Below are 56384 nucleotides of genomic sequence, written 5' to 3' on the forward strand. Positions count from 1 at the left end.
CGGCCCGCCCTGTCGCTGATCGCCGCCGCGCGTGGCGGGTCAGCGGCTACAGCGCGTGGATGGGCGGATGGGCGAAGGTGTGGGTGCGGTTGCGGCCCTGGGCCTTGGCCGAGTACAGCGCCTGGTCCGCCCGCTCAATCAACTGGCTTGGGTCGCAGGGCTCATCCGGCGCCACCCAGGTGGCCACCCCCAGGCTCACGGTAATGATCCCGAACGGGCTGCCCAGGTGCGGCAGGCCCGCGCTTTCAATGGTCTGGCGGATGGTCTCGGCCACCGCTCGCGCCCCGACCTCATCGGTATTGGCCAGGACCACGGCAATCTCCTCGCCGCCGTAGCGCGCCACCCGGTCCCCGGGGCGCCGCACACAGTCCTCGATCAGGCGGCTGATGCTTTTCAGGCATTCATCCCCCGCCAGGTGCCCGTAGTGATCGTTGTAGCGCTTGAACACATCGACATCGATCAGCACCAGCGACAACGGGTTGCCCGTGCGCCGCGCGCGCTTGAATTCGATGTCCAGGAAGCCGTCGAAACTGCGACGGTTGGCCAGCCCCGTGAGCTTGTCCTGGGAAGCCAGCACCTCCAGGGCCTGGTTCAGTTCCAGCAGGGTGCCCTGGCTGGCGAGCAGCGCCTGCTCCGCGCGAATCCGCCGGTTGATATGGGTGATCAAGCGCCGCCCCAGCACCAGCACCAGCCCCAACAGCAGCAGGACCACCGCCATCGATTGCCGGGTCTGGCTCCACCAGCCTTGCAAGGCTTCGTCACGGCCCACGGCAACGGTGGTCACCAGCGGGTATTGGTCGCTTTTGCGAAAGGCATACAGACGGCGCATGCCATCGACTTTGGAGGCGAAATCCGCAGTGCCCCAATCGTGCTGCTCCAGCACCTGGGCGAAGATCGGCGCCGAAGACAGGTCGCGGCCGATGTCCGCTTGGTGAAACGGATAACGCAACAGCAGGCGCCCCTGGGACGAGGTCAGGCTGATGACCCCGGTGTCGCCGACGTGGATGCGCTTGTAGAAACTCAGCAGGTAATCCAGGCCGATGCTGACCGACACCACCCCGGCGAAGGAGCCATCGGGATACTCGATACGCCGACTCACCGGGATCACCCAGTCGTCCGTGGCACGGCTGCGAATCGCCGGGCCGATAAACGCCGTCCTTGAACGGTGATCGCGGTGGTAGGTGAAAAACTCGCGATCGGTGACATTGATCGAGCTCAACGCCGTCACCGTGGAAAACTTCAGATTGCCCTGGGCGTCATACCAGAACATCGCATTGAGCTGCGGCAACGCCGCCATCTGCTGCGTCACCACCGCCCGCAGACGCGACATCTGGCGCGGGTCATCCTCCAGGTGCTCGACCCGCTCGGCCAGGCCGATCAGCACCAGCTCGCTCTGCTTGAAGATGCCGTCGGTGTAGGTGTTGAGGGCATTAGTCAGGTTGACCGTGTCGGTCTGGATATCACTCAGGGTGTTGTCGCGAGCGGTCCAGACCTGCCACAGCGTCAGCAGAATGACCGATGAACACACCAGGTAGGTCAACAATGAGGCAAGCCGAAGATCGCGTTTCAATAGGGCAGCACCGGTGCAATGGGCAATCGTCAAAAAGGCGCGAAGCGCAGGATCGTCGACCCCAGGAGCAGTGACAACCCTCAGGGCCGGCCAACAGCGCCGTCATGCTGCGCACGCCGCCAGAGCGCGGTCCAGCAGAACCATACACCCTGTATCGGCGCCTTGGGCATTTGCTGCAATGCCAACGGCCTGGTCGCCTGGACCAGGGCCCGCAGCTGACGGTATCGGCAAGGCATGCCATGATCCGCGCGCCGCTGAGTGCCCAACAGGTCCCGGGCAGATGACGCCACGGACCTTTCAACCTGATACGGAAATCCCATGCACTTCGTTCCCTCATTTGTCGACTTGCTGCTGGCGCACCTGCAACAGCAAGAACGCCAGCGCGTGCTCAAATCCATCGTCGTCACCGTCGCCCCCGAACTGTGGCTGAGCCTGGAAGCGGCCGCCTTGCTCGACATTCACCGCGACCTGCTCGGCCTCGGCGGCCAACTCGACGAACGCGTCGACTACCGCCTCTCCAGCGACCTGGCCGCGCGCACCAACGTCCCGCGCTGGCTGATCGCCGCCGAGCGGCGCAAGGTGGATATCTGGGTCGAGGACAGCTACGCCGAACAGCCCTCCACCGCCCTCGAATTCAAGGTGGTGCACAACAACAAAAATACCTACGACAAGATCTGGCAAATCCGCAACGACCTGGCCAAGGCGATTCCCCGCACCTCTCCCCAGGAGCGCATCGAACGCTGGGGCATCGTGCTCTTGACCTACTCGCGCTTCTACAGCGACCAGCAAGGCGGCTACAGCTACGGCAAATTCGACAGCTGCCAGGCATTCCTCGACGCCTTCAGGCACGGGCTGAATGACCCAGACCCCTGGTACGAAGGTGCACCGCAACTGGAACTGGTGATGGCGCCGACCAAGGTCACCGACCTTGAAGATGCGCACTACATCGAGCCCGGGAAAGAAGCCGGGGTTTATCTGGCGCTGGTCAGGTGCAAGGGGTAGTGATGCCGTTGCGAAAAGCGCTACCCTCTGCGCCCCGCCACAACACGCATTCACTTATCTGAAGGACCTGATATGAGCGACGCCCTCATCCAGCCGCAAGGCTTTCGCAGCATCATCGCCAACCTGGGCATCAAGGACAGCCGTGACGATTTCATGGCCGTGGTCTCCGACGTGCCGGCCAGCATCAGCGCGGTGTTTACCCAGTCGCGCTTCGCCGGGCCGAGCGTGACCTTGTCCCGTGAAGTGGCGGCCCGTGACACGGCGCGGGGCGTGCTGGTGATCGCCCGCAACGCCAACGTCGCCACCGGCCCCGAGGGCCTGGCCAATGCCGAAGAAGTGCGTCTGGGCGTCGCCCGGGCGGTCGGGGTCGAGCCCCAGGAGTTGGTGATCGCCTCCACCGGGGTCATCGGGCGCCAGTACCCGATGCCGAAGATCCGCGCCTTCCTGGCCGACGTGCCGGCCCTGCAAACGGCCGACTTCCAGCGCTGCGCGGCCGCGATCATGACCACCGACACCCGCACCAAACACGCGGCGCGCAAGATCGGCAACGCCAGCCTGGTGGGGATCGCCAAAGGCGTCGGCATGATCGAGCCGAACATGGCGACCCTGCTGACCTTCTTCTTCACCGACGCCAACATTGCCCCGCAGACCCTGGATGCCATGTTCCGGCGGGTGATGGACAAGACCTTTAATGCCCTGAGCATCGACACCGACACCTCCACCAGCGACTCCGCCGCGATCCTGGCCAACGGCCTGGCCGGTGACGTGGACCTGGTGGCGTTCGAGCAAGCCCTGTACGACATCGCCCTGAGCCTGGTGCGCATGATCGCGGCCGACGGCGAAGGCGCGAGCAAGGCGCTGGAGGTGCAGGTCAGCGGTGCTCGCGACGATGCCCAGGCCAAGCGCGTGGCCAAGGCCATCGTCAACTCGCCGCTGGTCAAGACTGCGGTGCACGGCGCTGACCCGAACTGGGGCCGGGTGGCCATGGCCATCGGCAAGTGCGAAGCGGAACAGGACATCGACCCGGACCAGGTCAGGATCGTCTTCGGCGAAACCGAAGCCTACCCTCGGCAGTTGGACGACGCCGGACTGCGGGCGGTGAAAACCTATCTGCAAGGCAAGGAAGTGCTGATCTCGGTGGACCTGAACATCGCCCAGGGCCGCTTTACCGTGTATGGCTGCGACCTGTCGGAAGGCTATATCCGCATCAACGCCGACTACACCACCTGAGTTCAGCCTCAGGCTAAGGCCATGAAGTCGGGGCTTGCCTCGACTGCGTGGCCGTCACGCCTGACGCACCCGGCCACTCCCGGGTGCACGGATCAACCTCTGCCTCCCCCCGCCAACCGCACCCGCCACCATCTGCCGGCGCGATAGCGCCATCTCAATTCTGCACGACCCGCACCCCCTGTATGCAGTTAGGATATGGGCAACTCCCCCGCCCCGGGCCCACGGCCACGCCGCCGAACCCGAGGAACAATAAAACCGGAGACTGCTCGATGCTGCCCACCGCCACCGCTACGCCTGCTTCCCCGCCGCTACCCGATGCCCTGCTGGATGAACTGACGCTGTTGCTGGGCCCACGTTTCAGCACCTCGGCCAGTGTTCGCGAACACCATGGCAGCGATATCTCCGCCCTCGACCCCATGCCGCCGCAAGCCGTGGCCTTCGTCAACGGCCTGGATGAGATCGTCGCCGTGCAACAGGCCTGCCACCGCCACCGGGTGCCGATCATTCCCTACGGCAGCGGCAGTTCCCTGGAGGGTTGGGTGCATGCGCTGCATGGCGGGGTGTGCATCGACCTGTCGGCAATGAACCAGATTCTGGACGTGCGCATCGACGATATGGACGTCACCGTGCAACCCGGGGTGACCCGCAAACAGCTGAACGCGGCGCTGCATGGCACCGGCCTGTTCTTCCCCATCGACCCCGGCGCCGATGCCTCCCTGGGCGGCATGGCCGCGACACGGGCCTCGGGCACCAACGCCGTGCGCTACGGCACCATGCGTGAAAACGTCCTGGCCATGACTGCGGTATTGGCCGATGGCCGGGTGATTCACACTGGGGGCCGGGCACGTAAATCCTCGGCTGGCTATGACCTGGGCCATCTGCTGATCGGCTCCGGCGGCACCTTGGCCACCGTGGCGGAACTGACGGTGAAACTGCACCCGATCCCGGAAGCGATTTCCGCCGCGGTGTGCAACTTCCCCAGCGTCGACCAGGCAGTACGCACGGTGATCCAGGCCATCCAATTGGGGGTGCCGATTGCCCGTATCGAGCTGATCGACGCCCTCACCGTGCGCGCCCTGAATGCCTACAGCAAGACCCAGTTGCACGAGGCGCCATCGCTGTTTTTCGAACTGCATGGCTCCGAAGCCAGCGTCAAGGAACAGGTGGAAACCATCCGCATGCTGGCCGACGAACACGGCGGCCAGGACTTCGGCTGGGCCGTGCACCCCGAAGACCGCAGCCGCCTGTGGCAGGCGCGGCACGACGGTTATTTTGCCGCCATCGCCCTGCGCCCCGGCTGCCGGGCCTTGACCACCGACGCCGTGGTGCCGATCTCGCGCCTGGCCGAATGCATCGAAGCCACGAGCGCCGACCTTGAGCAAAACGGCCTGCTGGCGCCGATTTTCGGCCATGTTGGCGATGGCAATTTCCACGCGGTGATCCTGGTCAACCCCGAGGACCCGAGCGAAATACAGCGCGCCGAAGAGGTGGCCCACCGCCTGGCAGAACGGGCCATCGCCATGAACGGTTCCTGCACCGGCGAGCACGGCATCGGCCTGACCAAGCAAGGTTTCATGAGCCTGGAACACGGGCAGAACGCGGTGGATATCATGGCCGCGATCAAGGCCGCCCTCGACCCGCAGCAGCTGATGAACCCGGGCAAGATCTTCGTCCGCGGCACGCCAGCCGAATAGGCGCCGGCCCTCAAGCGCGCAAGGAAGGCTTATGGAAATCAGGCAACTCAAATACTTCGTCGCCGTGGTCGATGCCGGCAGCCTGTCCCGGGCCTCGCGGGAGGTGCACGTGGCGCAATCGGCCCTGAGCAAGCAGATGTCGGCCCTGGAAGCCGAACTCGGCGCGCTGCTGTTCCATCGCAGCAACAGCGGCATCGTCGCCAACGAGGCGGGCAAGGTGTTCTATGAATACGCCCAGGGCATCCTCAAGCACCTGAGCGCGGCCAAGGCCGCGGTCAACCCGCAAGCGGCGACCCTGAGCGGTTCGATCGTGCTCGCCCTGCCGCAAAGCGTGGCCAATATCGTCGCCCTGCCGCTGATGCAGGCCGTGGCCCGCACCTACCCCCAGGTGCAGCTGCACTTGAATGAAGAACTCACCGGCAACCTGGTGGACCAACTGGTGCGCGGCCGGGTCGACATCGCCCTGTTCACCGATATCGGCCTGCCCTCGGAAGTCAGCTTCAGCCCGCTGATCGAAGAAGACTTCTACCTGATCCACCGCGCCGGCGCCCCGCACATGCCGCCACCCGGCGACGTGACCCTGGCCCAGGCGGTGGCGCAGCCCCTGGTGTTCCCCAGCCGCGCCCACAGCCACAGCACCCGCGCCTTCGTCGACCAGGCCGTGGCCCAGCAGCAGTTGCCGCCGGCGACGGTGGCCATGGAAGTCAACTCGGTGCACATCCTCAAAAGCGCGGTGGAGGCCGGCATCGGCCCGAGCATCATGCCGCTCAACCTGGCCCTGCGCGAAGTCGCCGAAGGCCGGCTGGTGGCCCACGCCATCACCCCGCGCGTGGTGTTCCGCACCCTGGGGATCTGCGTGTGCGAGGCCCTGCCCGGCAGCAACCTGCGAACCCTGATCGCCGCCCTGATCGGCCAGGTGGTGCGTGACATGTGCCGCTCCGGCGAATGGCCCGCGACCCGCCTGCTGCCCGAAGGCTGAACCGCTGTTTCCCCCATTGCTTCGACAACAAGAATAAAGAGGCTAACCATGAACCAACCTTCCCCGCCGCCCGCGGCCCTCGACGACGCGGCCCTGCACTCGGCCTACCGCAAGACCGCCTGGCGCATCATCCCGCTGCTGGTGCTGTGCTACCTGGTGGCCTACCTGGACCGGGTCAACGTCGGCTTCGCCAAGTTGCAGATGCTCGACGACCTCAAGTTCAGCGAAGCGGTGTACGGCCTCGGCGCCGGGATCTTCTTCGTCGGCTACCTGCTGTTCGAAATCCCCAGCAACATCGCCCTGCACCGCTTCGGCGCCCGACGCTGGATCGCCCGAATCATGGTCACCTGGGGCCTGCTGTCGGCGGCCATGATGTTTATCGAAACGCCGCTGACCTTCTACGTCTTGCGGCTGCTGATCGGCATTGCCGAAGCCGGCTTCTTCCCCGGCATCATCTTCTACCTCACCACCTGGTTCCCCAGCCAACGCCGTGGGGTGATGACCGCCCTGTTCATCATGGCCCTGCCGATTTCCAGCCTGTTCGGCTCGCTGATCTCCGGCCTGATCCTGCAACACCTGAACGGCGTCTCCGGCTACGCCGGCTGGCAATGGCTGTTCGTCATCGAAGGCCTGCCCGCCGTGGCCCTCGGCGCTGCGGTGTTCTTCCTCCTGCGCGACCGCATCGCCGACGCCCACTGGCTCACCCCCGAAGAACGCCACGGCATGCAAGCCGCCATCGACCGCGAAGCCGCAAACAAACAAAGCCACCGCCTGCGCGACGGCCTGCTCAACCCACAGATCTGGCTGCTGGGTGCGGTGTACTTCTGCCTGGTGCTGGGCCAATACGTCATCAGCTTCTGGCTGCCCACCATCATCCGCAACAGCGGCGTGCAACAGCCCTGGGCCATCGGCGCCCTCACCGCCCTGCCCTACGCCGCCGCAGCGGTGGCCATGGTCATCGTGGGCCGCAGCTCGGACCGCCACGGTGAATATCGCTGGCACCTGGCGGTGTGCGCCGGGATTGGCGCGCTAGGCGTGGCCTTCGGCACCTTCTTCGGCGACAACCTGATGCTGGCCATGCTCGGTCTGATCATCGGCACCGCCGCCATGATCAGCAGCCTGCCGGTGTTCTGGGGCTTGCCCACGGCGGTGGTGGGCGGCGCGGCAGCAGCGGCCGGGGTGGCGTTGATCAATACCCTGGGCAATGTGGCCGGGTTCTTCAGCACTATTGTGGTCGGGTGGCTGACCCAGGTGACGGGGAATACTCAGGTGGCGATGTACTTTATGGCGGCCATTCTGCTGATTGGCGGCGGACTGGGATTGATGGTCAACCACGTGCGCAAGACGGCACGAATGCAGCCCGCCTGAGGCCCTTCTGTAGGAGCTGACTTGCCGGTGATAAGCGCGGACTCTACATCCTGAGTTGAGTGATGGTGCCCGGCAGTTGTACACCCCAGCTTACGACCGCTACACAGCCGGGCAGGAACAATCGCCCGGCTCCATTAGTCGCTTTCCCGTAAAGAGAAAGCGGCGTTTGCTCTTAACAGACGGGCACTCCCCAACAGGCCAGTTTTTTAAACCAGGATCAGATCGTGTCCAGTACGAAATACAGCAGCAGAATGCCGATGATGACCAAGCCTTCATGATCACAGGTAAAGCCCCACCAGGCCCCCACCGCCAGAGCGCAAACCCCCAGCAGCACTAACAACGCCGAACCATACATCTTGACCATGAACCAGGACGAAGGACGTTGGCACAAATCGGCCCCCGTCGGAGCAGGTAGCAAAGGGTTAACCGTGTTCGGCGACAACAGATAACTGACGATCTTCGGTTGATTCGGGCGTTGCAAGGGTTTGCCATGATTGCCCTTGAACCAGAGGGTCTGGGCTTGGATCGCCGGATCATCAAGCTCATCGAAGCCGTCGACGCCGCCAGTTCCCACGTCTCGAAAACCGATCAAATGCAATCCCCTGCACAACCCACCCACCGGCCAATCCTCAGAGCTGCACTGATTCGCCACCGTCACCACCTGACGCGCCAACATCCGCTTCCACGGGAATTCCCGAGGCAGCACGCTGCCTGCCAGGTACACCCGGTCAAACATCAGCGATGACACTTCAAGCAGGCTGGTACCCAGGATGTAGGTGCCGTTACTGTGGCCGACGAAATGAAACTTCACGTCGGGGTTACGCGCCACATGGTAGCTGTAGCGGTCAAGAAACCAGGACAAGTTCCGGCGTCGTACCCAGGGCAAGGCGAACTTGATTGCCGAAAACCAACCGTAGGTGGAGCGGTCCACCAGCACCGGCGGCTCTGACCGCAGAGGCTCGCAGCCTGACAGCGTATTCAATGGACTGCGCTGCACCTGGTCGGCCTTGCACTGTTGCTCGATGGCCTCGGCAATATCAGTGACCCACCCCGAATTACCATCACGGATACCGTGGAGCACGAACACCACCATCCCGGGCCCAGAAGCGGCCAGCTCCTGTGCCTGCTCAGGCTCACTCACACGCAGATCCGGGCTCTGGAAAACTTGCAGTATCCGGGTAAAACCTGCCACGCCAGGAGGCGCCTGCGGATCGAACAGGTTGTTATGGTCGGCGCCCTCGATGGTGACCGTGTAGGAGTTGGCAAACGCTTCGGTATCCCGCACGTCCTCGCGAGCCACCACACCGTCAATATCCCCCAAAAACTGTACGACAAAGGGCCGGTGCTCATCGTCCCGCTCATGGAAATGGCGTATCCAGGACAGACGCAGGTCGGTGACCACAAACGAGCCCTTTTCCAACTCCATAAGCCAGCCCAAGGCAAACCAGGACGGCGGTTTGAGCAACAACCATTGCAAGGAAATCAGCTTCATCAGTGCCAGGCCCAACGCCCAGCGGGCTTTGGCATAAGGCCGAAATCCCCGGTTGATGGAGGCGAATAACAGCACCGATTCGACCTTATCCCACCATTCACGCCGCTGTGGATGGTCCGGGTAAGCACCTGCCGCGAACAGGTAGGCATCGCGGACGATCATCCCGCCAACACTGTGCCCGACCAGAATGATTCGGCGGTACTCCTGAGCCAGGCGATCAATCTCCGCGATCAGTGCCAGGGTCAAATCCCGCACCCGTGCCGCGCGGAACAGATTCCTCAAACCGCGGGTGTCGTGATGATGCCAATCACCGCTAATACCCTGCTCTCGCAGCTTGGCCTCGAGCCGTTTCCAGGCCCCGTCGTGATTACCGAGACCACCGACCACAATAATGAGTGGTTGTTCGCGCATGGAGCACCTCCCTGTGGGTTGATGCGCGATGCCATTGAGCAGTGCTGGCGTCGCACCAGCTTAGGTATAGGTTCTTTTCCAGACTCCGCGCTTGTGCCGAACGCTTTTTTGCAGCTGGCTCGCGGCGCAAGGCATTGTGGCAGCACCTGGTGTAACGCTGACGGCATGCCAAACCTGCTGATCAGCTGCCCTTAGTACTCCAACCACCAATTCAACAGCGTCTCATCCTCATCGTCATCGAGGTTTTTATAGACGTTCGCGTAGTACCACTGGATCCCGGTTTTTTCGCGGAAGCGATCGAAAAACCTGTTGATGTTCTCCATCCCGTTTTTTGCAGGAACGGCCAACGCCAGATTGCCTTCGCACACCCCATCCAAGGTGCCCTTCAACTCACGAATGACATCGTTTTCAAGCGCACTGATCACCGCCGGATCAATGTAATCGGCGTAGATCTGAATGCAGAAATTCCCGCCCCGGCGCAGCACTTCAGCCGGTGCATCAGGGTTGTGGATTGAAACGATATCGCCCCGCGCCAGGTTTTGCGCCAGGCCCGGGGAGGACAGCAACTCGTAAGTGTCCTCATCGATCTGCCGCGCCAGCAGCTCCTCGCGAACGGCGCCATCGTCATCGGCCATGTACACCTGAATCAGCACCGGTGATGGTTTATCCAACATAGGAAGCTCCACACATTAACTGGCAGGTTCTGATCAGCCTCATGGCAACACCTCAAACCGCCCGCTGCTTTTATTCCACGCAAACCCCGGCAACGTGCAGCCACTCAAACTGATCCCCACGCGATCCCCCTCGGTCTGCACCTGTAACGTATCCACGCCCTGGTTCGGGCAACCCGGCTCGGCGAGCGTCAGGGTCTGCAAGGGCTTGCCGGTGGCCTTGCTCAGCACCTCAATGGCCGTCACCCGCCGATCATTGCCCTGCATCGGCAACTGGAAATACCAACGCGGGGTGGATGCACTCTGCAACAGCGCCGTGCTCGGCTGCGGCCAAGAACGGTCCGAATCCACCAGGCCCACCAGCTTCAGGCTGATGGGCAAGGTCTTGCCGGTGCGATAACTGGTCCAGCTGCCGCGCACCTGCTCGCGCTGACGGCTGACCATCAAATCATTGAACTGCAAGCGCGCCACCGGCAAGCCCTGCTCGTCCAGCTCATCCATCGCCAGCACCTGATTGCTGAAACTGAAGGTCGGCTTGAGCCGGATCGGCGTGCGATAGCGCTGGTAGGCATAAGTGCCCTGGTACACGGCATTCTGGTTACCCAGGGTCAGCACAATCGCCTGCTTGCCCAACGTGCCTTCATACACCCCATGGGCCGCCTGCGCCGGCAGCATCCACAGCACCAACAGCCCCGCCGCCACTCCGCGATAAAAATCACCCCAACGCATCAGAAACGCTCCTCGCCCGACGACAGAAACTCCAGCCGATCCGGGCTGACCACCCGGTAATAATCCCAACGCCGCGTGCGTTGATCGAAATTGATAAAGTCCTGCTTGCTGAACTCCATCTGGCCACTGGGCGAAAAGCGCAACGTACCGTCCACCGCAAACTGCTCCAACTGCGGATGGCGCAGGTACTGCTGGCTTTCACGGTTGTACAGGTAGTACTGAGTGGGGCCGCACAACAGCCGGCCATCCGACTCAGCCAGGCGATAACTCTGGGCCTGAAAATCCATCGGCGACCCGGCCTGGAAATGCCCGAACGTCAGCGTCCCGGTGCCAACCGCAGGCAGGCACCACGGCCCACTGATCTCCTGCACCTGCGCCCCCGTGACACGACTCATCACCCGAATACGGTCCACCCGCGCCACCTCCTCCCCGGCCTTGCGCGCGGCATGCACACTGAAATAAAAATCCTTGTCCTGCACCGGCTGCAGCAAATCCCCGTCAAAGGCATCCCGCTGACTGTCACCAAAACGCGTTACCCGCTGCAACTGCAACGGCTGCTGCGCGCCCGTGCGCAGATCGACAAACGAGCCCTGCAACGCATCAGCACCTTCGGTGAACGGCTGCAACGACACGGCTGCTGCCGGCAGGGTCGGGTTGTCCATGATATTGATCAGCAGCCCCGCGCCCTGGCGAAACGGCGTCAGCTCCAAAGGAATGGGCAAACGCTCGGCTTCGGTAAACCAATAACCGGAGAAACCGCCGCCGTATTGCGAGTCATACGTCAACGCCAGTTCTACCGGGGTGGAACCGAGGGTGCCGCGGTAGGTGGTGGTGGGGTTGGCTTGGGCGCTGGGGGTGGTCAGGGCGAGGCCCAGCAGGAGGGCTGGGGCCAGGAGGTGTGGCAGGTAACGCCGTTTACCAGCCCTTGTTTGCGTACAGCCACCAATGGACGGGGTCATGCGGGCGCTCCTTGCTGAGGGGGAAAGGGGCGCAGGATAGCAAAATCGTTCTGGTTTTATGGGTAAAGAAGAGGGTTCTTACAGCGATGCTGTTGGCTGTAATTATCTCAACGCCTAAAGTTCAAAACGTTTGCTGATGACTCAGAGATAGGGCTTCGCGGCCCTACTAGAGAGAACTGAGAATCGACTCTGATTCGTAGCTGTGATTTAGAAACAGACGATTATGGAAGGCAGTTATCGGCCGACTCTGTTGAAAACAGTCGGCTTGTCCAAACGGCTCGAGTATAGATGACTACAAACACGTCTTTTGCACGCCGATACGTGAAATCAACGTCCGGAAGCATCTGCTGAGAATAACGATTTCAATCTCCTGCACGTACTTTTCTGTCTTGGGAACGGAGTTGGACTTTTTCAACAGAATCGGCCGGGAGCTGCCGGTCACGGATGGTAGCTTTCAGACAGAATTAGGCATTCGTCGGCAGATTTTCTGCAAACCTGCCACGATCTATCGACAATATATGCAATGGCGTACGTTGCTATACCTGCATACATTATGCGTTTAACTAGAAACAGCTCAGTTTCTTTAATACCCTTCGACCCTACTGCCACAAACTTCGTCCTCAGCTAGGATCTCCTCGGGTTAAATCAAGCACGAAAACGGCGACCCTTCCTTCTTGCGCAGACTTGCTGGTCGCGACGAGCATGCTCTTCAGTTCATCGGCAGTCGCTGGAAGCGGCTGGTGTCGTCCTGGACGCTTCAGCCTCTTGGTTGTGTGCAGTTGTTCTCCAAACCAAAGCACCAGATAAATACCACGTCCCTCTGCTCGCCAGTCTTGAGTGTAGAGAGCGTCAAGCTGTCTGTCCGATCCCATCCAGAGCTCCGGATGCCACTGCCCCTTGATCTCGATCGGAATCCGAAGTGTGCCAGCCGAACAAGTGATGTCAACCTCCTTGTCCGCAGCGACATGAGTTTCAGGATCAAAAGTGATCCCTGACGATCCTTGGCGTAGAAGGCCTAGAAGGTGATCGCGGCAACGCTCCTCGACGAATGGAGTTTTTGTGTCGTCATAGAATCCGCGCCAGGACTCAGCATCGTCACTCTTTATCTTTGCCTGGGTGATGGCTAGTTCTTCAAGTGCAAGAGTTTGTAGATCAAGAAGGGACATGGGGGGAAGACTGCGTGTTATCGCCGCAATAACAGCAAGCGACGGTGAAACATAGGCTGCTTCGACTCGGATGCGCTTCTGCTCTGCAATAACGACCTTGATCTCTTCAGAATAGCCATCGAAAGGTGCTTCTCTTAAACGGACTAATGCATCGATTGCCTCATCGCTGGAATCATTACCAAGGCGGCGGATGAGTTGGACGATGAAATTGCTTGCATCCCAAAAGTTTGAATTACCTGACGAAGGCCCGCTTGGGCGTTCCACCATCGGCCAAACCGAACGAAACGTATTGATTACCCATTCACTCTGTTCAGCATTGAGAAGTACAGTGACGTCTTCGCTAAAACGATTGCTGATTCGATTTCGTATATGCCAAAACAATTCAGGTTCAATTGGCTGAGCGCCGAGCTGCGCTTTGATGCTCGGGAAATCAACAATGGCGCCAATCGCAACCCAATTGCGACGGCGCTCGTCATCCATTGATATAGAGCGAAGCGCTGAGATTCGGCGTAACTCCTCGAATTTTCCCGAGCGGATGAGTCTATCAGCTAGCTCGATTTCCGGAACGATCGGCAAGTCTGGGAACCGCTCCAGCCACTCGGCGGCGAGTTCGGTGCTCATTGTGACGTGTGCTTGATCGTGCATCAGCGTGTAAAGCCCATCTACATTGACACACCGCTTTTGTAGTTGCGGCTCATGGTAGAGCGTCATCGCCTCCTTCCAACAACCACGAGTCTGAATGGCAGCTTCAACAGCCTCAATAAGACCCGAAATTCCTGCATGGTCGTCGATGCGACTACGGCGTAGCTCGAACAGCCCTGCCATTAAACGCTCATTAGTAACGTTATCGAACCCTACGCCTTGTCGCTGCCGTTCAGCGAGTGCGGCAACGATAATATACGTAGCATCGTACCGCTTGCCCTCAGTAAGACTCATCGCAATTTGCTGCGCTGTAGGTCGGGGTGGATCAAGCATCAGAAACGCTTCGAACCCGGCATGCGCGACCTCACCAATATCATCTCCGAGCCACTGCCCAATCCTCTTGTGAGCAGGTGCATCTTCAATGCCATTAAAAAGGTTCAGATAGGCTTTAGCAGGATCAACTATCGCACCGTAGTCACCTGCGCGCATTTGATCGATGCAAGACACATAGCTACTTCGGTGTCCTGCATGAATGGCCGTTTGTTTTGCTAGACGCTTGCGCTCTTGCTCGGTCTGTTTGATCTGCCAATCAGGTATTGTCGGCTCTGATAACTTGTCGATCCATAATAGTAAATCTGGACGCTGAGCAGCAAAGAGTCGTGCAACGGCACGTACCTCTGAACCTGCTTCACTGTCATGCTGTGAAAGCTGGACTAAATCACGCCAGCGTTCGTCGCTGTGGTCTGTGGGGTCAAGACAGTTAAGTAGCGCGATGACATCTGTGTCAGACAGAGTAAAGCCGGTGGATCGATCGCTCAGCCGCCATGCTTGCTGATAAGCGCTGTAATCACTGGGCAATTCTAATATCACTAGCCGCTGAACAGACTGCCGTAAATTGTCGTCTCTCCGAATGAGTTCGTGCAATTTCTGATGAGAGTCACGTTGATATCCATCACGGGAGTGAAAAGGCTCTAGCCAAGACCAAAGCTTGTGTGCAGAGATACCACCTGCCTCTAAGCCACGAACGATTAGATGATAAGCAAGATCGGTCAGCACATTATTTCCAGGCCACTCATCACCCTTGCCAAAGGATTTTGCTGCTATAGCTAAAAAATCAAGGACACCTGCTATTTGACCATCTGGGAGATTTTTCTCTAGGTACATCAATACTCCGATCGTACGACTACCGCTTTCTGCATAAGCAACCACAAGACTGACAATAAAATTGGCATCTAATTGTTCGTAGCCGACTTCATCAGCCAGTTCGATTGCAAGCCGAATCGAAAGCTCATCTCCAGAGATACCCAACGTGTAGAGGACAGTCGGCCAATCAATGTCGTCATTTGCTTCAACAAGAATTTCACCTGCAATTTTCCTACACGCAAAATACGCTTGGGGGTCGAGAACAATTTTCTGCAGTTCACCTCTTAGGGCTGAGGCAATTCCACTCCCCTTTATTGCTTCTAGCATTAAAAGACATAGGTAGAATGACGTTTCAGGTGTGGAGATCAGTCGCCGTATGTCCTCGATAACCCCTGGACTTCTGAAACACCGCAGCGCATACGGACCCCAGTCGCGAAAACGAGGGTTATCGTTTGCCAAAAGCTCCAGTGATTTGATAAGCAAGCGAGCCTGGTCGGCCGTGAGTTCATCTGCATCACCATATTCAATCAATCCCATTGGGTCTGCGGCGATAACAGTTTTGGTAAAAGCTGGATCCATAGCAAGCCACGCATGAATGCCTCGAAGGCTCGAGGGTACAAGCCCGTAGCTGTGAAAAAGTGAGAGGAGGCGTCTGCGTTTTTGTGGAGTATTTGCCTGCTTCGTGAGCCACCGAGCCCCCAAGTACTCTCCGACACGGCGGTGAATATAGGTAAACCGCTCGACGCCGTCAGATCTGAACAGACGGGTACCAAGCATAGATTCCAGGATCTCTCCTCCGGGAAGAATAGAGATATCGGAGAGTTGCACTTCACCTTCTGCGACGTTTGCTGCGGAAATTCGAACAATAGCTTCACTACCAGTTAGGATCAAACTGGCAAATGCGGCGCCCGCTGCATCAAGGCCAGTTTCCTGTCCTGTCTGATTACTGACCTTGGTATCACTATGCTCAACTCGTAAAACCTCAATGGCGCGCTCGAAGAGTTCGCCGCGCGTTCCAGGTAATGTCCCTGAACCCGCAACGCGTGCAATTAGTTCAAGAGTTTGCGGGTTACCGAGTAACCCATTGAGCCCTCGTACATTGAAATGCTCGATCACATTTTTGGCCGAAGTGACACCAAGTGTGGCGCTTAGAAAGGCTGATGCATCATCTTCGTTGAATGGCTCAAGGTGTAACTCTACTGGCTTTTGAGGGTACTGTTCGTGAATAGCCTCAAGACCCGTGGCGCTACGCCAATCCGCCACTCGGCACGCAAGAATGAAGCGAGGGTAATCTAGTTTTCCGAGTTGACGCAGGACAAGATCCACCGCGTCTCCGTCCTTGTGACTGCTGACCTCATCCAGCCCATCAATCACTAAGACTTCGGCATTATTTAGTAAAGTTTTCGGGTCATGACGGTTGATCAACTGGCGTGCAGTGCAACGGAAAAAACCTGGAGACATCCCGAGCCAGTTGAGAAGATGTGTTTTCCCCATGCCCGCTTCACCGAGAATGACAAGCGGTTCAGTTCGCTTTAACAAGTCGTCCTGTGGCAAATGAGATCTACCATCGCTGGTCTCACACCAAAGTGTTCGCTTGATGGCTGCATGCACTATCAAACTTGCGCATTCATTCATGTCGTACAGGAGCCTCAGTAGGAGCCTATGTAGTTACCCGGATACTAAATTATTGATGCCTAGAAGTACTACCGATTTGAGAGCCACGACAGCGACTGCATCTCTGCGAAGGGCAACTATGGGTCGCTCTCTGCCGGGTCATGGTTGCGAGGCGCGCTGCTCAATTCGATGCAACCTGTGGTCAGGTCGAATGCAAACGGGTAGTCAAGTGCAGTGAAATTTTGCAGTTGTAAGTGATAGCGATTTCAAGTCGGAAATAAGAGTGACCTGACAAGGAAAAGGTGAGGCTGGCGTTACATCCCGAAACCCAACACCCATCCCTATTCGTCACTCCACGTAAGGCGCTTCGCTTTCCATTGAGCGACTTTTCCTAGAGAATCCGAACCGCTTGCGCCTATGAGAAGCGCTGTCTAGGCTCGGTTCGTCACTGCATATCAGTGACCGGGTTTAGCAGCTCGTGTACTAGGCGCAAAGTGCCTCCTCTTACGAGGCGCTTCTTTTCGGCCCCAGTTTTATGGTGGCCGTGCGCAGGGCACCTTCGGGTGCGCCGGGTTCCTAGTACACCGGTCTGCTAACCTGCAAACGGCCGCCACCCTATCGTTTAGCAGCGACGGTGATGGCTCCTAAAGCTGTACTAGGAGATGCACCATGAAAAAGCTTGTCCCCGACCCGCCCCTGACCTTACCCGGGCAATTCAGAACCCCCGAACACGATCACGACACCCAGCGCATTCGCCTGGCCCTGGCCTCGAACAACGTCGAGGCATCAATCCTCAGTTCCCTGAAAGACACCGCCCCCACCTCAATCGGCCGCGATTCGCTGTTCAACGTGCGCGCCGGTATCAGCGCCGAAGAAGCCTTGATTCATGTGTCGCTGCTGCTCGATTGCGCGGTGCAAGTCAGCGATGAAATCACCGAACGCGCCAGCGGCGTGGAGCGCGGGTTGATTTGGTCGATGATCCATTCGGTGGAAATGGCCAGGGCGGTGGTGGATTCGTTGTTGGGTGCCGGCAAGCCGGCGGCAGCGGCACGCTAACGTCACCCTCTGGTTTTAATAAAACGGAACGGACTGACAGCCCGTTCCGTTTTTTCAATCGTGCTTCAAACCGCCGAGCTCTCAGCCTGACTGCTTTGCGACAAGGGCGCTGGGGAGTCAGCGATTGGGCCCTTCTGATGGGTCCGCTTGGCATCCGGCTGACACACCGTGCTTGCTGGTTTTGGGGCCGCTCTGCGGCCCAGCGGGAGCAAGCTCCCTCGCCACGACGGCGGGATCTTGCCGGGTGTGATGTTGCGCTGGCCCTGAGATCACGGCGCATGCACCGGCCAGCGCAGCCGCGTGCCTCGTCAGCGGCTACAGCTAACGCACATTGCGATAAAGCATCAGGCGTGCCGTTTCATGCAGCCCCCGGGTCAATTCCAGCAAGCGCTGAAACTCTTCAGGGTGTTGCTGGGCCACGTCGTCACGCGGGGTGGGCGAGGCCAAATCGTGCAGGGTCGGCCCACTGCCGTCGTGCTGCATTTGCAGCAGAAAGTCCTGGGTCACGCCGCCGATCACCGGGAAGGTCCCTTCCCTTAATACCAACGGCACCACCCGCTCCCCTTCCGGCGCCGGTTGCTGGATATCCCGGCCCATGGCGCCGTTGGTGAAGGGCATGCCCGCCATGCCGGCCACCGTTGGCAGTAGATCAGCAAGGCCGACGGCTTCTTCGATCACCCGTGGCTGCAACAGCCCCGGGGCATGGATCAGCAGCGGCACGTTGTTGCTTTCCAGCCCCAGTTGTTCAAAGGCCGGGGCCATATGGGGGATTTGGCTGATGCGGGTGTTGTGGTCGCCGAAGAACACAAAAATCGTGTTGTCGTAGTAGCCCCCCGCCTTGGCGATGTCCATCAGGCGGCCGATGTTGAAGTCCAGCAGGCGCACGGCGTTGTATTGCTCCAGGCTGCGGGAGCCGGCGGCTTGCACCTGGTCCAGGGTCAGCTGTTTGACCTCAAAGCCGTCGTTGCTTTTGGGGATGGTGAACGGGCGGTGGTTGCCGGAGGTTTGCAGGTAGGCGAAGAACGGCTGGTCCTTGGGCACTGCGCGCAGCAGGGTGTCGCTTTCCTTGAACAGGTCGAGGTCGGAGATGCCCCAGACGTCCACCAGCGGCGATTTCCAGTAGCCCTCGTCATACAGCTGCACGCCGTCGATGCTCTGGCGGATCAGCGCGTTGATGTTGGCCCAGCCGGCGTTGCCGCCAATCATGTACAGGCGCTGATAGCCCTCGAAGGCGTTGATCAGGCTGTGCTGGCGGGTGATCAGCGGGTGGCGGGTCGCGGTCTCCTGGCGGGTGACGTCGGGCACCCCGGTGATGCTGGCCCACACGGTTTTCGCGGTGCCGGTGACCGGCACGTAGAAATGCTTGAAGAACCAGCTCTGGCTCGCCAGCTTGTCCAGGTTGGGCGTCGGATTCAGCGGGTTGCCGTAGGCGCCGACCGCGCTGGTGCCGAGGGATTCGAGCATGACGAAGATGACATTGGGCGGACGCTGCCCCGACGCGCGATAGGGCTGTACCCCCTGCTCACGGCGGAAGTTCAGGCTCTGTGCATCCGGCTGTTGTACCCCGAGGTAACGGGCCACAGCCGGGTAATGCTGGCGCACCTGGGCTTCGTCGAATTGCGCCTGGCCGGCCTTGAGGGTGTCGTACAGAAACAGCACCGGGTTCAGGCCCAGGGCCGCGACCTGGCTGTTGCCGGAGAAAAACGCATCGCTCCAGCGCAGGGGCACGGGGTTTTCCAGGTTGAGCTTTTCCACTCGCCCCAGCAGCGCCAGCAGCACGGCGACAACCCCCACCACGGCGGCCGAGGCCACGGCCAAGGCCCCGATGGGCCGGGCCGGGCGATCCAGGGTCAGCCGCTCCAGCTTGACCAGGGCCCCATACCACAGCCCCAGCGCGGCCAGCCAAGCCAGGCTGATCCAGAGCACCGGGTAGGTTTCCCAGACCATTTGCCGCGAGATCTGCGCGTCGTCGAGGTAACGCAATACCGTGGCGTTGATGCGCACGCCGAGGTAGGCGTAGTGGCCGAAATCGACGATGTACACCAGCCCCACCGCCCCCAGCACCAGCAGCAGATACCCCCGGGCCAGCCAGCGCAGGGCCGGCACCCGCAGCAGGTTCCAGCGCGGCAGCCAGGCCAGCAGCGCCAGGGGCAGCAGCAGCAGCAAGGCCAGACGCAGGTCGAAGCGCAGGCCGATGCCCAGGGTTTGCAGCAGCTGCGCGTTGTCTTCAACGGCCGCCAGGTCAATCCCGGAGAACCCCAGCACAAATACCAGCCGCAACAGCGCCAGCAGCGCAAATACCAAGCCGATCGCGCCCACGCCGTAGCGCAGGCGGCGTGATTGCAACCACCCCATGTTTACCTCTGTGTTGTCAAAGCGAAGGTTTCAACTGACCCGCCCGGGCTCGCGGGCGCCGCCGCAGCCAGCGCCAGCCGGCTGCAGCCAGCAGGCCGCACCCGGCCACCAGACAATAGCCCGCCAGCAAGGGGTCGATCAGGTAGTCCCAGTAGTTTTCCGAAGCCTTGAGCCGCAGCGCAAAAGCCAGGGTGCCCGCCCCCAGCATCCACACGCCCAGGGGGTTGCGCAGCCACAGCAGCACCAGCGCCGCCGCGCCCATGAGCACGATCATCGGTCGCGGGTTGAAGCCCCAGCGGTACGGATCGACATAGGTCAGGCCGAGGGTGGCCGGGTACAGGCTCAGGGCCAGCAGCCCGAACAGCAGCACCACCTGCCGCCGCTGCCCGCGCGGCAACGGCTGCACCACCCCCAGGCGCAGCAGGCTGACCCAGCCCAGCAACACCAGGGTGCTGATGGCCAGATCATCGGTAAAGCTGCGCACATAGGCGGCCAGCGACAAACCATTAATCGGGACAAAGCTCAGCAGTGCCAGCACCGGCAACAGCCAGGGCCGCCAGGGCGCGGTCAGGCGCAGGCTGCCCAGCAGGACAAAACTCAGGAGGATAAAACTCAGATGGGCTTGCCATAGAGAAAACATCACAGGCGCTCCGCCAGCCAGGCCTCGTTGAAGCTGACATGTTTGATAAAGGTGTTATTCCACGAGTAGACCAGGTGGTACATGCCGTCGGCGCTGCGGCTGAAGTACGGGTATTCGTACTCGAAATCGCAGCCCCGGGGCTTGCACACCCGATAGTCGAGGTTGCTCAGGAAGCGTTGTTCCAAAGGCAGGCGCCGGGCGCCGCTGGAGGCGCGAAAGCCCTCGCCGATGATTTCCTTGTAGGCCTCGGGCGAGAACGGCTGGCCCAAGGGGTCGGGAGACTGGTCCAGCTCCACCACGCTGCGCCATTGATTGAGGTCGGCATCGGTGCCGTACAGGCTGAGCTTGAAGCGCCCGTCCTGCAGGTCGTTGAGGGCCACCAGCAAGCCGTTGTCGGCGGTGCCCACGGCGGCCAGGGACGAATTGGGGTTGGACGGCTCCAGCGGATAGGGCTCGCTCCAGGTCTGCCCGGCGTCTTCGGTGCGGCTGGCCAGGACCCGATGATGGCTGTCGCCGGCGTAACGCAGCATGGCGATGGCGCGGCGCCCGTCCTGGGGCACGATGGTCGGCTGCAGGGAGTTTTTGCCCCGGCTGATGCGGAATTTATCCACCACCTGGCCATCGCTGCTCAGGTACAGGTACTCGGCGAACTTGCCCATGAACTCGTGGTACACCGGCAGGCCGATGGAACCGTCGGCATGGAACACCGGCGCGGCGCGGACCAGGGTGCTGATATTGAAGAACGGCGAGGTGATCAGTTGCCGTGGCGCGCTCCAGTGCTGCCCGAGGTCGTCGGAGACCATCACGTTGATCGCACTCGTGGCCCAGCCGCCCACCGACACCGAGACATAGAACATCCACAGGCGGTTATCCGGGGCCAGGGCAATCACCGGGTTGCCCAGTTTGCGAATGTAGCGCTGGGTGCCGGAGCGGGTGCTTTCCCGGGTCGCCAACACCTGTTCCGCGCCCCACTCGCCGCTCTTGGCGTCAAAGCGCGCACTGCGCACCTGGACGTCGGCGGCGCCCTCCCGGGAGCCGGCAAACCACACGGCCATCAGGTCGCCACCGGGCAAGGCGGTGACCGAGGACGAGTGCACGAAATCATTCAGTTCCGAAGACACGAAACGGCTGCTGTATTGCGGGCGGGCCTCGGCCGCCGTGGCGACGGTCGCGGGACCGGCCTCGGCAAACGGCGCCAGCTCGTGGGGCGGATGGCTAAGCCAGGCGGCAAGGAACACCCCCAGCAGAAGCAGGCCACAGCCGATAGACATCAGGCGATCAGGAAGCGCACGCATAAAGAGCCCGTTGCAGATGCAGGGTGGGAACAAGGAAAACAACAGTCAGGGCGCGGCGTCATCCGGCAGGCGTCGACGGCGACCGGTGAGCATCGACAACGGCAGGTTGTCGCGCACCTGGAAGCTCTCGTACAACGCGGCGCAGACATGCACGCCCACCAGGCCCAGCAGCACATTGGCCGTGGTTTCATGCACCAGCAGCGGCCAGTCGGCGCCCCACAGGGCATCCACCTCCTCCATGGCCCAGCCGCTGAGGCCGATGATCAGCAACGCCAGCAGCATCAGCAGCATCACCAGCGCGCCCAGGGGCGAATGGCCCAGGCGGTGGGCCGCACGCCGCTCCAGCAGCGAGCGCAAGTGCGCCTTGAGCCGGCCCGGCGTCGGCCAGAAGTCTGCCCAGCGCGCGCTGCGCGGGCCGATGAATCCCCACACCGTGCGCACCAGCAACCAGGCCATGGCGTAGTAGCCGAGCCAGATGTGCCAGTCGTCACCGGCTTCACTGAAGAAGTAGTTGCCGACGAAGACCCCGGCGATGGACAGGTGAAACAGCCTGACCACGGGGTCCCAGAGGCGCAGGGACTCGGCTGGCATCAGCCCTTGATCTCGGTCTTGACCGCTTTGCCGGTCACCGGATCGTGGTAGATCTCGACCTTGCGCTTGTCTTTGTCAAAGCCGTAGATCTCGTAGCAGTTGCCGTCGGTGACCTTGAACTTGCTGATCTCGTAACCCTGGGCCTTGAGCTGTTCCTGGAAGGCCTTCTGGTCCTGCCATTGCGAGCGCTCGGCGGTGGTGCATTGCGGGCCGGCAACGGCCAGGGGGCTGGCGATGATCAGGGACAACAGGAGAATTTTACGCATGGGAACGCTCTCGTCTGATGAGGGAGAGCGCACTGTGCAAAACCAAGCTTAGGGCAACCTTAGTTGGCAACGAGCCGTTACATCTTTCCCGACACAAGGCACTGCCGGAGCGCCACGCCTGGCGTCATCATGCCGCCGTTCCAGCGCCTGCTTCCCTACCGAGACCCCACCATGCGCCTGCTCCTTGTCGAAGATGATCGTGCCCTGGGCCAGGGTATTCGCGTGGCCTTGAGCGCCGAGGGCTACACCCTGGACTGGCTGCAGGACGGCCTCGGCGCCCTGCATGCCCTGCGCAGCGAGAGCTTCGACCTGTTGCTGCTGGACCTGGGCCTGCCGCGCCTCGACGGCCTGCAATTGCTGCAACAACTGCGCGCCGAGCAGCACGACCTGCCGGTGCTGATCCTCACGGCCCGCGACGGCACCGCCGAGCGCATTGCCGGGCTGGACGCCGGGGCCGACGACTACCTGGTCAAGCCGTTCGATGTCGAGGAATTCAAGGCCCGGGTCCGCGCCCTGTTGCGCCGCAGCCAGGGCCGGGCGCAGCCGCTGCTGGAGCACGCCGGGGTCAGTCTCGACCCGGCCACGCAGCAGGTCAGCTACCAGGGCCAGGACATCGTGGTCACGCCCATGGAGTACCAACTGCTGCACCAACTGATGGTGCGCCCGGGCAAGGTGGTGACCCGCGAACGCCTGTCGCGGGCGCTGTACGGCTGGCAGGACCGGGTCGAGAGCAACACCCTGGAAGTGCTGATCCACAACCTGCGCAAAAAGCTCTGCGCCGAGCTGATCCGCACCGTGCGCGGCGTGGGTTACGTGCTGGAGCTCAAGCCATGAACTCGGTACGTGCGCGGATTCTGCTGCCGGTGCTGCTCCTGGTGCTGCTGGGGGATGTGCTGATCAGCTGGCTGGTGCTGCGCGACAGCCACCATGAAATCGAAGAGGTGTACGACGCCCAACTGGCGCAGAGCGCGCGCCTGCTGCAAGGCGTATTGCGCCAGCGCGACCCCGGCGAGGCGGACTGGGACCGGCTGTACCAGGCCTTCGACCAGGCCATGAGCCGGGTCGGCGAAGACGGGGTGGCCCACCCCTACGAAACCCGCCTGACGTTCCAGGTCTGGCGCAGCGACGGCCAGTTGCTGGTGCGCTCCGCCGAAGCCCCGGAGCTCAAGGCACCGCCCACCACCCTGGGCTCCCACGACATCGACGACAACGGCAACGGCAACGAATGGTGCGCCTTCCTCCTGGCCGACGACCAGCAGGGACTGCTGATCTGGGTCGGCGAACGCGACGACATTCGCCAGGACCTGATCCAGCGCATCATGCGCCACACCCTGTCGCCGACCCTGATCGGCGTGCCACTGCTGGCGCTGCTGATCTGGCTCAGCATCGGCTGGGGCCTGAAACCCCTGCGGGCCATGGCCCAGGCCATACGCGGGCGCAACACCGCAACCCTGCAACCCTTGCAGCTCAAGCCCCTGCCCCGGGACCTGGAGCCCATGCACACCGCACTCAACCAGTTGCTGGCGCAGATCGACACCCTGCTCGAACGCGAGCGGCGCTTTATCGCCGATGCCGCCCACGAACTGCGCACGCCCCTGGCGATTCTGCGGATCCACGCGCAAAACGCGCAGAGCGCCGGCACCCCGCAACAGCGGCGCGAGGCCCTGGACTTTCTGGTCAGCGGGGTCGATCGCGCGACCCGCATCGGCAGCCAGTTGCTGACCATGGCGCGGATCGAGCCGCAGTTGAACAACCCCACCCGCAGCACCGTGCAGCTCACCGCCCTGGTCCGCGAAGAGCTGGCGGAGCTGACGCCCCTGGCCCTGGAAAAGGACGTCGAACTGGTGCTGGACGGCGACGAGACATGCCAGGTCGACACCGACCCGGTGGCCCTGGCCATTGCCCTGCAGAACCTGGTGACCAATGCCCTGAACTTCTCGCCGCCTGGCAGCGAAGTCTGGGTCCGGGTGCAACCCCAGGCGTCGGGGGCGATCCACCTCAGCGTCGAGGATTCGGGCCCCGGCATCGACGAACAGGACCGGGCGCGGCTGCTGGAGCGCTTCTACAGCCAGGGCAATGCCAACGGCGCAGGCCTGGGGCTGGCGATCGTCAACATGATCGCGGGCAAGATCGGCAGCCAGCTGGAGCTGCACAACCGCGCCGAGGGTGGCCTGTGTGCGCGGCTGCTGTTGACGGCCAGCCCCCAGGCCGTGGTGCGTGCAGCGCCGCAGCCGGCCTGAAACGATTCAGGCCTGGGGATCATTGATTGCGGCGGCCGGCGAACCTTTCCCCGGCAACCGGCGTCCGAGCTAGGGCATTGATGTTTACCGCCCGTTGCGAGGTTCCCGTTTGAAAGCTGCCATCGTCAAAAAATACCGCCTGATCATCAAGACCCTGGGCTACGTGGGCTGGGCCCTGTTCTGGCTGCTGATCTGGGATGTGGCGGTCACCGTGGACTTCATGCTGTTTCTCAACAGCAAGATCAACCTGCCGCTGATGCCCCTGACCCTGCTCGGCTCGGCGCTGGTGGTGCTGATCAGTTTTCGCAACAGCAGCGCCTATAACCGCTGGTGGGAAGCGCGGACGCTGTGGGGGGCGATGGTCAACAATTCCCGCAGCTTCGCCCGGCAAGTGCTGACCCTGCTGGATGACCCGGGAAGCGACGTGAACCCGGTGAAATCCACCCTGCTGCGCCGCCACGTGGCCTATGTGAATTGCCTGGCGGCGCACCTCAAGGGCCAGCCGTGCCCGGATGAAGTGCGGGCGTTCATTCCCACCGAGGAATTTGCCCGCAGCGGCGCCACCAACAACTTTGCCAATGACATTCTCAATGGCTCGGCGGCGCTGCTGGCCAAGGAGTACAAGGCCGGGCGCTTGGACAGTATTCGCCTGGCGCGCCTGGAAACCACCCTAGTCGAGCTGTCCAACAGCCAGGGCGGCATGGAGCGGATCGCCAACACGCCGCTGCCCTACCCCTATGTGTATTTTCCACGGCTGTTTATTTCGCTGTTCTGCCTGATCGTGCCGGTGGGCCTGGTGGAGTCCCTGGGCTGGTACACCCCGCTGGCCTCGACCGTGGTCGGCTTTATGCTGCTGGCCATCGAACGCATCGGCACCGACCTGCAAAGCCCGTTTCGGGCCAGCGAACATCAGATCCAGATGGAAACCATCTGCGAAACCATCGAGCGCAACCTGCAATCGATGCAGCGCGACGCCCTGGGTGGCGATCGGATCGGCTGATGCCTGCCCCTGGCCGCGGCGCTCAGGTAGCATGGCGCCCGCTGCCGCTTGCGGCATTAGACATCAGCCCCCTTAACATTTATTTCGCTGCACAGGAGCCTTGCATGGCCATTCCGGATCGGCTGCAACCGCGACGCCCAAACACCGAGCAACGGGCCGCGATGAACGCCCTGCTCCAAGCCCTGGATAACCTGATGGAGCAACACCGCGATGAAGACGACCCCGGCATCATTGCGCTGATCGAACAGTGGAACAGCGTCGCCAGCCGACCTTTCGAATTCCACGAGTTTCGCGACTTCTACAGTTACACCAGCGAGGATGACTTTATCCGCTCGGCGTTTCACCAGAACAAATACGTGGAGGATTTGAGCTTCGACGAGGCCTGCGCCCTGGCGGCGTTTGTCTGCACCAGCGGCGGCGATGATTCGGATGTGAATTACGCCCTGCAGCTGCTGGAAACCAACTTTGACAATGCCAATGCCTCGGACCTGATCTTCTGGCCGGACGACTGGTTCAAGGACCCGGAGTTGTCACAGATCGAAATGACGCCCCGGGAGATTGTCGGGTACCTGATGGAGAAATCCGGACGGCGCCTGGCCGATGCGCCAGTGGTGGCCTTGCCCCTTGCCGTGCCCAAGGACGTTTGACACGGAAACATGAAAATGGCGGCCTCACGGCCGCCATCCCGGGTTTCAGCACTCAGCGGCGATCACCGCCACCGGGGCCGCCACGGCCACCACCGTCATACCCCCCAGGGCCACCGCCGTGGCCGCCACCATGACCACCGCCTCCGCCACCGCCGCCCGGCGGGAAGAACATCCAGCAGCCGGACAAAGACGACAACAACGCAATCAGCGCCGCCGCCTGGGTCATTCGCTTAACCATCATGGGCTCACTCTCATCATCGAAAAGAAAGAAACGTTTCTGGCATTTCAGACAGCAGAGTTAGCGGTTTGAGCACGGTTTATAGGTAAAGATTGGGTAAGTGTTGTATCGGAAATGATTCATTTTCTGCGAGCTGTGAGCGCTGCCGCCAGCCTGCGCTGGCCGCAATGGACGCCGTGCACCTGCGGTCTGGCGCCAGCGCTTTCCAGGCAGCACAGCGCAGCGAAGGGCGTCTCAGGGCTTTCGCAAATTGCGACAGGCGGCGGGCTGGGGGTTTGCATCAATCCGGACATAGGCCTTGAAAAACCAACGCCTCGGCCATCTGCCATCAGCTGGCACAGGGCTTGCTGCGGGGCTCACCCTCCCCCCGCCTGCGAGTGCCGCTGTATGTTCCAGCGCCTGACCATCCGCCTGACAGTTGTCCTGCTCAACGGCTTGGCGACGCAGCAGATGGGCCTGGTGAATCAGTTTCGGGCCGGAGCCGGCTACGTGCCGGCCGGGACCGCACGCGGCCGGCGCAGGGTCAGCACGGCGTGGGCCACCAGGCCGAAGATCAGGCCCCAAAACGCCGCCGACAAGCCGAACAAGGACATGCCCGAGGCGGTGACCAGGAAGGTGATCAGCGCCGCCTCGCGGTCCCTGGGCACCGCCATCGCTCCGCTCAGCGCGCCACCAATGGCGGCGAACAGCGCCAGGCCGGCCAGGGCCGCGATCAACGCCCGGGGGAAGGCGCTGAACAGCGACACCAGGGTCGCGCCGAACACCCCCAGCAGCAGATAGAAGACCCCGCCCATGACCCCGGCCATATAGCGCTTGTCCGGGTCTTCATGGGATTCGCGGCCGGTGCAGATGGCGGCAGTGATCGCCGCCAGGGTCAGGCCGTGGCAACCGAACGGCGCCAGCAACAGGCTGGCCAGGCCACTGCTGGCGATGATCGGGCTGGCCGGGGTGGTGTAACCGTCGTTGCGCAGCACGGCGATGCCCGGCACGAACTGCCCGGTCAGCGCCACCACCACCAGCGGCAAGGCCACGTTGAATACGGCGCCCCAGCTGAAGGCCGGGCTGATCCAATGGGGCGTGGCCAGGCCGATGACCAGCGCCGACTGATTGATCTCGCCCGAGCCCAGGGAGATCGCGCAGCCCACCAGCAACACCGCCAGCACCGCATAACGCGGCCATACCCGTTTGAACAGCAGGTAGGTGGCAAACATCGCCCCCACCAGCAGCGGCTTGTCGGCCATCGAGCGGAATAACTGGGTGCCGAAGCTGAACAGGATCCCGGCCAGCATCGCCGCCGAAATCGCCGCCGGCAGGCGGCCGATGATCTTGTCGAAAATGCCGCACAGCCCCACCAGCAAGATCAACGCGCTGGCCACCAGGTAGGCGCCCACCGCTTCATTCAGGCTGATGCCGGGCAACAGGCCCACCAGCAGCGCCGAGCCGGGGGCCGACCAGGCGATGATCACCGGCACCTTGAAGCGCAGGCTGAGGACAATGCCAAGCACACCGCTGCCGATGGAGATCGCCCAGATCCACGACGACAGCACCTCCTGGGGCAGCCCGGCGGCCTTGGCCGCCTGGAACACGATCACCAGCGGCCCGGCATAGGAAATCAGGGTGGCGATAAATCCGGCCACCGTCGCCGACAACGAGAAATCCTTGAGCAGCTTATTCATGCAGGCTCCAACACCTGGGGAAAACAATGCGGGCGCTCCTTCGCCCGCAGGTTCTAGAGCGACGGCGCACCGGCGGCAGCCACTGGCGCGGGCCGGGCCTGACGCGGGTAGACAAAGCACATGGCCAGGGCCGCGACCGCTCCCGGAATCGCAAACGCCATAAAGTTGTAGTGCAACGGCAGCTCGATGGCGACCAGGGCGCCGCCCAGGATCGGCCCGACAATCGCCCCGCTGCGCCCCACTCCCGAGGCCCAGCCCAAACCGGTGGAGCGAATGGCCATGGGGTAGAACTGGGCGACACAGGCATAGGCCAGGATCTGGGTGCCGATAGTGGTGGCTCCGGCGATGGCGATCAAGCCGTACAGCAACCCGGTCGGGCTCTTGAAGCCCAGCAGGCTGATGGACAGCGCGGCCAACACGAAAAACGCCACCAGCACCTTTTGCAGGTTCAGCCGGTCGCCGATCCAGCCACCGCCCACTGCCCCGAAGATCGCGCCGAAGTTCAGCACCAGCAGGAACATCAGGCTCGACCCCAGGCCATAGCCGGCGCTGGCCATCAACTTGGGCAACCAGGAATTGAGCGCGTAGACCATCAGCAGGCAGCAGAAAAACGCCACCCACAGCATCAGCGTGCTCAGCGCCCGGCCATCACGGAAAAGTTGCACCACCGGCGCCCCGGCGGCCTTGAGCGCAGCCTTGCTGAACTCGTCGCCGGCTTGCGGCACAAAGCTCGGCTCGATGCGTTGCAGCACCTGACGCGCTTCGTCCTCACGGCCCTGGCGCAGCATGAACCCTACCGATTCCGGCAAGAACTTGAGGATCAACGGCAGCAACAGCAACGGAATCACCGCCACGTAAAACACCGACTGCCAGCCGAAATTCGGCAACAGCACAATGCCCAGCCCAGCCGACAGCATGCCGCCCACCGAGTAGCCGCTGAACATGATCGCCACCAGGGTGCTGCGGATTTTCTTCGGCGCGTACTCACTCATCAGCGCCACCACATTGGGCATCACCCCGCCAATGCCCAGGCCGGCGATAAAGCGGCAGATGCCGAACTGGGTCGGGGTGCTGGCAAACCCGTTGAGCACGGTGAAGCCGCTGAACAGGATCACGCAGATCGCAATCACCTTCTTGCGCCCGATGCGGTCGGATAACGAGCCGAAAAACAGCGCGCCGAACATCATGCCAAACAGCGCATAGCTGCCCAGGGCCCCGGCCTGCAAGGGGCTCAGGCCCCACTCTTTCATCAGCACCGGCAGCACCACGCCGTAGATCACCAGATCGTAGCCGTCGAAGATGATGATCAGCGCGCACCAGAACAGCACGCGCCAGTGGAAGGCGTTGAAACGCGCCTCGTCGATCAATTGATTGCTGTCTATTTTTCGCATGGCATCTGACTCTTGTTGTTGTTTTTTTAGAAAGCGAAAGTCTGTGCGGCAGTCGGGTTCAGCCCTGGTCACCACCGCCTACCGGCATGACCATGCCAGTGATGTAGGACGCCTCGTCGGAGGCCAGAAACAGGATCGCCGCCGCCTGCTCGTCGATGGTGCCGTAGCGTTTCATCAGGGTGCTGTCGACGGTCTGGTCGACGATTTGCTGGTACCAGATTTTTTCCTCGGCGCTCTGCTCGGCGCTGTTGCGCGGGATGCGCCGCGGCGGCGCTTCGGTGCCGCCCGGGGCCGTGGCATTGACCCGCACTCCGCGGCCGGCGGTTTCAAACGCCAGGCAGGCGGTGAGCGCATTCACCCCGCCCTTGGCCGCGCCATAAGGCACGCGGTTGATGCTGCGGGTGGCGATGGACGAGACGTTGACGATGGCGCCGCTGCCCTGCTCCAGCATGTACGGCAGCGCGGCATGGCAGCACCACAGGGTCGGGAACAGCGAGCGCCGCACCTCGGCCTCGATCTGCGCCGGCTCGTAGTGCTCGAAAGGCTTGGCCCAAATGGTGCCGCCCACGTTGTTGACCAGCACATCGAGGCGCCCGAAGCGCTCGACCGCCGAGGCCATCACCCGCTCGCATTCGCTGTACTGCTCAAGGTCGGCGGTCAGGGCCAGCACCTGATGCTCGGGCGCCAGCTCAGCCTGCAGTTCAAACACCAGCTCGGAGCGGTCCACCAGGATCAGCCGTGCGCCCTCTGCGGCCAGGCGCTCGGCCACGCGGCGGCCGATGCCTTGGGCGGCGCCGGTGACCAGGGCGATTTTTTCGTGAAATCGGTGCATAGCAACCTCCGGTCAATGACGGGCGACGGCGCGGGCCATCCGCCCGCGCCGGTAACGCCCGCGAAGCTCAGGCCGCGCTGGCGGCGAACTTTTCGTAGTAGAAATTCGCCGGGGCGATGCCCTGCTCGCGAATGAACTGGCTCACCGCCTCGACCATCGGCGGCGGGCCGCAGAGGTACACATCCACGTCCCCGCCATTCAGGTGCTGGGGTTCGATGTGCTGGGTCACGTAGCCCTTGAGCGGGTGCCGGCTTTCGGGGTTGGCCACGCAGGCGCTGAAACTGAAGTTGGGGATGCGCGCGGCCAGGGCTTGCAGGCGGTCCAGCTCCACCAGGTCGAAGTCGTTGGTCACGCCGTAGATCAGGTGCAACGGGTGCTCGCTGCCCTGCTCGGCGATTTTCTCCAGCATCGCGGTAAAGGGCGCAAGGCCGGTGCCGCCGGCCAGCAGCAACAGCGGCCGGCGGATGTCCCGCAGGTAGAAGCTGCCCAGGGGGCCGGCCAGGCTCATGCTGTCGCCGGCCAAAGCCCGCCCGGTGAGGAAGCTGCTCATCAGCCCGCCGGGCACGTTGCGAATCAGAAAGCTGACCTCGCCATCGCGCTGCAGGGAGCTGAAGGAATAGGCCCGGCTCTGCTCGCTGCCCGGCACCGCGAGGTTCACGTACTGCCCCGGCAGGAACGCCAGCTTGCTCAAGGCCTCGCCCTTGATCGACAGGGCAATGGTGCTGTCGGACAGCTGGCGCACCGCGCTGATGCTGGCGGTGAAGGTCGCCTGGGCAGCGCGGCACACCTGGGACGACGCCGGCACCCGCACCACGCAATCGCTCAAGGCGCGCATCTGGCAGGTGAGGACAAAACCCTGCTCGGCTTCGTCGGCGGTCAAGGCGTCGTCGATGTAGTCCTCGCCCAGGTCGTAGCGCCCAGCTTCGGCAAAGCATTTGCAGGTGCCGCAGGCGCCGTCGCGGCAATCCAGGGGGATGTTAATGCCTTGCCGATAGGCGGCGTCGGCCACGGTTTCCCCGGCGTTGGCGGCGACGAAGCGGGTCACCCCGTCTTCGAAGTTGAGTGCGATTTGATGAGTCATGGCAGTCGCCTCAGAGGTGGTAGAAATCGACGACCTGACGAACGTAATCGTTCTTCAGGATGACTTTCTTGGCCAGGATCAGCGGGTTTTCGCCGCGCACATCCAGGGTGTAGAAACTGCTGCCGAAGTAGCTGTCCACGGTCTTGTAGCGAAAGCTCAGGGTGTGCCAGTTGAAGCGCACGCGGCACAGGCCGTCGCCCTGCTCCAGCAGCTCGATATTGCTCAGGTTGTGCGAGGTGCGGGTGTCGGGAATGCTCGCGCTGGAGCGCTCGGTCTTGATCCGGAACACGCGGTCTTCGAGGCCGCAGCGGTTGCCGTACCAGATCAGCGAGATTTCCCGCTGCGGGTCTTCGGTGAGTTGGTCGTTGTCGTCCCAGGACGGCATCCAGAAGGTGGCGTCGGCGGCGTAGAGTTCCAGCCAGCTGTCCCAGTCCTTGTCGTCCAGGTAACGGGCTTCGCGATACAGGAAGTCGCGCACGGCCTCATAGGAAATGCTCATGACACGGCCTCCACGGCGATCTTGCGCGACTCGTCGGCTGCCAGGGCGCGGAGCATGGTTTCCTGCCAGTACTTGTGCTGCATCACGAACAGGCCTTCGTCCTCGGTGCGCACGCCGCTGAGGATGGGCTTGAGGTCGATCTCTTGCGCCGCCGCGTCCGGGCCTTCGACCCAGTGCTCGGCGCCGCGGGACATGTCGTTCCAGGCCGTGGTGCTGCCCTGGTAGCCCATCTGGCAGGAGCGGAATTCTTCGAGGTCATCGGGGGTGGCCATGCCGCTGACGTTGAAGAAGTCTTCGTACTGGCGAATCCGGCTGGAGCGGGCGTGGTCGCTTTCGCCCTTGGGCGCGATGCAGTAGATGGTGATTTCGGTGCGGTCCACGGAGATCGGCCGGGCGATGCGGATCTGCGAGCTGAACTGGTCCATGAGGTAGACGTTGGGGTACAGGCACAGGTTGCGCGAGTTCTCGAGCATCCAGTCGGCACGGGCCTGGCCGAAGTCCCGGGCCAGCTCGTCACGGCGCTCGTACAGCGGGCGATCCTCAGGGTTGGACCAGCGGGTCCAGAGCAGCATGTGGCCCTTGTCGAAGGAGTAGAAACCTCCGCCCTGCTTGGCCCAGCTGCCGGCGCTCATGGTGCGGATGTCTTCGCCAGCCTCACGCTGCTTGCGCTGGTTCTGGGTGGCGGCGTAGTTCCAGTGCACCGAGCTGACGTGGTAGCCGTCGGCGCCGTTTTCGGCGGTGAGCTTCCAGTTGCCTTCGTAGATGTAGCTCGAGGAGCCGCGCAGCACCTCCAGGCCGTCGACGGACTGGTCGACGATCATGTCGATGATTTTTGCCGACTCCCCCAGGTGCTCCACCAGCGGCGCGACGTCGGCCTTGAGGCTGCCGAACAGGAAGCCGCGGTAGGACTCGAAGCGCGCGACCTTGGTCAGGTCATGGGAGCCTTCGCAGTTGAAACTCGAGGGGTAACCCGCAGCAGCCGGGTCCTTGACCTTGAGCAGCTTGCCGGAGTTGTTGAAGGTCCAGCCGTGGAACGGGCAGGTGTAGGAGGATTTATTGCCGGTCTTGTGCCGGCAGAGCATGGCGCCGCGATGACTGCAGGCGTTGATAAAGGCGTTGAGCACCCCCTCCTTGTTGCGCGCAATGAAGATCGATTGGCGGCCCATGGTGGTGGTGTAGTAATCGTTGTTGTTGGGGATCTGACTCTCGTGGGCGAGGTACAGCCAGTTGCCTTCGAAGATGTGCTGCATCTCCAGATCGAACAGACGAGGGTCGGTGAACATCTCCCGCTTGCAGCGGTAGACGCCCTGCTCTTTATCTTCTTCAAGCAGGGAGTGAAGGTATTCGGGTCGCAGGGACATGGCCGCCGCCTCCATTGTTTTTATTCAGGCAGGCTCATCCTAGGGCGCGGGGGGGAGACGCAATATCCGCTGACTGCAGACCACTATCCGTTTTGTGCAAATCCGGTAGCCGCTGCCGAGGCACGGGACTGCGCTGGCCGGCATGGGCGCAGCGCTATTCAGGTGAAGGCGTCGCGAGGCGGATCAATGCCGCCGCTTGAGGGTATCGGAAGGCAGTTCGCCGAATTGCTTGCGGTAGTTTTCGGAGAAGCGCCCCAGGTGCAGAAATCCGAAATCCATCGCCAGTTCGGTGACGTTGCGCACGTTGCAGCTGGGGTCGCTGAGGCAGGCGTTGACCCGTTCCAGTTTCTTCTGGCGGATGTAGTGTTTGGGCGTGGTGCGGGCGTTGCGTTCAAACAGGCCGTACAGCGAACGCAGGCTCATCTGCGCCTGCTGCGCCAGTTCTTCGCAGCCGATGTCTTGCTTGAGGTTGTTTTCGATGTAATCGGCAATCAGCTCAAAGGTCGCCGAGGACGAACCCAGCCCTGCGCGCCGGACATTGGTTTTCATCAGGCTGAGCATCTTGCTCACCACGATCTGCGCATAGTGCTCCTGCACCCTGGGCATGCGCTCGGCGGCCTCGGCTTCACGGCAGACCATGCTCAACAGGTGGATGAAGCCCTCCAGCTCATGCAGCTGGTAGCGGTTTTCCAGGAAGCGCACGCCCTGCCCCGGATACAGCCAGCGCTGTTCCTGGCATACCGATTCGAGCAGGCGGGTGGGCATCTTGATGATGAATTTTTCGCAATCGTCGGAATACGTCAGGTCCACCGGGTCATCGGGGTTGATCAGCAGCAACTCCCCGGGGGCGAAGTAGTGTTCCTGGCGATGGCCACGCCACAGGCAATGGCCGCGCAACAGCACTTGCAGGTGGTAGATGGTCTCCAGCGCCGGCGAGGTCACGCGTACGCTGCCGCCGTAGCTGATGCTGCACAGGTCGAGGCTGGCGAACTGGCGGTGATTGAGGCTGGCCTGGGGGCTGCCGGACTTGGGCAGGCGGATGCAATGGTTGCCTACGTGCTGGTTCACATAGCCGGATACCGCATAGGGATCGGCGTGTACAAACACCCTACTGCGCTCACTCAACAGATGCGTTTCCATAACCCGGTCACTCTGATTGTTATTATCGGACGGTGATCGATCGCCACCGCTGGCCCATCACGCAACGCTCGCCACAATGCCAAAAACCACGGGACAGCCGCTAGGTCATCCCGTGGTTTGGAAACATCAGCACACCCTTTATCAGTCTTCCAGGGCGCGTACTCGCTCCATGCGTTGCTGCTCGTCCGGCTGGGCCGAGGACTGCAGGGTGAAGTCGAACTCGATTTCGGCAAAGCGCCCGCTGACGCCCAGGGCCTTGGCCCGCGCCTGGTCTTCGCTGAAGGTGATCGAGGCGATCAGTTCGTCGCGAGTGGCGTAGGCGAAATCGTCGTGCAGGTATTCATCGCCGTCCAGGTTGATCTGGGTGGTCAGATGGCGATGGTCGTCGGCCGAGATAAAGAAGTGGATATGCGCCGGACGCTGGCCATGGCGGCCCAGTTGGTCGAGCAGTTGCTGGGTTGGACCGTCCGGCGGGCAACCGTAGCCCGACGGCACGATGCTGCGGAAGCGATAGCGGCCTTCGGCGTCGGTGACGATGCGCCGGCGCAGGTTGAAATCCGACTGGCTGTCATCGAAGTACGAATAAGTGCCGCCGGTGTTGGCATGCCAGACGTCGACAATGGCGCCGGCCAGCGGTTCGCCAGCGGTGTTCTTGACCTGGCCGCGCATGAACAGCACCACGCCCGGGTCAACGCCGTCATCAAGCCGCGCCTCGCCCTGGGTCAGGGGCGCGCCGGCCACATACAGCGGGCCTTCGATGGTGCGCGGGGTGCCACCGCTTTTGCCGGCCTGTTCGTCGGCGGCGTCCATCAGCAGGTCCAGGTAGTGTTCCAGGCCCAGGCCGGCGGCCAGCAGCCCGGCTTCCTGGCGTGCGCCCAGGACGTTGAGGTAGTTGACGGCCTTCCAGAACTCTTCCGGGGTCACGTCCAGGTCTTCGATGATGTTCACCGAGTCGCGCAGGATCCGGTAGATCAGCGCCTTGGCCCGTGGGTTGCCGCCTTCGGTGAACTGGCCGCTGGCTTCTTCAAGAAACTTCTGGGCATCGGCAGTGTGGGAAATTCTGACGTTCATGATTGTTCCTCATCTTGTATTTATTAGAGTGGTTCTCAGACTGACCAGCGCCTCAGCGATCGTCCTCACGGATGGACGAAGGATGCCTGCACATGGCGTTGACTTCGATAGCCATGTACGGATACAGCGGCAGTTGCATCAGTAGGTCGTGCAGTTCCTGCACGCTGTCGACATCGAACACGCTGTAGTTGGCATACAGGCCGGCAATGCGCCACAGGTGGCGCCACTTGCCTTGCTCCTGCAGGCGCTGGGCCAGGGCCTTTTCGTCGGCCTTGAGCTGCGCGGCGCGTTCGGGGTTCATGTCGAGCGGAAGGTTCACGGTCATTTTGACGTGGAATAGCATGGCGCTCTCCTCAGGCAGTATGAAGGGTGGAGGTTTTATCGCGACGGAAGAACGCCAGGCGCTCTTCGTCCAGGCTCAGGCCCAGGCCCGGCGCGTTCGAGACGTGCAGCTGGAAATCGCGGTACACCGGTGGCTCGCTGAGAATGTCTTCGGTCAGCAGCAGCGGGCCGAACAGCTCGGTGTCCCAGCTCAGTTTGCTCAGGGTCAGGAAGGCATGGGCCGAGGCCAGGGTGCCAATCCCGCCTTCAAGCATGGTGCCGCCATACAGGCCGATGCCCGCCGCCTCGGCAATGGCCGCCGTGCGCAGGACCGCACGGGGGCCGCCGTTTTTGGCGATCTTCAGGGCAAACACCGAGGCCGCGCCTTCGCGGGCCAGGTTGAAGGCGTCTTCCACGCATTCGATGGATTCATCGGCCATGATCGGCGCCGGGCTGATGGCGTTGAGGCGGACCATGCCGGAACGGTTGTTGCGCGAGATGGGTTGTTCGATCAGGTCGATGCCGTTTGTGCCGAGGATCCGGCAGGCGCGCACCGCCACCGCTTCATCCCAGGCCTGGTTGACGTCGACCCGCACGCTGGCGCGGTCGCCCAGGGCTTTCTTGATGGCGATCACGTGGGCCAGGTCGCGGTCGACTTCACCGGCGCCGATCTTCAGCTTGAAGATCCGGTGGCGGCGCAGGTCGAGCATTTTTTCCGCTTCGGCGATGTCCTTGGCGGTGTCGCCGCTGGCCAGGGTCCAGGCCACCGGCAAGGCGTCGCGCACCCGGCCACCGAGCAGCTCGCTGACCGGCAGCCCGAGGCGCTTGCCCTGGGCGTCGAGCAAGGCGGTTTCAATACCGGATTTGGCGAAGGTGTTGCCACGGATACTGCGCTCCAGGCGCAGCATGGCGGCGTTGACGTTGCTGCTGTCCTGGCCGACCAGCAACGGGGTGAAGAAGCGGTCGATATTGGTCTTGATGCTGTCCGGGCTTTCGTTGCCGTAGGCCAGGCCGCCGATGGTGGTGGATTCGCCAATACCTTCGATGCCGTCGGCGCAACGCAGGCGGATCAGCACCAGGGTCTGGTTCTGCATGGTGTGCATCGCCAGCTTGTGCGGACGAATAGTCGGCAGATCGACGATGATCGTCTCGATCGATTCAATGACAGAAGAACGCATTTCCATACCCGTCAGGTTCTTGAAGTTATGCAGCCGATTCTGGTACGGCTTTTTCTGGGGTTCCAATATAGAATTGGTCTGGTTCGATACCTTAAAGGTATTCAAGAATTTCCTCGGAGGCGGTATGGAGCTGCGTCATCTGCGTTACTTCCAGGTGCTGGGTCAAACCCTGAACTTCACCAAGGCCGCCGAGCGCCTGCACATCGCCCAGCCGCCGTTGAGCCGGCAGATCCAGCAACTGGAAGAGGAACTGGGGGTGCTGCTGCTCGAACGCGGCCGACCACTGCGGCTGACCGAGGCCGGGCGGTTTTTCTATGAGCACTCCAGCGTGCTGCTCGAACAGCTGGGCAAGGTCTGCGACAACACGCGGCGCATCGGCCTGGGGCAGAAAACCTGGCTCGGCATCGGTTTTGCGCCTTCGACCCTGTACGGCGTCCTGCCGCAACTGATCCGTCGCCTGCGCAGCGACGAGACCCTGGAACTGGAGCTGGGCCTGTCGGAAATGACCACCCTGCAACAGGTCGAAGCCCTCAAGGCCGGGCGCATCGATGTCGGCTTCGGGCGGATCCGCATCGACGACCCGGCCATCGTCCAGCGGGTGCTGACCGAAGACCGGCTAGTGGCCGCCCTGCCCGCCGGGCACCCGTTGCTCGGCCAGCCGGTGAGCCTCAGCCAGTTGGCCGACGAGCCTTTTGTGCTGTACCCCGGCAACCCGCGCCCGAGCTACGCCGACCATGTGATTGCACTGTTCAGCTCCCACGGCCTGACGGTGCGCATTGCCCAATGGACCAACGAATTGCAGACCGCCATCGGCCTGGTCGGTGCCGGGATCGGCATCACCCTGGTGCCGGCCTCGGTCCAGGTGCTGCACCGTGACGACATCGGCTTCAGCCCGCTGCTGGAAAGCAACGCCACCTCGCCGATCATCCTCAGCCGTCGGGTCGCCGATGTCTCGCCGGGGCTTAGCCACTGCTTGCGCATGATCGACGAACTGCGCGCCAGCAAGACCTGAAGCCCCCCGCACCGGGGCCGAACGGCCCTTGCACAAAGCGGATACAGGTCTGCAAAAAGCGGATATTGCCCACCTTCCCCAGCCCCTAGCCTGCGCCGCAGTGAACTGCTTTCAATAACAATAAGAGTAAAAGCAATGAAACCTGCGATGACCCCGACCGTGCTGGTCTCCAGCGCGCTGTGTCTTGGTGCCCCCCTGTCCCTGCTGGCTGACGAGGGCGGCTTTATCAAAGACGCCAGCGCCACCCTGCAAGCCCGCAACTATTTTTTCAGCCGCGACTATTCGGACATTCGCGGCCCGGAAAAGTCCATGGCCCAGGAATGGGCGCAAGGCTTCATCCTCAACTTCAAATCCGGCTATATGCCGGGGCTGGTCGGCGTCGGGGTCGATGCCATCGGCACCCTGGGGCTGAAGCTGGACAGCGGCGAGGGCCGGGTCAACACCGGGTTGCTGCCGGTGCAGGAGGATGGCGAAGCGGCCGACAGCTACAGCCGCCTGGGCGCGGCGCTGAAACTGCGGCTGGCAAAAACCGAACTGCGGGTCGGCGAATTGCAGCCCAACCTGCCGGTGCTGAGCTTCAGTGATATCCGCCTGCTGCCGCCGTCCTACCAGGGCGCCAGCCTGACCTCCAACGACATCGACGGCCTGACCCTGCAAGGCGGGCGCCTGCGTTCCACCAGCCTGCGCAACGAAGCCGGGCACAGCGACCTGCAAGCCATGCTGGGCCATGTGCCGCAACGCCAGGTCAGCAGCGACGGCTTCAACTACGCCGGTGCGGACTATGCCTTCAACAGCAAACGCACCACGGTCAGTGCCTGGTACGGCCAGTTGCAGGACATTTATCAGCAGCGCTTTCTCGGCCTCAAGCACAGCCAGCCCGTGGGCGCCTGGGTCCTGGGCGCCAACCTCGGTTACTACGACTCCAGTGAAGAAGGCCGGCAATTGCTGGGCCGGATCGACAACCGCGCGTTCTTTTCCCTGCTCTCGGCCAAGCGCGGCGGGCATACCTTTTACCTGGGGTATCAGGGGATGTACGGCGACAGCTCGTTCCCCCGGGTGTTCGCCAATATCTCGCCACTGGGCAACGAGGTGCCGACCTACGAGTTTGCCTACGCCGACGAGCGCTCGTGGCAGGCGCGCTACGACTATGACTTCGCCGCCATGGGCTGGCCGGGCCTGACCAGCACCGTGCGCTACATCCGCGGTGACAACGTCGACACCGGCAAGGGCTATGAGGGCAAGGATTGGGAACGGGACCTGGACATCGGTTATGTGATCCAGTCAGGCCTGCTGGGCGGGCTGGGGATCAAGCTGCGTAACGTGGCGGCACGTTCCAACTACCGAACCGATATCGATGAAAACCGCCTGCTGCTCAGTTACACCTGGAAACTGCTGTAGCTAGGCGGCCGACACGGGCGGCGTTGCGCACGCCTGTGTCGGCCGCTTTGACAGAAAACGACGGGGTTAGAAGGCGATACCGACCTTGACCCCGTACTCGTCACGCTTGAGCTTGGTGTTGTCGGCCACGTCCGAATCCTGGTCCAGCGTGTATTCGGTGCGGGTGTAGTACACACCGGCCATCACCGGCAGCGAGCCTTTCTGGTTCATCAGCAGGCTGACTTCCGCGTATGGGTTGGTGCGGTCCTTGAGGTCCACGGTGTCGCTGCCGACATCGTCGACCTTGAGCTTGACCTTGCCGTCGAGGGTGCGCCGCGCACCCAGTTCGACGCGCATGGTCATGTCATCGAACTGATGGTTGTAACCGATGGCCGCCTTGGCGAACGGCGACTTGGTGGTGAGCTTGGTGTCGTAGTCGTCGATTTCCGGCTCGTAGCGGGTCCAGCTGTAGCCACCGCCCACCAGCACGTCGACGAAGTTGCGCGCATCCAGCGCGGCACGCCAGCCGAGGTCGAGGTCGGCCTGGCCTTCCTTGAGCTTGTTGTCGTCCTTCTTGCCGAATTTGGCGTCAACCCCGGCCTGGTAGATAAAGCCCGATTCGGCAGTCATTTTATTGCCGAAGTTATAGAACAGGCCGCCCTCCGGCAGGTGATCCTTCTGGCTGTCGCTGCCGCCTTCGAGCTTGAAATCGTTGTAGCTGCCGAGGATCCCGAACGTCGAGATCGGGCCGGTGTCAGGCGCGGCGAACGCGGCGGCTGGCAGGGCCAGGAAGGCCAGGATAGAGCCCTTGAGTGCGGTTCCGAATATGTTTGACATCGCTTTATAAATCTCCCTGTTAGAAGGCAAATGATTCAGGAAACGCTTCGAGTCCGGGGAGAAGCAAAAGGTTCGCACTATTTTGAGGCACCGGTATTTCCATCCAAAGCCGTCGCCCGCCAAAACCTCTGCGACACCCCGCCCTGCGGGGATTACACTGCGCCCGATGTGATGGAAAAAACTTTGGAATCGACCATGGAAGTCTCAAGAACCCAACTGATCCTGCGCCGCGCCGCCGCCTTCCTGCTCGACCAGGTGCTGGCGCTGGCGGTGTATTTACTCCTGTCGCTGAGCCTGCACGGGGTGCTGGCGTTGCAGCCGGTCAGACGGCTCCTCGACCTCGAGCAACAGACGGGGCTGGAGCCCTACCTGCATTCGATGTTGTTCATGCTGACCTGGCCCTTGTACTTCGTGGCCTGGGAGTATTTCTTCAAGGGCCGGACACCCGGCAAGTGCGCCCTGGGCCTGGTGGTGATCAACGCCGCGGGCACGCCACCGACGCTGATCCAGGTCCTGATCAGAGGCGCCACCCGTTATCTGGAGGCCGCTTTCGCCTTTGTCCCGCTGATGGCCTGCGCGGAATCAAGCCGCTGCCAGCGAATAGGCGATATGCTCGCCCGCACCTACGTGATCCCGCACAAAGATCTGCAGCAGATGCGCAATGACATGCCAGAACACCCCATGTCCCGGGCTTGATGCCTGAAGACTGCCCGTTCCCCTCAAGGAGCCCCGATGCCCGCCAATGCCCCGCACCACGAAATAGCCCTGGACAGATTCCTCGCCGCGCGCCCCGAGCTGCGCGAAGCACTGGACAAGCTCAATCCGCTTGAGGCCCAGGTCAAGGGCGAGACGCCCGAGCAGTACCGCGACGAACGCCTGCATGAAGCCTTTGAAGCCGAAGCCGAGCGCCTGGGTCTGTTTGCCTGGGAACTGAGCTTGCAACTGACCGCCGCCAGCGCCGAAGATTTCCAGGCCCAGCGCCTGGAAGTGCACAAGGAGGTGGCCGAGATGGCCGGCATGGACTGGGCCGAATACTGCCAGTTGCATGGCCTGGATAGCCCGAACTGAGAACCTGTTGATGATCTGGCGAGCGATGCTCAGCCCTGTTTAACGCCGCAGGAGCCACGCGCAGCCGGTCGTGCACCGGCTCTGACACCTTCACCGCCCATGAGAGCCTACTGATGCTGCCATCGCCGCCCACACCGCGTACTCACCCAGGCTTGCTCAATACCCGCAAATGGCGCGGGCGGATCGGCCTCGGCCTGGTGGCCAGCCTCTCGGTACTGGCGGGCATGACCGACGCCATCGGCTTTATGGCCACCGGCGACTTCGTGTCCTTCATGAGCGGCAACACCACGCGCCTGGCCGTGGCCATCAGCGACGGCGACATGGGCCTGACCCTGCGCCTGACGCTGTGCATCGCCACCTTTATTGCCGGTAACGCCCTGGGCATCGTCGTCAGTCGCCTGGGCGGGCGCCGCGCCCTGCCCCTGCTGCTGTGCATCGCCACCCTGCTCTGCGCAGCCGCGGCCTGGCCGTTTGCCAATCACCTGCCGGCCCTGCTGGCCGCCATCGTGGCCATGGGCATGCTCAACGCGGCGGTGGAAGAAGTGAACGGCCTGCCCGTGGGCCTGACCTATGTCACCGGCGCCCTGTCGCGCTTCGGCCGGGGCCTGGGACGCTGGATGCTCGGCGAGCGACGCAATGGCTGGCGGGTGCAACTGGTGCCCTGGACCGGGATGCTGGTCGGTGCGGTGATCGGCGCGCTGCTGGAGCATCAAATGGGCATCAAGGCGCTGCTGGTCAGTGGCGGCTTGTCGGCGTTGCTGGCGATCGCCTCGCTGAAGATCCCTCATCGCTGGCAACTGGGCTATATGCCGCGCTGAAAACACGCGGCCTATAGCCCAGGGGCTTAGCTGAACACGCCGCCGTTGTCGGTATCGATGACGATCGACGACAGGCTGATATGCCGCGGCCGGGTCAGGGCGAAAACCACCGCCTCGACCACATCCCGATTGGTGCCCTGCTGGCCCTTGGCCCGCTCTGGCACCTGCGCCCATTGCGGGTCCAGCGGCGAAATATCCTCAAGATACGGCGGGTGCACGCATAGCGAGCGCAGTGGCGTGCCGACCAGCATCTGCCGCAGGCCATCGGCCAGCGCCAGTTGCCCGTGCTTGGCGGCATAGAACGGCAACGACACGCTGTGCAGCGGCGCGTTGGGCAGGCCGCTGATGGAGCCGATGGTGACCACATCCGGGCGGCTGGACGCCTTGAGTGCCGGCAGCAGGCCCTGGGTCAGAAGGAAGGTCCCGGTCAGGGCGGCGTTGATCACCCCACTGACTTCGGCGGCGCTGTGGGGCTGCTCGCTGGCCTCCAGCCACATGGCCCCGTTATTGATCAGGATGTCGATCTGCGGCTGGCGCTGCTCGATGCTGGCCAGGGCCGCACTGACGCTGGCGGTGTCGGCGAGGTCGAGCACCACCTGCTCGGCCGCAAGGCCGCCACGGGCCTCGATAATGGCCCCGACTTCGGCCAGGGCATGGGCGCTGCGCCCGCACAGCACCAGCTTGCACCCCAGGTCCGCCAGGCTGATCGCCAGGGCCGCCCCCAGGCCGCGACCGGCACCGGTGACCACGACCACTGCACCTTTGAGTTCCTGCATCTCGCACTCCTTGTCATCGATTGGTTTTTTCAGCGGGCGAGTTTATCGAGCGCGATCCGGTTTGGGCCGGTCGATGCGTTACCCGGTATGTCGAGGCCTGCCCCGGCCCAGCGCAGCCCGAGAAAACGGGTTTAGCCCATCCCTCGATAAAGCATTATCATTGCGCCAGATTTGCCGACCGAGTCCGTCATGAAGTTCGCCATAGCCCTGTTCTGCGCCGCCCACGAGCCCTCTTCGCGTCGCGCCCTGCTGTTCGCCCAAGCGGCGCTGGCCGGGGGGCACGAGATTGTCCGGCTGTTTTTTTATCAGGATGGGGTGTACAGCGCCTCGAACAACATCGTCACGCCCCAGGATGAGCAGGACCTGCCCCGCCAATGGCGCGAGCTGGTGACCACCCATCAGCTGGATGCCGTGGTGTGCATTGCCGCGGCCCTGCGGCGCGGGGTGCTGAACGCCGAGGAAGCCCAGCGTTATCAGCGCTCGGCGGTCAACCTCGAAGCGCCCTGGGAGTTGTCCGGCCTCGGCCAGTTGCACGATGCGGCGCAAGCTGCCGATCGCCTGATCTGCTTTGGAGGGCCTTGAAATGCCCAAGTCCCTGCTGATTATCAGCCGCCAGGCACCCTGGTCCGGCCCCGGCGCCCGCGAGGCGCTGGATATCGTGCTGGCCGGCGGCGCCTTTGATCTGCCCATCGGCCTGCTGTTCCTGGATGACGGCGTATGGCAACTGGCGCCCCGGCAACACGCCACGACCCTGCAACAGAAGGACCTGAGCGCCAACCTGCAGGCCCTGTCGCTGTTTGGCGTGGACCAAGTGTTTGCCTGTGGTTTCAGCATCGCCGAGCGCGGCCTGGACCCGCAGGACCTGGGCCTGGATGAGGTCCAGTTGCTGGAAACCGCGCAACTGAGTGCGCTTATCGACCGTTACGACCAAGTGATTACCCTCTGATGTCGACCTTGCATGTGTTGTCCCACTCGCCCTTCACCGACACCCGCCTCGACAGCTGCCTGCGCCTGCTGGGTGCGCGGGACGCGCTGCTGCTGTGCGGCGACGCGGTGTACGCCCTGCAACCTGGCAGCGCTCCCTTTGCCCGCTTGCAGGACCGCGCCGAGGCGTTGCAGTTGTTTGTCCTGGCTGAAGATCTGCAAGCCCGTGGCCTCGCCGCACCGGCTTGGGCCACGGCGATCGATTACCCGGCCTTTGTCGACCTGTCGATCCAGCACGCCAAGGTCAACAGCTGGCTATGAATGCGCTCACCGTAGGCACCCGCCGCATCGCCCTGGACAAGGACGGCTACCTGCTCGACCTGGCCGACTGGTCGCCGCAAGTGGCCAGCGCCCTGGCGGCGGTCGAAGGCATTGAGCTGAGCCCCGAGCATTGGGAGATCCTCGAGCTGCTGCGGGATTTCCATGGCCAATTCCAGCTGTCGCCGGCCACCCGCCCGCTGATCAAATACACCGCCCTGAAGCTGGGCCCGGACAAGGGCAACAGCCTGCACCTGAACCGCCTGTTCAACGGCACTCCCGCCAAACTTGCCGCCAAGCTGGCGGGCCTGCCAAAGCCGACCAATTGCTTATGAACGATTCCCCTGCGCTGATCACCGAAACCCCGGCCGAGCATGCATTTGCCCCGTTCGTACGGATCCTGGGCAAAGGCAAGCGCGGCGCCCGCAGCCTGACCGGTGAAGAAGCCCGGGAAGCCATGGGCATGCTGCTCGACGGCAAGGTCGAAGACACCCAACTCGGTGCCTTCCTGATGCTGCTGCGGCACAAAGAGGAAAGCCCAGAAGAACTGGCCGGCTTCACCCTGGCCCTACGGGAGCGCTTGAACGCCCCGGCGATCCGCCTCGATCTGGATTGGCCGACTTACGCCGGCAAAAAACGCCATCTGCCCTGGTACCTGCTGGCGGCCAAATGCCTGGCGCAGAACGGCGTGCGCATCCTGCTGCATGGCGGCGGTGCGCACACTGCCGGGCGCCTGTATACCGAACAACTGCTGGAGCCCCTGGGCATTCCCCTGTGCCATGACTGGCAAACGGTGAGCCAGGCCCTGGACCAGGGCAACCTGGCCTTTATCCCGCTGGGTGCCTGGGCACCGCAGCTACAGCGGATGATCGACCTGCGCAACATCCTCGGCCTGCGCTCGCCGATCCACTCCCTGGCGCGCATCCTCAACCCGCTGGGCGCACGTTGCGGCCTGCAAAGCATCTTCCACCCCGGCTACCAGGGCGTGCACCGCGATGCCAGCGGCCTGCTGGGGGATAACGTGATTGTGATCAAGGGCGACGGCGGCGAAATCGAGGTTAACCCCGACAGCCCCTGCCACCTTTACGGCACCACCGGCGGCGTCAGTTGGGATGAAGAATGGCCGGCACTCTCGGCCCAGCGCCATGTAAAGCCCGCCAGCCTCGATCCGCAGCAGTTGCTCGCGGTGTGGCGTGGCGAGGTGGTCGACAGCTACCCGCAACTGGCCCTGATCGCCACCATGGCCCTGGCCCTGCGCGGCCTGGGCACACCGCGCGAGCAAGCCTTCGAGCAGGCGCAGCGGTTCTGGGATGCGCGAAACAAATCGATTTAATCGATCATAAACCCGCACGCTTTGCGCTTTTTGTTCGAACTCATCGGAATAGACTGCACTCCAACGCAAAACAGCCGAGGAGAATTCGATGGGCCTGCTGATTGAAGGGCGCTGGCACGACCAGTGGTACGAGAGCAGCAAAGACGGCGCCTTCCAGCGCGAACAGGCGCAACGCCGCAACTGGGTCACGGCCGACGGCGCGCCTGGCCCCAGCGGTGAAGGCGGCTTTGCGGCCGAGGCCGGGCGCTATCACCTCTATGTATCCCTGGCCTGCCCCTGGGCCCATCGCACCCTGATCCTGCGCAAGCTCAAAGGTCTGGAAAGCCTGATCGATGTCTCGGTCGTCAGTTGGCTGATGCTGGAAAACGGCTGGACCTTCGACCAGAGCCACGGCTCCAGTGGCGACGGGCTGGATCACCTGAGCTACATGCACCAGCGCTATACCGCTGAGGATCCCCACTACACCGGTCGGGTCACGGTGCCGGTGCTGTGGGACAAACAGCAGCAGCGCATTGTCAGCAACGAGTCGGCGGAGATCATCCGCATGTTCAACAGCGCCTTCGACGGCCTGACCGGCAACCGCCTAGACCTGTACCCCGAAGCCCTGCGCGCAGACATCGAGCAACTGAACGCGCGGATTTACCCGGCGGTGAACAACGGCGTGTACCGCGCCGGCTTCGCCACGTCGCAACCGGCCTATGAACAGGCCTTTGATGATGTATTTGCCGAGCTCGACTGGCTGGAGCAGCGCCTGGGCGAGCAGCGTTACCTCGCAGGCGAGTACCTGACCGAGGCCGATGTGCGCCTGTTCACCACCCTGATTCGCTTCGACGCGGTGTATTACAGCCACTTCAAATGCAACCTGCGACGCATTGCCGACTACCCGAACCTGTCGAACTGGCTCAGGGAAATGTACCAATGGCCGGGGATTGGCGAGACCGTGGACTTCACCCATATCAAGGGTCACTACTACGCCAGCCACCGCACCATCAATCCGACCGGCATCGTGCCCAAAGGGCCGGCGCAGGACTTCACCCGCAGCCATGATCGGCAGCGCTTGAGTGGGCGGGGGATCTTTCAGGGGAATTGACGCGGCAATGCGGGCTCATCGACCCGCCCACTCCAGGTCATGCCTCGGAGTGGGTGGGTGATGGGGTCAGACTTGAGACTGGGCGCCTTCGAACCAGGCCAGCTTTTCGCGAAGCTGGACCACTTCGCCGACGATGACCAGGGTCGGTGCATGCACTTCATGCTCCGCCACCAGCCGTGGCAGGTCGGCCAGGGTGCCAGTAAACACTCGCTGGTTGGACGTGGTGCCCTGCTGGATCAAGGCCGCTGGGGTATCGGCTGAGCGACCGTGCTTGATCAACTGCTCGCAGATGATCGGCAAACCCACCAGGCCCATGTAGAACACCAGGGTCTGGGCCGGGCCAACCAGGTCGCTCCAGGGCAGGTCCGAAGAACCATCCTTGAGGTGCCCGGTGACAAACCGCACCGACTGCGCGTAATCGCGGTGGGTCAGCGGAATCCCGGCGTACGCCGCGCAACCGCTGGCCGCCGTGATCCCCGGCACCACCTGGAACGGGATGCCATGGGCCGCCAGTTCCTCGATCTCCTCACCGCCACGCCCGAAAATAAACGGGTCGCCGCCCTTGAGCCGCAGCACACGCTTGCCTTGCTTGGCCAGGGTCACCAGTTGCTGGTTGATCTGCTCCTGAGGCACCGCATGGTCGGCGCGACGCTTGCCGACATACACCCGCTCGGCGTCACGCCGGCACAATTCGAGAATCGCCGGCGCCACCAGGCGGTCGTACAGCACCACATCGGCTTGCTGCATCAGGCGCAAGGCGCGGAAGGTCAGCAGGTCCGGATCACCCGGGCCGGCACCGACCAGATACACCTCACCCGGCGCATGGGGCGCGTCGCCTTCGATCTTGGCGATCAGCAGGCGTTCCGCTTCTGCCCCCTGCCCGGCCAGCTGGCGGTCGGCAATCGGCCCCTGGAAAACATCTTCCCAGAACGCCCGACGCTGCTGCACATCCGGAAACAGACCTTTGACCTGACTGCGAAAGCGCGCCGCCAAACCGGCCAACTGGCCGTAGGTCGAAGGAATCCAGGTTTCCAGCTTGGCCCGGATCAGCCGCGCCAGCACCGGCGCATCGCCACCGCTGGACACTGCAATCACCAGGGGCGAACGGTCGACGATCGCCGGGAAGATCACGCTGCACAGGGCCGGCGCGTCCACCACATTGACCGGCACGCAGCGCTTGTGCGCGTCGGCGGACACCTGGGCATTGAGCGGTTCATCGTCGGTGGCGGCAATGATCAGCACACAGCCGTCCAGGTCCGCTTCGATGTAACCGCGCACTACGCATTCGCCGCCGCTGGCAGTCACCAGTTCACGCAACTGCACTTCTATTTCAGGTGCAACAACCCGCAACAGCGCACCGGCATCGGCCAGCAGACGGGATTTGCGCAAGGCAATCTCCCCCCCACCGACGACCAACACACGACTGCCGCGCAGGTTATGGAACAGCGGCAGAAACTCCATTTAGCCGATGACCTCAAGGCCGCCCATGTAGGGTTTCAGCACGTCCGGCACACGGATCGAACCGTCGGCCTGCTGGTAGTTTTCCAGCACCGCCACCAGGGTCCGGCCCACTGCCAGGCCCGAGCCGTTGAGGGTGTGCACCAGTTCCGGCTTGCCGGTTTCCGGGTTGCGGAAACGCGCCTGCATGCGACGCGCCTGGAAATCGCCGCAGTTGGAGCACGACGAGATTTCGCGGTATTTGTCCTGGCTGGGGATCCACACTTCCAGGTCATAGGTCTTGACCGCACTGAAGCCCATGTCGCCGGTGCACAGTGCCAGGGTGCGGTAAGGCAGACCCAGCAATTGCAGGACTTTTTCGGCGTTGGCGGTCAGGCCTTCCAGCGCTTCCATCGAGGTCGAGGGCTCGACCACTTGCACCATCTCGACCTTGTCGAACTGGTGCTGGCGGATCATGCCGCGGGTGTCGCGCCCCGAAGCCCCGGCTTCGCTGCGGAAGCATGGCGTATGGGCCACGAACTTGATCGGCAGCAGCTTCGGATCGAGGATCTCGCCAGCCACGATGTTGGTCAGCGACACTTCGGCGGTCGGGATCAGGTACAGGTCGGCTTCGCCTTCGCGGCTGATCTTGAACAGGTCTTCCTCGAACTTCGGCAACTGGCCAGTGCCCTGCAGGGCCGGCGCTTGTACCAGATAAGGCGTGTAGGCCTCTTCGTAGCCGTGTTCGTTGATGTGCAGGTTGATCATGAACTGCGCCAGGGCGCGATGCAGGCGGGCGATCGGCCCACGCAGCAGGGCAAAGCGTGCGCCGGACAGCTTGGCGGCGGTTTCGAAATCCAGCCAGCCGAACTTCTCGCCCAGGGCAACGTGGTCCTTGACCTCGAAATCGAAGGCAGTCGGCGTGCCCCAGCGGCGCACTTCGACGTTGCCCTCTTCATCAGCGCCCACCGGCACCGACTCGTGAGGCAGGTTGGGAATATTGAGCAGGATCGCGTCCAGCTCGGTCTGAATCCCGTCCAGCTCGACCTTGCCGCTGGCCAATTCGCCGGCCATGCGCTCGACGTCCGCCATCAACGGCGCGATGTCTTCACCGCGCTGCTTGGCCTGGCCGATGGATTTGGAGCGTGCATTGCGTTCAGCCTGCAATTGTTCGGTGCGGGTCTGGACGGTCTTGCGCTGTTCTTCCAGCGCTTCGATGCGCGCTACATCCAAGGTAAAGCCACGGGATGCCAGGCGGTCCGCTACGTCCTGAAGGTTGCTACGTAACAGTTTGGAATCGAGCATGTCGGTCTCTCGTTTATCAAAGTTTGGTCAAGGACAGGCCAGCCCAGGTCGCGAGCAGCCCGCCGAATACGCTGATGGCCAGATAACCGAAGGCTATCGGTGCTTGCCCGCTTTCCAGCAAACGCAGCGTATCCAGGGAAAAGGATGAAAAGGTCGTCAGACCGCCTACAAAGCCGACGATCAGGCCGGCACGGATTTCGATCGGCACTTCCGGGCGCACCAGAAACAGCCCGTACAACACGCCGATGATCAGGCAGCCCAGCAGGTTGACCGCCAAGGTGGCCGCATAAAAATGCCGGGGCCAGTTGGCGCTGACCCAGGTGCCAGCCGCGAAACGCAGTAATGTACCAGCGATACCGGCGACGGACACCGCAAGAATCGTTCGAATCACTATTTTCTCCGCTGTTTTGGGCTGACGCGGTCAAGGGCTGCCAGGTGATTGAGCTTCTCGCCGATCTTCAGCTCCAGGCCGCGGGGCACCGGCTGGTAGAACGGTTGCGGTTCAAGCTCGTCGGGAAAATAGTCTTCGCCGGCGGCGTAGGCATCCGGCTCATCGTGGGCATAACGGTATTCGTCGCCGTACCCCAGTTGCTTCATCAACTTGGTCGGCGCATTGCGCAAATGCAGCGGTACTTCCAGCGAACCATGCTCGGCCGCGCTGCGCATGGCGGCCTTGAAGCCCATGTACACCGCGTTGCTTTTCGGCGCGCAGGCCAGATAGGTAATGGCCTGGGCCACCGCCAACTCGCCTTCGGGGCTGCCCAGGCGCTCCTGCACGTCCCAGGCGGCCAGGCACAGGCTGAGGGCGCGCGGGTCAGCGTTGCCGATGTCTTCGCTGGCCATGCGCACCACGCGCCGAGCCAGGTACAGCGGGTCGCAGCCGCCGTCGAGCATGCGCGCGAACCAGTACAGGGCACCGTCGGGGTTGGAACCACGCACCGACTTGTGCAGCGCGGAGATCTGGTCGTAAAACGCCTCGCCGCCCTTGTCGAAACGCCGACGGGTGTCGCCCAGCAGGCTTTGCAGCAGTTCGACGCCGATCTCGCTGTTGTCTTCCGCCAGGTCCGAGGCGTTCTCCAACAGGTTGAGCAGGCGCCGGCCATCGCCGTCGGCCGCCGACAGCAGCATCTGGAAACCTTCGTCGCTCAGGCTCAGCTGACGCTTGCCCAGGCCACGCTCTTCGCTCAGGGCGCGCTGCACCAGCTTGTTCAGGGCGGCTTCGTCCAGGCTTTTGAGCACGTAGACCCGGGCCCGGGAGAGCAAGGCGTTGTTCAATTCAAACGAAGGGTTTTCGGTGGTGGCACCGATGAAAATCAGCGTGCCATCTTCGACATAAGGCAGAAAGGCATCTTGTTGCGACTTGTTGAAACGGTGCACTTCGTCAACAAACAGGATGGTCCGGCGGCCGTATTGGCCGGCCTGTTGCTTGGCGATTTCCACCGCCTGGCGGATCTCCTTGACCCCGGCCAGCACCGCCGAGACCGTTTCGAAGTGCGCATCCGAGACTTCCGCCAGCAGCCGCGCCAGGGTGGTCTTACCCACCCCTGGCGGGCCCCAGAAAATCATCGAATGCAGGGCGCCCTGCTCCAGGGCTTCGCGCAGAGGCTTGCCCCGGGCCAACAGGTGTTCCTGACCGACGTACTCATCCAGGTTGGCCGCGCGCAAGCGGGCGGCCAGGGGCTGAGCGATCGGGGCACTACGAAACAGGTCCATGGCGTACCTTTGCAACCTCTTGTATGACTAGCCGCTTATTCCTGGATCACGTCGGCACCCTTGGGGATGTCGAACTTGAACTTGGAAGCCGGGATCGGCTCGTTGGCCTTGACGCCGGTGAACAGGATATTGGTGCGCTGGCCGACGCTGTCGATCAGTTGCATGTCATTGACCATGCCGTTGCGGAACGACAGGCGCAGGCTGTCGAACAGGGTGTCCTTGGTTTTCGGCTTGAGGGTGAAGTCGATCACCCCGCCAGCTTCCTTGGCGCTGATATCGAAGCTTTCGCTGATCTTCGACACATCACCGGACAGCAGCAGGGCCGGGGTCTGGGTCAGGCGCTGATCGAGCTTCTTGATGGTCACCTGCTCCAGGTCTGGGTCCCACAGCGAAACCTTCTTGCCGTCGGACACCATCAGTTGTTCCTGTGGCGCGTCGGTGTGCCAGTAAAACAGCCCCGGGCGTTGCAGCGACATTTCACCAGCGGTTTCCTGCAACTGGGTGCCACCGCCGTCCAGGGTCAGTTGGGAGAAGCGTGCAGTCAGGGTCTGGGATTTTTCCAACAGCTGGGTCAGACGGGCTACATCCTTGTCGTCAGCGTGAGCCGAGAGCGTGGTCAAAGCCAAAACCGGCAGCAACATCATGCGGATAAGACGCATGGGAGTCCTCTTAAAATTGCGTGGGATTATCGGCGGCATGCCATCACGCCGCGTCGATTCAATTCGATGCTCAGTCGCGCATCGGGCCCGGCGCCAATACTTCGCGCGAGCCATTGGTGTTCATCGCGGTGACCACACCGGCCATTTCCATGGACTCAATCATCCGCGCGGCGCGGTTGTAACCGATCTTGAGCTTGCGCTGCACCGCCGAAATCGAAGCCCGGCGGCTTTCCAGGACGAACTGCACCGCCTCGTCGTACAGCGCGTCGGTTTCAGCATCATCGCTGTCACCGCCACCGCCACCGTCAAAGCCGCTGCCCGCCTCTTCGACACCGTTGAGGATGTCGTCGTTGTATTCAGGCGCGCCACGCAGCTTCCAGGCTTCCACCACGCGGTGCACTTCATCGTCGGAGACAAATGCGCCGTGGACCCGGATCGGCAGGCTGGTCCCCGGCGGCATGTAGAGCATGTCACCGTGACCCAGCAGTTGTTCGGCACCGCCCTGGTCGATGATGGTCCGCGAGTCGATCTTGCTCGACACCTGGAACGCCATGCGGGTCGGGATGTTGGCCTTGATCAGGCCGGTGATCACGTCCACCGAAGGGCGCTGGGTGGCAAGGATCAGGTGGATACCGGCCGCACGGGCCTTCTGTGCGATCCGCGCGATCAGCTCTTCGACCTTCTTGCCGACGATCATCATCATGTCGGCGAATTCGTCGACCACCACCACGATGGTCGGCAGCTTGACCAGCAGCGGCGCCTCGTCGTGGATGCTCTCGCGGTTGTACAGCGGGTCGGTCAACGGTGTACCGGCGTCCTGGGCTTCCTTGACCTTGGCGTTGAAGCCCGACAGGTTTCGTACACCCATCTTCGCCATCAATTTGTAGCGCCGCTCCATCTCGGCCACGCTCCAGCGCAGAGCGTTGGCGGCGTCCTTCATGTCGGTCACTACCGGGCACAGCAGGTGCGGAATGCCTTCGTAGATCGACAGCTCAAGCATTTTCGGGTCGATCATGATCAGCTTGGCGTCTTCCGGGCCGGACTTGAACAGGATCGACAGAATCATCGCGTTCACCCCCACCGACTTACCGGAACCGGTGGTACCGGCCACCAGCAGGTGGGGCATTTTCGCCAGGTCGGTGATGACCGGACGGCCGCCGATGTCATGACCCAGGGCCAATGTCACCGGGGATTTGAAGTTGTCGTATTCCGGGGTCGACAGCACTTCGGAGAAGCGCACGATCTGCCGATCCTCGTTGGGAATCTCGATGCCCACGGTGGTTTTGCCGGGGATCACTTCGACCACCCGCACACTGGTCACCGCCAGGGAACGCGCCAAGTCCTTGGCCAGGTTGGCGATGCGGCTGACCTTGACCCCAGCTGCCGGCTGGATTTCGTAACGGGTAATGACCGGGCCCGGGTGAATCGAATCCACCGACACCTCGACCCCGAACTCCTTGAGTTTGATTTCCAGCAGGTGGCCAACCGCCGCCAGGGACTCGGGAGAATAGTTGAGCTGTTTCTTTTCTGCCGGGTCGAGGATGGAAATAGGTGGCAGAGTGCCTTCAACGGCGCTGTCGACGAACAGCGGCACCTGCTTCTCTTTCTGCACACGCTTGCTCGGTTCCGCCGCTTTCGGCGGAGCGGGAGCGATGACCGGCGGCACCTGTTTCTCGCGCTCGGACATGTGTTTACTCAGGGCCTGCTCGCGCTCGATCAGGCGTTCCTTGACCTTGGCCTGCTCGCGTTTGTCGGTGACGGTCGGGGCCACGACTTCGTCGACCCGGGCATCCACTTCACGCAACTGGGCCACCAGCTGCTTGCGCTCGGTACGAGCCGCCCACCAGCGATTGGCGGCGCCCTGGAACAATTCGAACAGGTCGAGGGTGATCTTGCCGGTGACGTCCATGACCTTGAACCACGACAGGTCGGTGAACACGGTGAGGCCAAACAGGAACAGCGCGATAAACATCAGGGTACTGCCCTGGATGTTCAGTGCGTTTTTTGCCAGGTCGCCCAGGCTTTCGCCCAGCGCCCCGCCCGCCCCGGCTGGCAAGCCGGTAGCCGCGTGAAAATGAATATGGGCCAAGGCGGCTCCGGACAACACCAGGAACACCAGGCCGATCAGGCGCCAGGAAAACAGCCAGCCGCTCCACTGCCAGGGTTCATGCCGTTGACGGAAGATCTGATAAGTCTTGATCGCCAATAACAGCGGGAAGATATAGGCGAAATAACCCAACACCATAAACAGGATGTCGGCGCTGTAAGAACCGGCAGGCCCACCGAAGTTCTGCACATCTTCGATCTTGCTGTTATGGCTCCAGCCCGGATCGTCCTTGCCATAGGTCAACAATGCCATCATCAAAAACAGGCATAAGGCACCAATGGCGATCAATGCACCTTCCTTGAGCCGGTAGTGCAATTGCTGACGCCAGAGCGGGACTACTGTTTTAGGTGTTGCGGTGGATTTCTTCAAAACGCGTCTTTTCCTGCGCCTACGGCGCGTCCAACTGATGATTGACTACAAAATACTGCTCGAACGAGCAGGTAAATAAAGTTGATTGGCCTGACTGGGGCTACTTTTAACACTCTGCCCCGGGATCCTGAAACAGTGCAATTCTGAATATCTTGATACATACCGGCATTGTACGGGTTTGCTCGCTTCATGCCACGCTGGTACATCCTCGGTGTAGCATAACCAACGGCACTTTACGCAGTATTCAATTTGAGCATGCATTGCCTTTTGTGACAAAGGCTTATGAGGTGTTTTTATGAACCAAGCGAAGCATTCACGCCTGATTATTCTGGGCTCCGGCCCTGCCGGTTACAGTGCTGCCGTGTATGCCGCCCGAGCCAACCTCAAACCGACTGTCATTACCGGCCTGCAGGCCGGAGGACAATTGACCACCACCACCGAAGTCGACAACTGGCCCGGCGATGTCGAAGGCCTGACCGGCCCGGTGCTGATGGAGCGCATGCAAAAACATGCCGAGCGCTTCGATACCGAGATCGTCTACGACCACATCCACACGGCCAAGTTGCAGCAGCGACCGTTTATCCTGATCGGCGACAGCGGCACCTACAGCTGCGATGCCCTGATCATTGCCACCGGCGCATCGGCCCAATACCTGGGGCTGCCGTCGGAAGAAGCCTTCGCCGGCAAGGGCGTATCGGCCTGCGCCACCTGCGACGGATTCTTCTACCGCAACCAGGTGGTCGCTGTAGTCGGCGGCGGCAATACCGCCGTGGAAGAAGCGCTGTACCTGTCGAACATCGCCAAGGAAGTGCACCTGGTGCATCGGCGCGACAAACTGCGCTCGGAGAAAATCCTGCAGGACAAATTGTTCGAGAAAGCCGCCAACGGCAATATCCGCCTGCACTGGAATCAGCACCTGGATGAAGTGCTGGGCGATGCCAGCGGCGTGACCGGTGCCCGCCTGCGGGACAGCCTGAGCGGCGCCACCCACGAGTTGGAACTGGCCGGAGTCTTTATCGCCATTGGCCACAAACCCAACACAGACCTCTTCCAGGGCCAACTGGAGATGCGTGACGGCTACCTGCTGGTCAAGGGCGGCAGTGAGGGCAATGCCACCGCCACCGGCGTCGAGGGAGTGTTCGCGGCCGGCGACGTTGCCGACCACGTCTACCGCCAGGCCATTACCTCCGCTGGCGCCGGCTGCATGGCGGCGCTGGACGCCGAGAAATTCCTCGACGACCACTAAGCGCTCGTCCTACGCTTGGAGCGGGCCTTCGCGGCCCGCCACCGCCCTCCCCTTCCGCAAGTTTGAATACCATGCTGACCTGGCTCCAACGCAACACCCTTGATTTCCCTCCCCTGGAAAAGGCCATGCGCGTCCCCAACGGCCTGCTCGCGGCGGGCGGTGACTTGTCCGCCGATCGGTTGGTCCAGGCCTACCGCCATGGCTGCTTTCCCTGGTTTTCCGAAGGCCAGCCCATTCTCTGGTGGTCGCCGGACCCGCGTACTGTGCTGTTTCCGCAGGAGCTGCATGTGTCCCGCAGTCTCAACAAGCTGCTGCGCCAGCAACGCTACCACGTCACCTTCGATCAGGACTTCGCCGCAGTGATCAGCGCCTGCGCCGCACCGCGCGACTATGCCGATGGCACCTGGATCACCGACGCCATGCAGCAGGCCTACCTGCAGTTGCATG

At 62.3% G+C, this 56384-nt stretch carries 53 protein-coding genes (1 of these 53 running past the window's edge); 23 read left to right on the forward strand and 30 right to left on the reverse strand.

Annotated features, from left to right (window positions below; translation table 11 throughout):
- Positions 1 to 46 precede the first annotated feature (46 nt).
- On the reverse strand, positions 47 to 1570 hold the full coding sequence (locus tag CF161_RS11145) for a sensor domain-containing diguanylate cyclase (RefSeq protein WP_020296677.1): 1524 nt from the start codon (positions 1568 to 1570) through the stop codon (positions 47 to 49).
- A gap of 318 nt (positions 1571 to 1888) precedes the next feature.
- Here CF161_RS11145 and CF161_RS11155 point away from each other — a divergent pair, with 318 nt between their 5' ends.
- The 5 genes from CF161_RS11155 to CF161_RS11175 all read left to right on the forward strand — a co-directional run bounded on the left by CF161_RS11155 (position 1889) and on the right by CF161_RS11175 (position 7843).
- Positions 1889 to 2572 carry a hypothetical protein gene (locus CF161_RS11155; protein WP_020296679.1) on the forward strand — a complete coding sequence of 228 codons (684 nt, stop codon included), beginning with the start codon at positions 1889 to 1891 and terminating at the stop codon, positions 2570 to 2572.
- A 72-nt stretch (positions 2573 to 2644) separates the two neighbouring features.
- Positions 2645 to 3802: a bifunctional glutamate N-acetyltransferase/amino-acid acetyltransferase ArgJ gene (argJ, locus tag CF161_RS11160; protein ID WP_020296680.1), complete on the forward strand. Its 1158-nt coding sequence runs from the start codon at positions 2645 to 2647 to the stop codon at positions 3800 to 3802.
- A gap of 269 nt (positions 3803 to 4071) precedes the next feature.
- Positions 4072 to 5496, forward strand: coding sequence for an FAD-binding oxidoreductase (locus CF161_RS11165; RefSeq protein WP_020296681.1), 1425 nt, complete (start codon positions 4072 to 4074; stop codon positions 5494 to 5496).
- A gap of 31 nt (positions 5497 to 5527) precedes the next feature.
- Positions 5528 to 6475, forward strand: a complete 948-nt coding sequence (locus CF161_RS11170; RefSeq protein ID WP_020296682.1) for a LysR family transcriptional regulator — start codon at positions 5528 to 5530, stop codon at positions 6473 to 6475.
- A 48-nt stretch (positions 6476 to 6523) separates the two neighbouring features.
- Positions 6524 to 7843 (forward strand): MFS transporter, encoded by a 1320-nt coding sequence (locus tag CF161_RS11175; protein ID WP_020296683.1) that lies wholly within the window; start codon positions 6524 to 6526, stop codon positions 7841 to 7843.
- 217 nt (positions 7844 to 8060) lie between these two features.
- On the opposite strand, the gene CF161_RS11180 is transcribed toward CF161_RS11175, so the two are convergent.
- The 5 genes from CF161_RS11180 to CF161_RS33390 all read right to left on the reverse strand — a co-directional run bounded on the left by CF161_RS11180 (position 8061) and on the right by CF161_RS33390 (position 16691).
- The gene (locus tag CF161_RS11180; protein WP_020296684.1) at positions 8061 to 9746 is read right to left on the reverse strand and encodes a triacylglycerol lipase; all 1686 of its coding nucleotides are present in this window, start codon (positions 9744 to 9746) and stop codon (positions 8061 to 8063) included.
- 191 nt (positions 9747 to 9937) lie between these two features.
- Positions 9938 to 10420: a DUF4265 domain-containing protein gene (locus tag CF161_RS11185; protein ID WP_020296685.1), complete on the reverse strand. Its 483-nt coding sequence runs from the start codon at positions 10418 to 10420 to the stop codon at positions 9938 to 9940.
- 39 nt (positions 10421 to 10459) lie between these two features.
- Entirely contained in the window at positions 10460 to 11146 is a 687-nt protein-coding gene (locus tag CF161_RS11190) for a hypothetical protein (protein WP_020296686.1), read from the reverse strand.
- Entirely contained in the window at positions 11146 to 12105 is a 960-nt protein-coding gene (locus CF161_RS11195; RefSeq protein WP_020296687.1) for a hypothetical protein, read from the reverse strand. The genes CF161_RS11190 and CF161_RS11195 overlap by 1 nt, the downstream gene beginning before the upstream one ends.
- Positions 12106 to 12725: 620 nt before the next feature.
- Positions 12726 to 16691 (reverse strand): NACHT domain-containing NTPase, encoded by a 3966-nt coding sequence (locus tag CF161_RS33390; RefSeq protein ID WP_256206357.1) that lies wholly within the window; start codon positions 16689 to 16691, stop codon positions 12726 to 12728.
- 648 nt (positions 16692 to 17339) lie between these two features.
- Here CF161_RS33390 and CF161_RS11205 point away from each other — a divergent pair.
- Complete coding sequence (locus CF161_RS11205; RefSeq protein ID WP_020296689.1) at positions 17340 to 17726, forward strand: DUF3077 domain-containing protein; 387 nt, start codon at positions 17340 to 17342, stop codon at positions 17724 to 17726.
- Between the two features lie 321 nt (positions 17727 to 18047).
- On the opposite strand, the gene CF161_RS11210 is transcribed toward CF161_RS11205, so the two are convergent.
- Genes CF161_RS11210 through CF161_RS11230 form a run of 5 tightly spaced genes read right to left on the reverse strand, consistent with a single transcriptional unit; the run spans position 18048 to position 22873 of the window.
- Complete coding sequence (locus tag CF161_RS11210) at positions 18048 to 20081, reverse strand: LTA synthase family protein (RefSeq protein ID WP_020296690.1); 2034 nt, start codon at positions 20079 to 20081, stop codon at positions 18048 to 18050.
- Between the two features lie 16 nt (positions 20082 to 20097).
- Positions 20098 to 20721 carry a hypothetical protein gene (locus CF161_RS11215; protein WP_020296691.1) on the reverse strand — a complete coding sequence of 208 codons (624 nt, stop codon included), beginning with the start codon at positions 20719 to 20721 and terminating at the stop codon, positions 20098 to 20100.
- On the reverse strand, positions 20721 to 22016 hold the full coding sequence (locus CF161_RS11220) for an exo-alpha-sialidase (RefSeq protein WP_020296692.1): 1296 nt from the start codon (positions 22014 to 22016) through the stop codon (positions 20721 to 20723). Before CF161_RS11220 ends, CF161_RS11215 begins: the two co-directional genes overlap by 1 nt.
- Before the next feature lie 45 nt (positions 22017 to 22061).
- Positions 22062 to 22607: a cytochrome b/b6 domain-containing protein gene (locus CF161_RS11225; RefSeq protein ID WP_020296693.1), complete on the reverse strand. Its 546-nt coding sequence runs from the start codon at positions 22605 to 22607 to the stop codon at positions 22062 to 22064.
- On the reverse strand, positions 22607 to 22873 hold the full coding sequence (locus CF161_RS11230; protein ID WP_020296694.1) for a PepSY domain-containing protein: 267 nt from the start codon (positions 22871 to 22873) through the stop codon (positions 22607 to 22609). The genes CF161_RS11225 and CF161_RS11230 overlap by 1 nt, the downstream gene beginning before the upstream one ends.
- Before the next feature lie 171 nt (positions 22874 to 23044).
- On the opposite strand from CF161_RS11230, the gene CF161_RS11235 reads away from it, so the two are divergent.
- The 4 genes from CF161_RS11235 to CF161_RS11250 all read left to right on the forward strand — a co-directional run bounded on the left by CF161_RS11235 (position 23045) and on the right by CF161_RS11250 (position 26760).
- A complete protein-coding gene (locus CF161_RS11235) occupies positions 23045 to 23707 on the forward strand; it encodes a response regulator (protein ID WP_020296695.1) in 663 nt (220 codons plus the stop codon).
- Positions 23704 to 25113: an ATP-binding protein gene (locus CF161_RS11240; RefSeq protein ID WP_020296696.1), complete on the forward strand. Its 1410-nt coding sequence runs from the start codon at positions 23704 to 23706 to the stop codon at positions 25111 to 25113. Before CF161_RS11235 ends, CF161_RS11240 begins: the two co-directional genes overlap by 4 nt.
- Before the next feature lie 109 nt (positions 25114 to 25222).
- Positions 25223 to 26113 (forward strand): bestrophin family protein, encoded by an 891-nt coding sequence (locus CF161_RS11245; RefSeq protein WP_020296697.1) that lies wholly within the window; start codon positions 25223 to 25225, stop codon positions 26111 to 26113.
- A 104-nt stretch (positions 26114 to 26217) separates the two neighbouring features.
- The gene (locus CF161_RS11250; RefSeq protein ID WP_020296698.1) at positions 26218 to 26760 is read left to right on the forward strand and encodes a hypothetical protein; all 543 of its coding nucleotides are present in this window, start codon (positions 26218 to 26220) and stop codon (positions 26758 to 26760) included.
- A 52-nt stretch (positions 26761 to 26812) separates the two neighbouring features.
- Here CF161_RS11250 and CF161_RS32810 read toward each other — a convergent pair whose 3' ends face one another.
- The 11 genes from CF161_RS32810 to CF161_RS11300 form a co-directional block, all read right to left on the reverse strand.
- Positions 26813 to 27001, reverse strand: coding sequence for a hypothetical protein (locus CF161_RS32810; protein WP_156882678.1), 189 nt, complete (start codon positions 26999 to 27001; stop codon positions 26813 to 26815).
- 482 nt (positions 27002 to 27483) lie between these two features.
- Complete coding sequence (locus CF161_RS11255) at positions 27484 to 28674, reverse strand: benzoate/H(+) symporter BenE family transporter (protein WP_020296699.1); 1191 nt, start codon at positions 28672 to 28674, stop codon at positions 27484 to 27486.
- Positions 28675 to 28727: 53 nt separating this feature from the next.
- Complete coding sequence (locus tag CF161_RS11260; protein WP_020296700.1) at positions 28728 to 30065, reverse strand: aromatic acid/H+ symport family MFS transporter; 1338 nt, start codon at positions 30063 to 30065, stop codon at positions 28728 to 28730.
- Positions 30066 to 30123: 58 nt separating this feature from the next.
- Complete coding sequence (locus tag CF161_RS11265) at positions 30124 to 30897, reverse strand: 1,6-dihydroxycyclohexa-2,4-diene-1-carboxylate dehydrogenase (RefSeq protein ID WP_020296701.1); 774 nt, start codon at positions 30895 to 30897, stop codon at positions 30124 to 30126.
- A 67-nt stretch (positions 30898 to 30964) separates the two neighbouring features.
- Entirely contained in the window at positions 30965 to 31978 is a 1014-nt protein-coding gene (gene benC, locus CF161_RS11270; RefSeq protein WP_020296702.1) for a benzoate 1,2-dioxygenase electron transfer component BenC, read from the reverse strand.
- Positions 31979 to 31988: 10 nt separating this feature from the next.
- Positions 31989 to 32477 carry a benzoate 1,2-dioxygenase small subunit gene (gene benB / locus CF161_RS11275; RefSeq protein WP_020296703.1) on the reverse strand — a complete coding sequence of 163 codons (489 nt, stop codon included), beginning with the start codon at positions 32475 to 32477 and terminating at the stop codon, positions 31989 to 31991.
- Positions 32474 to 33838 carry a benzoate 1,2-dioxygenase large subunit gene (benA, locus tag CF161_RS11280; RefSeq protein ID WP_020296704.1) on the reverse strand — a complete coding sequence of 455 codons (1365 nt, stop codon included), beginning with the start codon at positions 33836 to 33838 and terminating at the stop codon, positions 32474 to 32476. The genes benB and benA overlap by 4 nt, the downstream gene beginning before the upstream one ends.
- 183 nt (positions 33839 to 34021) lie before the next feature.
- Positions 34022 to 34978, reverse strand: coding sequence for an AraC family transcriptional regulator (locus tag CF161_RS11285; protein WP_020296705.1), 957 nt, complete (start codon positions 34976 to 34978; stop codon positions 34022 to 34024).
- 141 nt (positions 34979 to 35119) lie between these two features.
- On the reverse strand, positions 35120 to 36049 hold the full coding sequence (catA, locus tag CF161_RS11290) for a catechol 1,2-dioxygenase (RefSeq protein ID WP_020296706.1): 930 nt from the start codon (positions 36047 to 36049) through the stop codon (positions 35120 to 35122).
- 52 nt (positions 36050 to 36101) lie between these two features.
- Complete coding sequence (gene catC, locus CF161_RS11295; RefSeq protein WP_020296707.1) at positions 36102 to 36392, reverse strand: muconolactone Delta-isomerase; 291 nt, start codon at positions 36390 to 36392, stop codon at positions 36102 to 36104.
- A 10-nt stretch (positions 36393 to 36402) separates the two neighbouring features.
- Positions 36403 to 37548, reverse strand: a complete 1146-nt coding sequence (locus CF161_RS11300) for a muconate cycloisomerase family protein (RefSeq protein ID WP_177326770.1) — start codon at positions 37546 to 37548, stop codon at positions 36403 to 36405.
- Positions 37549 to 37672: 124 nt separating this feature from the next.
- On the opposite strand from CF161_RS11300, the gene CF161_RS11305 reads away from it, so the two are divergent.
- Both CF161_RS11305 and CF161_RS11310 read left to right on the forward strand, forming a co-directional pair.
- Positions 37673 to 38560: a LysR family transcriptional regulator gene (locus CF161_RS11305; RefSeq protein ID WP_020296709.1), complete on the forward strand. Its 888-nt coding sequence runs from the start codon at positions 37673 to 37675 to the stop codon at positions 38558 to 38560.
- A gap of 135 nt (positions 38561 to 38695) precedes the next feature.
- Positions 38696 to 39958 carry an OprD family porin gene (locus CF161_RS11310; RefSeq protein WP_043229182.1) on the forward strand — a complete coding sequence of 421 codons (1263 nt, stop codon included), beginning with the start codon at positions 38696 to 38698 and terminating at the stop codon, positions 39956 to 39958.
- Between the two features lie 66 nt (positions 39959 to 40024).
- Here the strand turns inward: CF161_RS11310 and CF161_RS11315 are convergent, their stop codons facing one another.
- On the reverse strand, positions 40025 to 40774 hold the full coding sequence (locus CF161_RS11315) for an outer membrane beta-barrel protein (RefSeq protein WP_020296711.1): 750 nt from the start codon (positions 40772 to 40774) through the stop codon (positions 40025 to 40027).
- Between the two features lie 195 nt (positions 40775 to 40969).
- Here CF161_RS11315 and CF161_RS11320 point away from each other — a divergent pair, with 195 nt between their 5' ends.
- From CF161_RS11320 to CF161_RS11330, 3 genes are all read left to right on the forward strand, one after another.
- A complete protein-coding gene (locus CF161_RS11320; protein WP_084471710.1) occupies positions 40970 to 41470 on the forward strand; it encodes an RDD family protein in 501 nt (166 codons plus the stop codon).
- Positions 41471 to 41506: 36 nt separating this feature from the next.
- On the forward strand, positions 41507 to 41842 hold the full coding sequence (locus CF161_RS11325) for a DUF6388 family protein (RefSeq protein ID WP_020296713.1): 336 nt from the start codon (positions 41507 to 41509) through the stop codon (positions 41840 to 41842).
- Between the two features lie 113 nt (positions 41843 to 41955).
- Positions 41956 to 42660: a YoaK family protein gene (locus CF161_RS11330; RefSeq protein WP_020296714.1), complete on the forward strand. Its 705-nt coding sequence runs from the start codon at positions 41956 to 41958 to the stop codon at positions 42658 to 42660.
- Positions 42661 to 42686: 26 nt separating this feature from the next.
- Here CF161_RS11330 and CF161_RS11335 read toward each other — a convergent pair whose 3' ends face one another.
- Entirely contained in the window at positions 42687 to 43436 is a 750-nt protein-coding gene (locus tag CF161_RS11335; RefSeq protein WP_020296715.1) for an SDR family oxidoreductase, read from the reverse strand.
- 189 nt (positions 43437 to 43625) lie between these two features.
- Between CF161_RS11335 and tusD the strand changes: the two genes are divergently transcribed.
- From tusD to CF161_RS11365, 6 genes are all read left to right on the forward strand, one after another.
- Complete coding sequence (gene tusD, locus CF161_RS11340) at positions 43626 to 44018, forward strand: sulfurtransferase complex subunit TusD (protein WP_020296716.1); 393 nt, start codon at positions 43626 to 43628, stop codon at positions 44016 to 44018.
- 1 nt (position 44019) lies between these two features.
- Entirely contained in the window at positions 44020 to 44382 is a 363-nt protein-coding gene (tusC, locus tag CF161_RS11345) for a sulfurtransferase complex subunit TusC (protein WP_020296717.1), read from the forward strand.
- A complete protein-coding gene (gene tusB, locus CF161_RS11350) occupies positions 44382 to 44681 on the forward strand; it encodes a sulfurtransferase complex subunit TusB (protein WP_020296718.1) in 300 nt (99 codons plus the stop codon). Before tusC ends, tusB begins: the two co-directional genes overlap by 1 nt.
- Complete coding sequence (locus CF161_RS11355; RefSeq protein ID WP_020296719.1) at positions 44678 to 45013, forward strand: TusE/DsrC/DsvC family sulfur relay protein; 336 nt, start codon at positions 44678 to 44680, stop codon at positions 45011 to 45013. Before tusB ends, CF161_RS11355 begins: the two co-directional genes overlap by 4 nt.
- On the forward strand, positions 45010 to 46011 hold the full coding sequence (locus CF161_RS11360) for a glycosyl transferase family protein (protein ID WP_020296720.1): 1002 nt from the start codon (positions 45010 to 45012) through the stop codon (positions 46009 to 46011). Before CF161_RS11355 ends, CF161_RS11360 begins: the two co-directional genes overlap by 4 nt.
- Positions 46012 to 46099: 88 nt before the next feature.
- The gene (locus tag CF161_RS11365; RefSeq protein WP_020296721.1) at positions 46100 to 47101 is read left to right on the forward strand and encodes a glutathione S-transferase family protein; all 1002 of its coding nucleotides are present in this window, start codon (positions 46100 to 46102) and stop codon (positions 47099 to 47101) included.
- A gap of 66 nt (positions 47102 to 47167) precedes the next feature.
- Here CF161_RS11365 and cysG read toward each other — a convergent pair whose 3' ends face one another.
- The 6 genes from cysG to ftsK form a co-directional block, all read right to left on the reverse strand.
- Entirely contained in the window at positions 47168 to 48562 is a 1395-nt protein-coding gene (cysG, locus tag CF161_RS11370) for a siroheme synthase CysG (RefSeq protein ID WP_020296722.1), read from the reverse strand.
- On the reverse strand, positions 48563 to 49843 hold the full coding sequence (gene serS / locus CF161_RS11375) for a serine--tRNA ligase (RefSeq protein ID WP_020296723.1): 1281 nt from the start codon (positions 49841 to 49843) through the stop codon (positions 48563 to 48565).
- Positions 49844 to 49859: 16 nt separating this feature from the next.
- Positions 49860 to 50234, reverse strand: a complete 375-nt coding sequence (gene crcB, locus CF161_RS11380; protein WP_020296724.1) for a fluoride efflux transporter CrcB — start codon at positions 50232 to 50234, stop codon at positions 49860 to 49862.
- Entirely contained in the window at positions 50234 to 51556 is a 1323-nt protein-coding gene (locus CF161_RS11385; RefSeq protein ID WP_020296725.1) for a replication-associated recombination protein A, read from the reverse strand. The genes crcB and CF161_RS11385 overlap by 1 nt, the downstream gene beginning before the upstream one ends.
- 35 nt (positions 51557 to 51591) lie before the next feature.
- Complete coding sequence (gene lolA, locus CF161_RS11390; protein ID WP_020296726.1) at positions 51592 to 52215, reverse strand: outer membrane lipoprotein chaperone LolA; 624 nt, start codon at positions 52213 to 52215, stop codon at positions 51592 to 51594.
- A gap of 70 nt (positions 52216 to 52285) precedes the next feature.
- The gene (ftsK, locus tag CF161_RS11395) at positions 52286 to 54691 is read right to left on the reverse strand and encodes a DNA translocase FtsK (RefSeq protein ID WP_084471708.1); all 2406 of its coding nucleotides are present in this window, start codon (positions 54689 to 54691) and stop codon (positions 52286 to 52288) included.
- Between the two features lie 295 nt (positions 54692 to 54986).
- On the opposite strand from ftsK, the gene trxB reads away from it, so the two are divergent.
- Both trxB and aat read left to right on the forward strand, forming a co-directional pair.
- Positions 54987 to 55937 carry a thioredoxin-disulfide reductase gene (gene trxB / locus CF161_RS11400; RefSeq protein WP_020296728.1) on the forward strand — a complete coding sequence of 317 codons (951 nt, stop codon included), beginning with the start codon at positions 54987 to 54989 and terminating at the stop codon, positions 55935 to 55937.
- Between the two features lie 71 nt (positions 55938 to 56008).
- Positions 56009 to 56384 carry the 5' portion of a leucyl/phenylalanyl-tRNA--protein transferase gene (aat, locus tag CF161_RS11405; RefSeq protein WP_020296729.1) on the forward strand. The gene runs 305 nt beyond the window's last position, so only the first 376 of its 681 coding nucleotides appear in the window; the start codon lies at positions 56009 to 56011; the stop codon falls past the right edge of the window.

Source organism: Pseudomonas sp. CF161, assembly GCF_000416215.1.
Lineage (GTDB): Bacteria > Pseudomonadota > Gammaproteobacteria > Pseudomonadales > Pseudomonadaceae > Aquipseudomonas.

What these genes read in the sequence shown, in the direction of transcription:
- CF161_RS11310 (WP_043229182.1), top strand. Translation starts at nt 38,696, where the DNA reads ATGAAACCTGCGATGACCCCGACCGTGCTGGTCTCCAGCGCGCTGTGT.
- argJ (WP_020296680.1), top strand. Translation starts at nt 2,645, where the DNA reads ATGAGCGACGCCCTCATCCAGCCGCAAGGCTTTCGCAGCATCATCGCC.
- CF161_RS11260 (WP_020296700.1), bottom strand. Translation starts at nt 30,065, where the DNA reads ATGCGAAAAATAGACAGCAATCAATTGATCGACGAGGCGCGTTTCAAC.
- CF161_RS11365 (WP_020296721.1), top strand. Translation starts at nt 46,100, where the DNA reads ATGGGCCTGCTGATTGAAGGGCGCTGGCACGACCAGTGGTACGAGAGC.
- CF161_RS11210 (WP_020296690.1), bottom strand. Translation starts at nt 20,081, where the DNA reads ATGGGGTGGTTGCAATCACGCCGCCTGCGCTACGGCGTGGGCGCGATC.
- serS (WP_020296723.1), bottom strand. Translation starts at nt 49,843, where the DNA reads ATGCTCGATTCCAAACTGTTACGTAGCAACCTTCAGGACGTAGCGGAC.
- CF161_RS11240 (WP_020296696.1), top strand. Translation starts at nt 23,704, where the DNA reads ATGAACTCGGTACGTGCGCGGATTCTGCTGCCGGTGCTGCTCCTGGTG.
- trxB (WP_020296728.1), top strand. Translation starts at nt 54,987, where the DNA reads ATGAACCAAGCGAAGCATTCACGCCTGATTATTCTGGGCTCCGGCCCT.
- CF161_RS11305 (WP_020296709.1), top strand. Translation starts at nt 37,673, where the DNA reads ATGGAGCTGCGTCATCTGCGTTACTTCCAGGTGCTGGGTCAAACCCTG.
- CF161_RS11325 (WP_020296713.1), top strand. Translation starts at nt 41,507, where the DNA reads ATGCCCGCCAATGCCCCGCACCACGAAATAGCCCTGGACAGATTCCTC.
- CF161_RS11190 (WP_020296686.1), bottom strand. Translation starts at nt 11,146, where the DNA reads ATGCGTTGGGGTGATTTTTATCGCGGAGTGGCGGCGGGGCTGTTGGTG.
- tusB (WP_020296718.1), top strand. Translation starts at nt 44,382, where the DNA reads ATGTCGACCTTGCATGTGTTGTCCCACTCGCCCTTCACCGACACCCGC.
- CF161_RS11195 (WP_020296687.1), bottom strand. Translation starts at nt 12,105, where the DNA reads ATGACCCCGTCCATTGGTGGCTGTACGCAAACAAGGGCTGGTAAACGG.
- CF161_RS11255 (WP_020296699.1), bottom strand. Translation starts at nt 28,674, where the DNA reads ATGAATAAGCTGCTCAAGGATTTCTCGTTGTCGGCGACGGTGGCCGGA.
- CF161_RS33390 (WP_256206357.1), bottom strand. Translation starts at nt 16,691, where the DNA reads ATGAATGAATGCGCAAGTTTGATAGTGCATGCAGCCATCAAGCGAACA.
- CF161_RS11385 (WP_020296725.1), bottom strand. Translation starts at nt 51,556, where the DNA reads ATGGACCTGTTTCGTAGTGCCCCGATCGCTCAGCCCCTGGCCGCCCGC.
- CF161_RS11230 (WP_020296694.1), bottom strand. Translation starts at nt 22,873, where the DNA reads ATGCGTAAAATTCTCCTGTTGTCCCTGATCATCGCCAGCCCCCTGGCC.
- CF161_RS11215 (WP_020296691.1), bottom strand. Translation starts at nt 20,721, where the DNA reads ATGTTTTCTCTATGGCAAGCCCATCTGAGTTTTATCCTCCTGAGTTTT.
- CF161_RS11250 (WP_020296698.1), top strand. Translation starts at nt 26,218, where the DNA reads ATGGCCATTCCGGATCGGCTGCAACCGCGACGCCCAAACACCGAGCAA.
- cysG (WP_020296722.1), bottom strand. Translation starts at nt 48,562, where the DNA reads ATGGAGTTTCTGCCGCTGTTCCATAACCTGCGCGGCAGTCGTGTGTTG.
- CF161_RS11235 (WP_020296695.1), top strand. Translation starts at nt 23,045, where the DNA reads ATGCGCCTGCTCCTTGTCGAAGATGATCGTGCCCTGGGCCAGGGTATT.
- lolA (WP_020296726.1), bottom strand. Translation starts at nt 52,215, where the DNA reads ATGCGTCTTATCCGCATGATGTTGCTGCCGGTTTTGGCTTTGACCACG.
- CF161_RS11165 (WP_020296681.1), top strand. Translation starts at nt 4,072, where the DNA reads ATGCTGCCCACCGCCACCGCTACGCCTGCTTCCCCGCCGCTACCCGAT.
- CF161_RS32810 (WP_156882678.1), bottom strand. Translation starts at nt 27,001, where the DNA reads ATGATGGTTAAGCGAATGACCCAGGCGGCGGCGCTGATTGCGTTGTTG.
- CF161_RS11205 (WP_020296689.1), top strand. Translation starts at nt 17,340, where the DNA reads ATGAAAAAGCTTGTCCCCGACCCGCCCCTGACCTTACCCGGGCAATTC.
- CF161_RS11170 (WP_020296682.1), top strand. Translation starts at nt 5,528, where the DNA reads ATGGAAATCAGGCAACTCAAATACTTCGTCGCCGTGGTCGATGCCGGC.
- tusD (WP_020296716.1), top strand. Translation starts at nt 43,626, where the DNA reads ATGAAGTTCGCCATAGCCCTGTTCTGCGCCGCCCACGAGCCCTCTTCG.
- CF161_RS11335 (WP_020296715.1), bottom strand. Translation starts at nt 43,436, where the DNA reads ATGCAGGAACTCAAAGGTGCAGTGGTCGTGGTCACCGGTGCCGGTCGC.
- CF161_RS11300 (WP_177326770.1), bottom strand. Translation starts at nt 37,548, where the DNA reads ATGCGTTCTTCTGTCATTGAATCGATCGAGACGATCATCGTCGATCTG.
- CF161_RS11285 (WP_020296705.1), bottom strand. Translation starts at nt 34,978, where the DNA reads ATGGAAACGCATCTGTTGAGTGAGCGCAGTAGGGTGTTTGTACACGCC.
- CF161_RS11225 (WP_020296693.1), bottom strand. Translation starts at nt 22,607, where the DNA reads ATGCCAGCCGAGTCCCTGCGCCTCTGGGACCCCGTGGTCAGGCTGTTT.
- CF161_RS11180 (WP_020296684.1), bottom strand. Translation starts at nt 9,746, where the DNA reads ATGCGCGAACAACCACTCATTATTGTGGTCGGTGGTCTCGGTAATCAC.
- benB (WP_020296703.1), bottom strand. Translation starts at nt 32,477, where the DNA reads ATGAGCATTTCCTATGAGGCCGTGCGCGACTTCCTGTATCGCGAAGCC.
- benA (WP_020296704.1), bottom strand. Translation starts at nt 33,838, where the DNA reads ATGTCCCTGCGACCCGAATACCTTCACTCCCTGCTTGAAGAAGATAAA.
- CF161_RS11360 (WP_020296720.1), top strand. Translation starts at nt 45,010, where the DNA reads ATGAACGATTCCCCTGCGCTGATCACCGAAACCCCGGCCGAGCATGCA.
- CF161_RS11220 (WP_020296692.1), bottom strand. Translation starts at nt 22,016, where the DNA reads ATGCGTGCGCTTCCTGATCGCCTGATGTCTATCGGCTGTGGCCTGCTT.
- CF161_RS11330 (WP_020296714.1), top strand. Translation starts at nt 41,956, where the DNA reads ATGCTGCCATCGCCGCCCACACCGCGTACTCACCCAGGCTTGCTCAAT.
- CF161_RS11320 (WP_084471710.1), top strand. Translation starts at nt 40,970, where the DNA reads ATGGAAGTCTCAAGAACCCAACTGATCCTGCGCCGCGCCGCCGCCTTC.
- CF161_RS11185 (WP_020296685.1), bottom strand. Translation starts at nt 10,420, where the DNA reads ATGTTGGATAAACCATCACCGGTGCTGATTCAGGTGTACATGGCCGAT.
- CF161_RS11355 (WP_020296719.1), top strand. Translation starts at nt 44,678, where the DNA reads ATGAATGCGCTCACCGTAGGCACCCGCCGCATCGCCCTGGACAAGGAC.
- tusC (WP_020296717.1), top strand. Translation starts at nt 44,020, where the DNA reads ATGCCCAAGTCCCTGCTGATTATCAGCCGCCAGGCACCCTGGTCCGGC.
- catA (WP_020296706.1), bottom strand. Translation starts at nt 36,049, where the DNA reads ATGAACGTCAGAATTTCCCACACTGCCGATGCCCAGAAGTTTCTTGAA.
- benC (WP_020296702.1), bottom strand. Translation starts at nt 31,978, where the DNA reads ATGACTCATCAAATCGCACTCAACTTCGAAGACGGGGTGACCCGCTTC.
- CF161_RS11265 (WP_020296701.1), bottom strand. Translation starts at nt 30,897, where the DNA reads ATGCACCGATTTCACGAAAAAATCGCCCTGGTCACCGGCGCCGCCCAA.
- CF161_RS11175 (WP_020296683.1), top strand. Translation starts at nt 6,524, where the DNA reads ATGAACCAACCTTCCCCGCCGCCCGCGGCCCTCGACGACGCGGCCCTG.
- CF161_RS11155 (WP_020296679.1), top strand. Translation starts at nt 1,889, where the DNA reads ATGCACTTCGTTCCCTCATTTGTCGACTTGCTGCTGGCGCACCTGCAA.
- catC (WP_020296707.1), bottom strand. Translation starts at nt 36,392, where the DNA reads ATGCTATTCCACGTCAAAATGACCGTGAACCTTCCGCTCGACATGAAC.
- CF161_RS11315 (WP_020296711.1), bottom strand. Translation starts at nt 40,774, where the DNA reads ATGTCAAACATATTCGGAACCGCACTCAAGGGCTCTATCCTGGCCTTC.